Consider the following 57,671-nt stretch of genomic DNA (forward strand, 5'->3'; position numbering starts at 1 on the left):
CATTGTGTTGGGACGCACAGATTTGTCTGATTTGGATGTAGAAAAAATCTTGGGTAGTCTCACTAACGCTAAAGATAAAGTCACCGAACAAGCAGATAAGTTAGGCTTGCCAACACCATCACAACCCTATAGTCCAATTCGGGCTGATGTCGAAAACTACCTGTACAATACTTATGCTTGGCAACTGAGTTCAGAAAGAATTGCCCAGGAATTTCATGATGTCATCTACGACCCAGCAGCTGACCCTGGAATCGTCCGCAGGGAACTAGAACGACTATCCCGTAATGATTTCGTCAAAATTTTGCAACAACGGGGATTGCTTACCCAAGGTCAAATTCAGCGCATTGCAAATCAGCTAGAAACTGTCCGCCAAGAAGTGTTGGTAACAGTAAGAGCTATTGAAGAAAGAGATATAGTCCAAGACTTGCAACGCGCAGTAGAAAGTTATCTGCTCGTTACTCCGAAGGCAGATTTGACAGCCGAAGGCATTGAGCAGAATTTTAAACCACTGTTGGAAGACTCAGAGACAGATTATGAAACCCTGACATTGCGACTAGCGCACCTTGACCGCCAAGAAATTCGGCAGATATTGCTACAACGTAATGATGTCCAGTTATATGAAGTAGATAGCATTGTCGATGAGTTGGAAAAACAACGCGATCGCGTCTTGGTAGAATCCAAAGGACTAGCAGAACAGGCACAATATCAAGCAGAAACCCTGTGGCTAAATGTAGAATCATATCTGCGTAACACAGGCAAATCAGAACTGAATCCTGATGGCATTCGCGCCGACTTCAAAAAGCTACTAGAAGATCCTCAAGCTGGAATTAGCTCAATTCGGGCACGCTTGTCTCGCTTTGACCGCGATACCTTAGTGCAATTGTTGAGTCAGCGGGAAGATTTGAGTGAAGATCAAGTTAATCAAATCATCAATACTACTGAAGAGTCATGGTACAGTATTCGCCACACACCCCAAGTTGTAGTCGATAAAGCTAAAGAGCAATACGACTCTGTGACGACAACGATCGCAGATTATCTCCGAAATACTGGCAAACAAGAACTGAATCCAGAAGGTATTCAACGAGATTTGACCAGATTATTTGAAAATCCCAAAGAGGGAGCCGTTGCACTGCGCCGTCGGTTGTCGCAGGTAGATCGGGATACACTGGTGAAATTGCTCAGTCAACGCCAAGACTTGAGTGAAGAACAAGTCAATGAAATCATTGATTCCACCCAAAATTCGATTCGTAACTTTGTACGTGCGCCTCGTCGCCTAGCTAGCCGCACCCAGCAAAGAGTAGAATCATTCAAAGGTTATTTGGAAGAGTATCTGCGCCAAACTGGTAAAGAAGAACTCAACCCAGAAGGTATCAAACGCGACTTGCAATTATTGTTGCACGATCCGCGAGTCGGCGTAGAAAGTTTTGGCGATCGCCTTGGACAGTTTGACCGTTCTACCATCATCGCCCTGCTGAAAATTCGGGAAGATATTTCTGATGAAGAAGCGGCGCGAATTGCCGATAATATAGTGTCCGTAAGAGATCAATTTGTCGAACAAGTGCGGAGCATCCAACGCGGCATTCAAGATGCAATTGATGGGGTTTTTGCCCGCATTCGTAACTATCTCAACTCCTTGGATCGCCCAGAACTTAACTATGATAGTATTAAGCGCGATATTCGCACAGTTTTTGACGATCCCCAGGCGGGTTTCGATGCCCTGCGCGATCGCTTGTCCTCCTTTGACCGTGATACCCTAGTGGCAATTATGAGTTCTCGTGAGGATATCTCTGAGGAAGATGCCAACCGGATCGTAGACCAAATCGAACGGGCACGCAACACAGTATTGCAACGTGCAGAACGCCTACAGCACGAAGCCCAACGTCGCCTAGAACAGGTGAAGCATCAAGCACAGCGGCAAGCAGAAGAAACCCGCAAAGCCGCCGCTACAGCAGCGTGGTGGCTGTTTGCCACAGCATTCGTCTCCGCCATTTTCTCTGCATTAGGAGGAGCGATCGCTGTAGTTTAACAAGTTATCTCCGCTAACTTTTAAGCCTCCCGGTATGGGGGGCTTTTCTATGTTTTGCAGACTTACGAGTAGGGCATCCTTGATATCATGTTCGGTAAAAGACTTATCATTAAGAGTGCAGGGGGCAGGGAGCAGGGGGCAGGGAGCAGGGAGCAGGGTGAAAGATGAAAGAGGGTTTTAAGATTTTTGCATAGATGCCCGGAATAATAACTAATCAAGCGGACATGATATGACAGGTTAAGGTCATCAACTATTTGTTAATAAGTAATAGTGCTTAAAAACTCTTTAACATCAAGACTGGAAACACGATTTTTAAAGCTAACTATGCCTACACCTGGTTACGCCTACACGTCATATTTAGCAGATTTCATGTAAATATGCCTTTCAATATAGTCATATATGAATATCATTTACCACTCTCATCTCAGCAATTAGATAGTTGAAAATAGATTTGCTTTAATGTTTTAATGTTATTAAATATCTTGCAATCAAATTTCAGCCTGTTATCAATAAATAACCCTGTAATTTTTGCAAGTTAGTAATTCTTACCTAAGTAGCAATTTCAAACAATGGAAAATACATTAATTGATAAAACCTTCCGTGACAGCAATGGCAAAATTGTTCTGGGCGAAATGCCAAACCCACCACTTATTCTTTGGATAGTAGCTAGTTTACTAACTCTAGTTTTTACAACTGGTAAAATTAATACATTATTAGACATTCTGGCAAATGGCGCCTTGTTTACTTGGGCTTGGCTGGAACTATTTCAAGGCGTTAATTATTTTCGCAGAGCGCTAGGTCTTGCCGTATTGATTGGTCTTATTGCATACCAGCTTCAGTACTCATAAATAGTTGAGTAATAAATAATACTATAACGGTTCCCATTCAGATGCGGTACAAGATTAATCGCGAAGTGTAGGGGCACTGCCGTGCCCCTACGTGTCAACTTAAGCCGAAAACTATATCAGACAGGCGTTTTGTAAATCCCTCACGCCCTCATCCCCTAACCCCTTCTCCCAAGGGAGAAGGGGAATTGAATGTCTAGCTCCCCTCTCTCTTGGGAGAGGGGCTGGGGGTGAGGGCAAAATGTCTTCACCAAGCGGGTTTAGCGTTAAGTTGACACCAATGGGCAGTGCCGTGCCCCTACGGGTGTACCTCACTCAACCGAGAACCGCTATATAAAAAAAGGAAGTTTAGAAACTTCTTTTTTTGTCCAAAATTCAAAATGTGAATAAAGTCATACTGAAATTATGACTTTATTACACTGTGTTTTATTATTCAGCATTTTAAACTGAGAGCAATACAGCAAATTAATTAAGTCGTGTAACAAAACTTACTGTAAAGTTAATGGGTAAGAATATCTGTTCACAAATTATTGATAAATGCTGTATAAAACTCAAGAAAATTAATTGATGGAGATTTGAATATGAAACGTATTCTATTAGGTACATTACTTGCTCTCCCATTTGCAATTTCCTCCTTGCCGTCACAAGCATCAGCAGCAGAAATCATTGTTAGACCCAATGTTCATAGAGCTGCTATTGTGCATAGACCTGGTGTTGCCCGATTTCAACGAAAGTTAATTCCTGCACATTGGGAAACAGTACGACGCGGTAACAGGTGGGTTAAGGTTAGAGTTCCTGCTCGTTATGTAAATGTAAGAGTTTAATATCTAAATAGAGGCTAACAACTCAACTAGAGTTGTTAGCCTATGTTAGGTAAAAATTTGTTGTTGAATAAGATTTTGAAGTAAATACAAGTAGCTGACATCAGTCAACTTAATCAACATGAATATATATCAGAATTCTCAGCTTGTTAAAAAACTTTTAATCTTTATATTAGGAATTAGTTTAGTAACAGCCTGCGATTCCATTCAGGCTGAAGAAAACAGTATAACTAAAGAAAAAATCTTGATTGGTGATAATTATGGAGAACTATACGATCAAGGAAAGTTACGTACCTACTATTTTTATACCCCAAAATCTTATAATCTAGACCGCCCGATGCCATTAGTTTTGGTATTTCATGGAGATGATGGTAATGGTCGGTCTATCAGTAATGTGACTCGCTTCAATGAATTAGCAGATCAAAAAGGATTTATTGCTGTTTATCCAGATGGAATTGACCAAAAATGGAGCCTTAGAGGTAACACCCAAGGAAAAGTAGATGATGTTTTGTTTGTCAGTGCTTTGATTAATCATCTTCAGCAGCAACTCAATATTGATAGTCATAAAGTTTATGCCACCGGTTTTTCTAGAGGTGGGATACTTACTCAAGCACTGGCTTGTAAGTTACCTGATAAAATTGCCGGTTTTGCATCAGTAGCAGGTTCGCTCCCGGTTAGACTCAAACCTAATTGCCAACCTCAAACTTCCATATCGATGTTAACGATCAACGGTACAAACGATCGCGATGTCCTTTATGATGGTGATGACCACACTCAACGAGGAGCGTTGGTTTCGATCTCAGACATGGTAGATTTTTGGCGATCGCACGATCGATGTACCTCATCGAATCAATCTCCAGAGTTTTCTAAAGATAAAGTGAAAACCGCTATCTACACAGGTTGTAATGACAACTCCGAAGTCTGGCAGCTAGCGGTAGTAAACGGTGGACATTTCTGGCCTGGTGGTTCTTCAACTGACGAGAGCCTAAACAAATTTAATGCCAAGCTGGGGCTGAACGCCAGTGAAACAATTTGGAACTTTTTTGAACGTCACAGTTCATGAGTAGCTAATTTTTTAAACACCATTTTGCTTAAACCATGCCAAGAGGCGTTTCCAACCATCCTGAGCTTCTTTCTCACGGTAGGAGGGGCGATAATCGGCAAAAAATGCGTGGGGTGCATTGGGGTAGATGATGATTTCAGATTTGCTGCTACTGGACTGTAAGCGATCGCGCATCTGCTCTACTGTATCAAGAGAAATACCTGTATCCTTCCCACCATAGAGTCCGAGAATGGGGACTGTCAGTTTTGATGCAATATCGACGGGATACTTGGGCTGAAGTTCGGTAGCATCGCCCACGAGTCGCCCATACCAAGCTACACCAGCCTTCACTTGGGGATTATGTGCTGCATATAACCAGATAATGCGGCCGCCCCAACAGAAACCTGTAATTCCCAATTTCTTGCCATTACCCTTAGCTGACTTCTTTGCCCACTCTACTGTGGCATCGAGATCGGATAACACCTGGGTATCTGGCACTTTGGCGACAATTGGACGAATTTCGTCTATGTTGCTTAACTTTGAGACATCGCCTTGACGGATAAATAATTCGGGTGCGATCGCTAAATATCCCAACCGAGCAAAGCGACGAGTGATATCCTGAATATGCTCGTGTACACCAAAGATTTCCTGGATTACCAAGACAATGGGGAAATTGTTACCAGTAGCTGGTGCTGCTCTATAGGCAGGAATTTCGCCATCCTTGACGGGAATTTTCACCGCACCAGCGACTAACCCCTTGGCATCAGTAGTGATGACTCCGGCAGAAATGGGTTGTACTGCGAGGGCAAAACCCGTCGCCACTGTCGCTGTTGCAATAAATTTGCGGCGCGTTAGTTCTTTCATCATCTCTACGTTGAATTACTAAGTTCCCTTATATTTAGGTTATTGTATGGTCAAATGCGCAAAGGGGTAGGTGTACAAATTTCACACCCGAAAAAAAGTGCTTCTATCTCAACAGCAGCAAGCATTTCACCCTACTAATCGCCTAACATTCATCCGCGCAATCTCTGAAATGCTTACAAAAATTGAGTTTCAGCCTTCAACCTTTCCCGACACTCTTCCCAAAGGAATTCTCTAATGCTATGATTGCTCTAGAGTCGCGCAACCGCACCTTGAAAACTAAATATAGCTTGATTTTCAGGCTCCCGCCATTGCAATTCATCAAAATCCCTATTAGGGATTGAAACCCAATATCCTTGTAGTCCGCCTTTGGGATATTGTGAATTGCAATTCATCAAAATCCCTATTAGGGATTGAAACTGAGCATTGCCTCTTTCCCAAGATGCCTGTGTCAAGGCAATTGCAATTCATCAAAATCCCTATTAGGGATTGAAACACATCTTGCTTTACTTTCTCTAGCTCACGCCGAAATTGAATTGCAATTCATCAAAATCCCTATTAGGGATTGAAACAAAGATCCAAGAACTTGAAGCGTTAAAAGAGGAATATTGCAATTCATCAAAATCCCTATTAGGGATTGAAACTACACTAAATTGGAATGTCAGCGCAGTTAATATCATTGCAATTCATCAAAATCCCTATTAGGGATTGAAACAAGCTCGTACCTCAACGACCCCAAAAACAGACAATATTGCAATTCATCAAAATCCCTATTAGGGATTGAAACATATAGCTGTGCCCCTACTCATTGGGAAGAATTTATGCATTGCAATTCATCAAAATCCCTATTAGGGATTGAAACTTCAAATTAATCTCCTTTGTAAGCTTGAATCAATATTGCAATTCATCAAAATCCCTATTAGGGATTGAAACTTTTTGCAGCCGCTACTATTAGCTTAGATGTAATTGCAATTCATCAAAATCCCTATTAGGGATTGAAACACCAAATTCGCGGCGGCTTAAGCCCAAACCTTCAATTGCAATTCATCAAAATCCCTATTAGGGATTGAAACGAGGGAACACAAATGTATTATATTGTTTCTTTACATTGCAATTCATCAAAATCCCTATTAGGGATTGAAACAACGTGGGGGGAGTGAAGCGAATGTAGGTTCCCGTGTAATTGCAATTCATCAAAATCCCTATTAGGGATTGAAACTTCCTACTTACTTCTTCCTTTACAAAATGCCTATTGCAATTCATCAAAATCCCTATTAGGGATTGAAACAAGAGTGGCAGTGGGGTCTGGGGAAACCTCAGATATAAAACTTAGTATTAATATTAGACAAAGAGCGATCGCCTTATTTTTCCCGATTTATCCAATCTTCTCCACCAGCTAACTGACTGAGATAATCATCCATAATCGCAGGTAATTCCTTTGGTGAATAAGTATATGTTAAAGTCAGTAAACTAGTAGCTGTAGTTAAAATCTGGCTTTTATTTAGCATTGCTGACAACTGAGAACGAGTAAACTTCCCATCCATTACTTCCTCACTAGCATCAGCGATCGCATCCTCAATAATTTCCTCTTCTATCAAATTTTCCCACTCATCTAAATTAATATAGTAAGATGCTTTATTATCTTTAATATTCAGCTTTTTAATTTCTCGGATAGAGTTACGAATAGAATTGGCCCATGAACCAGTTAATCGTTGTTCTACTTGGTTTTTAATTAAATGAATCAGCAGAATGTTTAAATAAGCTTGGATATTTCGCAGAATAGCTTGTTTACTCATGCCTTCTAATTCATCAACAATTGCCAAGGCATCGGCATAACGTCCTTCCAAAATACTATTTTTGAGGTCTATCAATTCCTGTGTCATTTTTTCACCGCCTACCTGCTTTCCAATCTTCTCCACCGATTAGCTGAGTTAAAGTTTCAGCCACAATTGCGGGTAACTCTTTAACTGAATAAGAATAAGTTAGCGCCAAAAACTTCAAAGCAGTCTGAATTAGCTGGTTTCTATCCACCATTTCAGCCAGTTGAAATTGATTATATGCCCCATTCATTACTTCCTCACTAGCATCAGCGATCGCATCCTCAATAATTTCCTCTTCTATCAAATTTTCCCACTCATCTAAATTAATATAGTAAGATGCTTTATTATCTTTAATATTCAGCTTTTTAATTTCTCGGATAGAGTTACGAATAGAATTGGCCCATGAACCAGTTAATCGTTGTTCTACTTGGTTTTTAATTAAATGAATCAGCAGAATGTTTAAATAAGCTTGGATATTTCGCAGAATAGCTTGTTTACTCATGCCTTCTAATTCATCAACAATTGCCAAGGCATCGGCATAACGTCCTTCCAAAATACTATTTTTGAGGTCTATCAATTCCTGTGTCATTTTTTCACCGCCTACCTGCTTTCCAATCTTCTCCACCGATTAGCTGAGTTAAAGTTTCAGCCACAATTGCGGGTAACTCTTTAACTGAATAAGAATAAGTTAGCGCTAAAAACTTCAAAGCAGTCTGAATTATCTGGTTTCTATCTACCATTTCAGCTAGTTGGAATTCATTGTAAATTCCATTCAAAACTTCTACACTGGCATCACGCACTGCTACTTCTATTTCATCTTCAATACAAATATCCCATTCGTTTAAATTGATATAATAAGATTTTTTATTATCTTTGATATTGAGTTTTTTAATTTCTATAAGTGAATTACGAATAGAAGCAACCCAAGAGTTTGTTAATCGCTGCTCTAGTTGGTTCTTAATCAAATGAATCAGCAGAATCCTTAAATAAGCTTGGATATTCCGCAGGATAGCTTGTTTACTCATGCCTTCTAATTCATCTACAATTGCCAAGGCATCTGCGTAACGTCCTTCCTGAATACAAGTTCTGAGGTCTATTAATTCTTGTGTCATTTTTATTAACCTCAAAATTTCATTATGCTAATTTCAATATAACAATCACCTATAGTTTATGAATAGCAGGTAAGATATCCTGCTATTCATAAAGTAGTATTATTTACTTATTCGCTTGTATCACCTGCAAACTACCACCTGCATATAAAGTTGACTTACTCGCTTTAAATCCAGTCTTAGCTAACAACTCAACTAAATCAGTTTTCAGCAATTCCCAAGCTGTTTCTGTCTCAAACAATAACAAAAACACCGATACCCCAGGCCAAAATATCGGATTTGTCGGAGCGTGAAAATCCACCAGCGTAAAAACTCCTCCTGGCTTCAACACCCGATAAACTTCATTAATAATTTTTCGTAATTGCTGAGGCTGCATCTCGTGTAATGCAACGCTGGTATGCACCACATCAAACAAATTATCTGCAAATGGCATCTTCTCGGCAAAAGCTTCTATGTATGAAGCTTCGGGTACATTTAGCCGCGCCCGTTGCAAAGACTTAGGTGAAGCATCCAATCCTGTTACGTTTTGTGAAGTTTTTACTAAAAACTCCGTCGTTTGCCCACTACCACAACATAAATCTAAAACCTGAGAATCTGAGTGAATTGTTAAGCCTTGCAAAGCAAGTTGCCGAAAACGGGCTTCACCACCTACACTTAAGGCTGCTAAACGAGAGATCCCATCATATAACCACTGATAACGGTAACTCCAATCCCTTAAAATTGTTGCCATTGCATATTTCCTTGCTATTAAGCTTTATATTTAATAAAGATATATTGTTAACATTAGTAAAAAACCTGAAAAGATTGGGGGAAAGTAACTGCTATGGGTCGTGTAGGCGTCTTATTACTCAATCTCGGTGGGCCTGATAAGCTAGAAGATGTCGGGCCATTTTTGTACAACCTGTTTTCCGATCCGGAAATTATTCGCCTACCATTTCGCTGGTTGCAAAAGCCCCTAGCCTGGTTTATTGCCACGCGGCGAACCAGAACATCAGAAGGAAACTATAAGCAAATCGGTGGTGGTTCCCCACTACGGCGGATTACAGAAGCGCAAGGGGAAGCTCTAAAAGAACAGTTAGGTTTTTTAGGGCAAGAAGTTAATATTTATGTGGGAATGCGTTATTGGCATCCCTATACAGAAGAGGCGATCGCACAAATTACCCAAGATAAGGTAGAACACCTGGTAATATTACCACTATATCCCCAGTTTTCTATCAGTACCAGTGGTTCCAGCTTCCGGCTTTTAGAAAAGCTTTGGCAAGAAGATCCAAAACTTCAACCTATTGATTACACCGTCATTCCTTCTTGGTACAAACAACCAGGCTATCTTCAAGCAATAGCACAACTCATAACCCAGGAACTTGAGCAATTCCCTAACCCGGATGATGTTCATATATTCTTCAGCGCCCACGGCGTTCCGAAAAGCTACGTTGAAGAAGCTGGCGACCCTTACCAGATGGAAATTGAAGAATGTACTGCATTGATTATGCAGACTCTCAATCGACCCAATACCCACACCTTAGCTTACCAAAGTCGTGTCGGGCCAGTAGAATGGCTCCAACCCTATACTGAAGATGCCCTCAAAGAACTAGGCGCACAAGGCGTGAAAGATTTGGTTGTCGTGCCAATTAGTTTTGTCTCAGAGCATATCGAGACACTACAAGAAATTGATATTGAGTATCGAGAAGTAGCCGAAGAATCAGGAATTCACAACTTCCGCCGCGTACCGGCTCCCAATACCCATCCAGTATTTATTAATGCACTAGCTGAATTAGTGATTGATGCGTTGAGAAACCCCAGTTTCAAGCTTTCGCAAGCTGCCCAAATGAAAAAAATGGTAAAGATGTACCCTCAAGAGCGTTGGGAATGGGGTCTGACAACTAGTGCTGAAGTATGGAATGGTCGGATTGCGATGCTGGGTTTTATTGCCTTAATCGTAGAGTTGATTACCGGTCACGGCTTCTTGCACATGATTGGGCTTTTGCAGTAAAGGGCATTGGGGATTGGGCATTGGAAAACTCTTCCCTTGTACTCCCGTCCCTTGCGCGTCTTTGTTAGGAGAAGTTCTGTACCCTGTTGGGGATGGCTACGCCATCTAAAGAAGCCCGATCTTCAGACTTATCTCCTTGTCCCTAGTCCCCCATGCCCCATGCCCCATGCCCTATGCCCCATGCCTTCTCTCTTTGTGATACCAGTCATACCACTGTTTAGCACTACGAACTGCAAACCAGAGCAGTATTAAAGCAATTACTCCTCCTTGCCAGGGTGCATCAAAGGCAAATAGTACTAGAGCAATGCACAAGGTATCTTGAAGGAAAACTGCCCACAACGGTAAGCCACGTAACCGATAGAACCAACCAATTTGGACGAGCTGGAGTACCACAGCTAATAAACCTCCAATTATGGCAATCAGCCAGTTTGGGGTTGCTGTTGCTGTAGCTACTCCTAACCCCATAATTGCGCCTACAAGGGGAGACATGAATAACTGAAACACTTGGAGCAGTCTTTGCCCCCAGAGCTTTTTTGAGGCTAATAATTCAATTAATGACCAACTGGTGAGGCAACATAATAATATTGGTGGAGAAATGTGAGATAGAATTGGGACTTGTGACCACAAGTTGCTACCTTGCAATAATCCAATAATTAGCAAAGGTATACCTATTCTCATTCCTGCTGCCGCAGAGGCAGAAAGTGTGGCTAGGATTTCAATCATCAAAGCACTCGTAATATTAATAAATAAGTAAGTATTTGTTATGTATACTACCCAGTGCTGGCAATAATTCGAGCATTAAACAGATTGCAATATTAAATGTTGTTGGTATCTTTATACAACAGAATTCAAGAGTCAGAATGGACTGCGCCCTGCGGCGCTAACAGAAGTAAAACAGGCTTTATACCTGGCTTTAAGACTTAGCTTGCTACCTCACTAACTTTAAATTCGCTGTATATCTTTTTTGATGATGTCTGCGTATTTTTGGGGTAATTTGCTTGTAGTAAGCGCTTAAACGCCTAATACAAGCAAATTAATCCTAAATACCTAATCGTTGGTAAACTTCTTCTAAATGCCGCAGATGTTGCTGGGGGTCGAAACAAACCTCTAGTTCTGCTGAAGACAATCTTTGAGTAACACGCGGATCTTTGCTAATCAAGTCTTGGAAGTTTCCTTCTGGCTGATTCCAAGCGGCGTGAGCGCTTTCTTGAACGATCGCATAAGCCTCTTCTCGGCTGCTTCCCTTGTCTATCAAAGCCAGTAACACTTTTTGGCTGAACACAACGCCACCGTAACAGTTGAGATTGCGTTTCATGTTCTCAGGATAGACCAACAAGTTTTTGACCAAATCGGTTATTTCTGACAACATAAAGTGGGTCAAAGTACAAGCATCTGGCAAAATTACCCGTTCTACAGAACTGTGAGAAATGTCTCGCTCATGCCATAAAGCAATGTTTTCTAAAGCTGCACCGGCATGACTTCTGACGAGTCGTGCCATTCCTGTCAGTCGTTCCGAACGGATGGGGTTACGCTTGTGTGGCATTGCTGAGGAGCCTTTTTGACCTTTGGCGAAGAATTCTTCAACTTCCAAAACGTCTGTTTTTTGGAGATTGCGAATTTCTACAGCAAAGCGCTCAATGGTTGCTGCTACCAAAGCTAATTGTTGCACGTAGTCGGCGTGGCGATCGCGGGAAATAACTTGGGTTGAGGCCGTATCGGGTTCGAGTCCGAGTTTTTGACAAGCGATCGCTTCTACGCGCGGTTCAATATTGGCATAAGTTCCTACCGCACCAGAGATTTTACCCACAGCGATCGTTTGACGGAGTATTCTCAGGCGTTCTTGGTGTCGCAATACTTCTGCTAACCAACCAGCTAGCTTAAAACCGAAAGTAATCGGTTCAGCGTGAATACCATGCGATCGTCCAGCCATCACTGTATGACGATGTTCCCGTGCTTTTTGGCGAATTACTTGAATCAAATCTTCTAGACGTTGCAATAATATATCCAAACTGGCAACTAATTGCAGTGCTAAAGCTGTATCCAAGACATCCGAACTCGTTAAACCCAGGTGAATGTAGCGTCCGGCATCGCCTACATATTCATTGACATTTGTCAAGAAAGCAATGACATCGTGGCGGACTACAGCCTCAATTTCCAGTACCCGCTTTGGATCAAAATCTGCCTTAGCCTTAATTTCCTCAACGGCTTCAGATGGAATGTAACCAAGTTCAGCTTGAGCCTCACAAACAGCAATTTCGACTTGCAGCCAAGTTTTTAGTTTATAGGCTTCACTCCACAGATTAGCCATTTCGGGCAAAGTATAACGCTCAATCACAGTTCGGCACAGAATACAACCGTCATATTTTACAGTTTAATTAATGTAGATCGCTTTTTGACGCTACTTTTTGCTCAGAGACGGAAGCAGTTTTTGAATCCGACGTGATAATACTAATCCTGCCGTCAGCCTCCATATATGCGAACTTCACATCAGCTAAAAATTCCACACCTTGCTGACGTAACTTGCTCATCAATTCATCATCTGTAATTAACTCTCGTTGCAGATGGCGCTCAATCATCCGACCGTTTTTTACCAATAGCAGCGGTGGCGGATTCAGGAAACGTTGGAACTGGGGAAGTTTGTAACCCAACCAGTTCAGCAAGTAACTCCAAAAAATCACTGTTCCTACGAGGATAGCGCCTTCAGTAATTGATGTGTAATTACTTGCCATAGCATTTTGAGCAGCTTCCGCAAATAGTACTACTACAAGTAAATCGGTAATTCCTAATGTTCCTAATTGTCGGCTAGGAAGCAGGCGTAGCACTGAGAACAACGCTAAGTAGACTAGCGACCCGCGGATAATCAACTCAAAGATGCTGATGCTAGGAATAAAAATTGCTTGCCAATTGATAAAAAACCATTTTTCCATTAGCACTGATTTTCTTCCTTTTTCAATAGAATTCTGGAAAAAGTCCAGTATAAAAAGGAGTCATAATTCATAATTGCTGAATACTTTACTCATCAACTGTGGCAAGAATAAGCAATTACCTAGACTGGATATTAGATACTTCAATATCTATCAGATTTACAAAGATAAATCTCCAGTAATCAAGGATTAAAAGCGCTGATTTTTTCTTCTCTGCTTTAAGCGTTTGGGCTTTCTAAAATACTGAAAGAAGCGATTAATAAAGCGAGAAGATGGCTTTTTATCAGTCGATGCTTGTTCTCTTGGAGCCTTGCCATTATAGTCTGTGTTATCAGATATATGTACAGCATTTTTAGTTGGAATTATGCCGCTTCCATGCCTTCGAGAATAAACTTGAGTAAATTCTGCACCGAAGAAAAGAATTTGTGCGGCATAATTAACCCAAGCTAAAATCACCACCAGTGAGCCAGCAGCACCATAGGCTGATCCAAAACTGCCATTACCTAAATATTGTCCTAATAAAAATCTCCCAATAGAGAACAAAACTGAGGTAAGAGCAGCTCCAACTAAAACATCACTCCATGCAATTTTGACATCTGGCAAAACTTTAAAAATTAGTCCGAATAGCACTGTAGTTATTGCAAAAGAGATAATAGTATTGGCAATCTGCCAGATGAAATCGAAACCTGGTAACAAATTACTAAAGTATGTTACTAATGTTGCTAATATCGTACTAATTACTAGAGAAACTAAAAGTAAAAAGCCAATCCCGATCACCATTGCAAAGGACAAAAAGCGGAGGCGAATCATGTTATTTATGCCACGTCCAGGTTTGGGTTTAACTTCCCAAATGGTATTCATGGCATCTTGCAACTCAGTAAATAAGCCTGTAGCACCCACTAGCAGAACTACGACACTAATGACCGAAGCGATCGCTCCTGTCTTTGGTTGGTTAGCATTTTTGATCGCTGTTTCGAGAAACTTTGCGCCATCTATTCCGACTAAACCTTGAATTTGTCCGACAATTTGACCTCTTGCCGCTTCCTCTCCAAATACTGCACCTGCGATCGCAATTACAATAATTAGCAACGGTGCAATGGAAAAAATTGTGTAATAAGCTAATGCTGCCGCTAACCGTGAGGCTTTATCATCACTCCATTCTTTGAATGTCTCTTGTAATAACTTCCAAATTTCTTGCAAATTCATCCAATCAATCTCCTTGTAGGGGATGTTGCTTAGTCCATGATATATTGGATACTGATTTCCTAAGTTGCGACATCCTCCCAAGGGTGTTTGTGAAGCGTCCTTGGGGAGGAATTTAGAATTTTATAATCACATGACAATGCGAACGCGCCAATTGGTGATAATAAAGATCCGCTAATGTTGATCGGATCGCAAAGCAATTTTTACCTAGAAGCAATGACACAGACCGCAGCAATTACAGAAGCGATTACCACTCTTGAGGATGCAGAAAATCGATTTGGTTTTGTCCGTGTTGAAAACGAGCAATTTTTCCCAGAGTGGTATGAGGGATTGTCTGAAATTACGGAAGCGGAAAAAGCCTCTGTGGATGTCGTGCGCCGCAGGTATCTTTATCACCGTGCTGGAGGTGATTTACTAGAAGGGACAGTCATATTGTTGTTGGTGTCACCAATACTTGCACTCTCTGGATTTTACGATCCTCCTTTCAGAATTAAGGCTGAATCATCCGTGGAACTAATGTTAGATGATGGCGAGGAGATACTGCGCGGACGGATTGATGTTTTAGTGTTACAAGATCAATTGTGGGTGATGGTATTGGAGTCGAAAAAAACCACACTCTCAGTTTGGTCGGCTGTACCGCAAGCTCTAGCTTATATGATGGCTAACCCCAACCCCAGTAAACCTGTGTTTGGGATGGTGACGAATGGAGACGATATTTTATTTGTCAAAGTGACGCAAACCAATACACCAGAGTACGATTTGTCAAGAATCTTTGCTCCATTTGCATCAACGAAAGAACTGTACGCGGTTTTGCAAATTCTCAAGCGTATTGGTCAGTTAATTTCTCCTACATCTTAAAGGTTATTTGAAATTACCTAAAAATAGCAATTACTACTGCATTCTATCGATTGTGCGGTACTGAATTGCTTCCGCTACATGATTGGTTTTTAGCTGATCTTCTCCTGCTAAATCTGCAATAGTCCGTGCTACTTTGAGAATGCGATCGCTTGCTCTTGCTGATAAACCTAATTTTCTAATTGCTGCTTCTAATAAATTGCGGCTAGCATCATCTAACTTGCACCATTTTTGAAGATGACTACTTTGCAAATGGGCATTGCAACGCAGATTTGCTTCTCCTTGGAAACGAGTAATTGCGCGATCGCTTGCTTGTTGGACTCGTTCGCGTACTGATATTGATGTTTCTCCCGTCGGTTGTTGGGTAATTTCTTCTGGTTTCAAGCGATTCACTGCAACTTGTAAATCAATTCGATCCATCAACGGCCCAGAAAGTTTTGCCCAATATTGCTCGCGTTGGCGGGGAGAACAAGTACATTGTTGGATGGTATCGCCATAGTAGCCGCAAGGACAGGGATTAGTACTCGCCACCAAAGTAAACTGCGCGGGAAACATCACCGATAATTTGGTGCGGGAAATTGTGACGTAGCCATCTTCTAGAGGTTGGCGCAGAAATTCCAACACATCTCGTTTAAATTCCGTGAGTTCATCAAGGAACAGTACACCTCTGTGAGATAATGAGATTTCTCCAGGACGAGGGAAACTACCACCACCCACCAGAGAAGGCCCGGATGCTGAGTGGTGGGGACTGCGAAAAGGGCGATCGCGTACCAATGTACCACGATTTTTCAATAAACCAGCTACCGAATGAATGCGAGTCACTTCCAAAGATTCGGCAAAACTCAACGGCGGTAAAATTCCCGGTAAGCGCCTTGCTAGCATCGTCTTCCCACTACCAGGCGGTCCGACAAAAATGAGATTATGCCCACCAGCCGCAGCAATTTCTAAAGCACGACGTCCATGAGCTTGTCCTTTGACATCATGCAAATCTGCGCCAGGGTAGGATACTGTTGCTATCTGCGTTGTACTATCCATCTGCACAGGTTTGTAACGCCCCGGATTATTTAAAAAATCCACCACCTCAGACAGATGTTTGCAGCCGTAAACAGCCAAATCTTCAACTACTGCTGCTTCTTGGGCATTATCAGCAGGGAGAACTAAACCTGCAATTCCCATCTTTTGGGCTGCTGCTGCGATCGGTAATACACCAGCCACGGGACGCAAACTGCCATCCAAAGAGACTTCGCCCAAAAATAGATAATCCCCCAACAAATCAGCGCTAACTTGCTCAGAAGCTGCCAAAATTCCCACACTAATAGGCAAATCGAAACAGGGGCCTTCTTTGCGTAAATCTGCCGGAGTTAAATTAATTACTATCTTTCGCATCGGAAAGGCAAAGCCAGTATTTTTCAAAGTTGCTTTGACTCTTTCTCTTGATTCTTGAATCGCTGAATCTGGCAGTCCCAAGACAACAATTCCTGGTAATCCCCCTGACACATCGACTTCTACGCCTACTTTAACGGCATCGATGCCGACAATTGATGCACTCCAGACTCTGGCAAGCATTTCTTATATAAGAGTAAACCTTTAGAATCTCTAGCAGATGAGTTGGTAGATTGGCATTAGTGAAACCACATAGACGATTTTTCGGAATTAAGGCTATTGAACAACAAGATTCCCGACTTCTGAGAAAAGTCGGGAATGTCAGCCGGATTTATATAGCAGTCTTAGATCATTTGTAAAAATAAATTAACCGTAGAGGCGCAGAGAAGCCAGTGCGTTGGGCGGGTTCCCCGACTTGAAGCAACTGGCGCAACGCAGAGAGAGGAATCTGAGATTTTCATGACTCATTTAGGATTGCTATATTTATCCTCACGTCAGACTGTAAACTACATTTAGGACTTCTAAAAAAAGCTCTAACTATTTCTTGTGGGGTGTAGAGAAGTCTCTTACAGCAATTCAAGAGGCAAAATAACTATTGGAAAAATTATTAAGAATATCAAATATTATTGATAATTGCACTGAACGTATTGGTCGATTAACTAGCTGGCTAGTACTAGTAATGATCGTACTTGGCGTGTGGAATGTTGTCGGGCGATATCTTGGAAGAATTAGCGGTAATAACTTCACTTCCAACGCTTATATAGAATCTCAATGGTATATTTTTGATTTAGTTTTCTTGTTGGGAGCAGCTTATACCCTTAAGCACAACGAACACGTGCGGGTTGATATTTTTTATAGTAATTGGCCGCCTCGGCGAAAGGCACTTGCAGACTTAGTAGGGACTATATTTTTCCTCATTCCATTCTGTATCATCACGATTATTTTTTCTTGGGATGCGGTTATGGCTTCATGGCAAATCAAGGAAGCCTCATCCGATCCTGGGGGATTGCCTCGTTACCCCATTAAAGCAATGATTATTGTCGGCTTTGTGTTGCTAATTTTCCAGGGCATTTCTCAGGCAATCAAAAACTTGGCAATTCTTCAAAGCAGGGAGGAAAATCATGACACTGGCTTATGAATGGCTGGGGCCAGTGATGTTTGCTGGTGCTTTGGTGCTGCTGTCGCTGGGCTATCCGGTGGCTTTTTCATTAGGTGGTGTGGCAATTTTATTTGGAATACTGGGAATTAGCTTAGGTGTATTTGACCCCGTGTTTCTGACTGCTATGCCACAGCGAATTTTTGGCATCATGGCAAACTATACCTTATTAGCTATCCCTTACTTCATCTTCATGGGGGCAATGCTAGAGAAATCTGGGATAGCAGAGAGGCTCTTAGAAACGATGGGGATTTTGTTGGGACGCTTGCGCGGCGGACTGGCTTTAGCTGTGATTTTGGTGGGGGCGCTGTTAGCAGCAACTACTGGGGTAGTAGCGGCGACTGTGGTGGCGATGGGTTTGATTTCTCTGCCAATTATGCTCCGCTATGGTTACAACAAAGAATTAGCTTCTGGTGTGATAGCTGCATCAGGAACCTTGGGGCAAATTATCCCGCCGAGTGTGGTGTTGGTAGTGCTGGGCGACCAATTGGGTGTATCGGTGGGCGATTTGTTCATCGGTTCGGTGATTCCCGGTTTGATGATGGCTGGTGCATTTGCCTTACATGTGCTGATTGTGGCATTTTTGAAGCCGGATTTAGCACCAGCTTTACCTGCTGAGGTCAGAGAAATTGGTGGTAAAGCTTTGGGAAGGCGGGTAATTCAGGTGATGATACCGCCTTTGATCCTGATTTTGTTGGTGCTGGGGAGTATATTTTTTGGCATTGCTACGCCGACAGAAGCGGGTGCAGTAGGTTGTGGTGGTGCGATCGCACTGGCGGCTGCTAATCGTAAACTTACCTTAGAATCTCTGCGTCAAGTTTGTGATACTACTTTGCGAATCACCAGCATGGTAGTTTTTATTCTATTTGGCTCCACAGCTTTTAGTTTAGTCTTTCGAGGGTTAAATGGCGATCGCTTCATGTTCGATGTTCTCGCCAATCTCCCCGGTGGTAAAACTGGCTTTTTGGTTGTCAGCATGGCAGTAGTATTTATCCTTGGCTTTTTCATCGACTTTTTCGAGATTGCCTTTATTGTCGTACCATTGTTTGTACCAGTTGCCCAAAGCTTAGGTATTGACTTGATTTGGTATGGTGTAGTTTTGGGAGCAAATTTGCAAACATCTTTCCTCACACCTCCCTTTGGCTTTGCACTGTTTTACTTGCGTGGTGTCGCACCACTAGAAGTTACTACAAAAGATATCTATCGCGGTATAATACCATTTATTTTGTTGCAACTATTGGTAGTGGTGTTAATTATTGTTTTCCCAGGAATTGTCAGTTTCTTACCTTCTTTGGGAAACTAGTCGAATAGTTAGAAGTTAACCCTCTTTAATCACTATCGGTAGATAAAAATCTAAAACCCTTATTTCTCATGACTTTTATCAATTTAGACGTAGGTTGGGTTGAGGAACGAAACCCAACACCCAAAGACCTTAGAAAAGTTGGGTTTCACTTTGTTCAACCCAACCTACATTTATTTTTCTTTCCCCAAAGTGATAGAAGAGGGTTAAGACTATCAAAGCAGGTAAAATGGTTGACAAAGAATTTCTCTTTCCTCTGTGTACTCTGCGCCTCTGCGGTTAAATAAATTACTTTTGAACCGTAGAGGAAAAAGCAAAGATTTTATTAGTCACCTTATATTATTAGAAGTAACAAAATTGGCATAACTTAATTCGTTCACGCGATTCCAATTAAAAATTTGCTGCCGAAAGGCTTTCCACTGTTCGTATACTTGTTTAAAAGCCACATCTTTACTGGCATTTTCTTCAAATAACTCAAAAGATATTTTCTGGGCTGCTTGCAGAATCTCCTGGCTATAAGGAACTAGTTTTGTACCACCAGCCAATAACCGCGTCAGCGCTTGCCCATTCAAGGAATCGTATTGACTCAGCATATTCAAATTGGCTTCAAAACTCGCTGTCTTCAAAACCTCTTGATATTCTTTGGGTAGGCGATTCCAGGCGGTGAGATTAACTAACACATCCAAGGTTGGCCCTGGTTCCCACCAGCCAGGATAATAGTAGAATTGCGCGGCTTTATTTAAACCGAGTTTTTCGTCATCGTAAGGGCCTACCCACTCAGCAGCATCAATGGCTCCCCTATCCAATGCTAAATAAACTTCGCCTCCAGGCAATACTTGCACATTCACCCCTAAACGGGACATGACTTCGCCACCTAATCCGGGAATTCGCATTTTCAAACCTTTGAGGTCAGAAATAGACTTGATTTCTTTTTTGAACCATCCCCCCATCTGTGCCCCAGTGCTACCAGCAGGAAAACTAATCACGTTAAAGTTGGTATACATTTTGTGTATGGCTTCTAATCCACCACCGTTATAAAGCCAAGCATTCTGTTGCTGGGCATTTAAACCGAAGGGTACGGAGGTGGCGAAGGCTAATGCTGAACTTTTGCCGATGTAATAGTAGCTGGATGTGTGACCGCATTCAACAGTCCCGGCTTGCACAGCATCGAGTACTTGCAATCCTGGTACTAATTCTCCAGCCGCAAAGGGCGTAATTTGGAAACGCCCATTGGTCATTTCTTCAACTCGCCGAGAAACGGTTTGGGCACCGATAAAAGTACCCAAAGATTTAGGCCAGCTAGTTGCCATCCGCCAACGGATATTCGGCAGTCCTGCTTGTACACTAGGGGATTTACCAGTTTGGCTACAGGAAACTAGGGTAGCAGCAGTTGTGGTAGCGATCGCAACTGTGTTAAAAACCTCTCGGCGTTTCATAATTGTTAGTGATTTAAATTGCGGAAAATTTAGGCTGATAGAGAATATTTATCAGGTTTTTGGCAATTTTTTAGTTTTGGGTACTAAATTAAACACGATAGGGACGTATAACTATACGTCCCTATCGTGTAATCAAGTTTTAGATGCTGAAACTTTAGTTTTTATTACCGCCAATGTTGGGGTATTTTCAGATTTTCCGGTAGGATGGTTGTGCGATCGCCAATTGCTTGTTCAATCTGCTGTGATTCTACATTTTCCGAGCCGCTCAAGTTTGCTCCACAGAGGTTAGCTTCTTGGAGATTAGCTTCTTGGAGGTTAGCTGTACTAAGTAATGTACTTTCTAGATTAGCGCCAGCCAGTTTTGCCTTTTGCAAGTTACTACCAATCAGGTTTGCATCTTGGAGATTGCTACCTTCCAAGTTGACTTCTTCCAAGTTGGCATCACAAAGGATTGCTCCTTCCAAGTTGGCGTCACAAAGGATTGCTTCTGTCAAGTTGGCATCACAAAGAACTGTTCCTTCCAAGTTGGCATCGTAAAGGAGTGCTTGGGAAAGGTTTGCTTTTCTAAGAACTGCGCCTTGGAGATTGGCTTCTGGGAGGATTGCTTTTTGCAGGTTGGCTTCATAGAGGATTGAGCCACAAAGACAGGTCACTGATAAGTCTGCTTCAGAGAGGTTGACTCTGGTAAAATTGACCCATTGCAAGTTAGCCCCGACAAGAATCGCTCTAGAGAGGTTAGCTTCTGTTAAGTCTGCATTACTGAGGTCTGTATTACGTAAATCGAGTTTCTGATTGACTGGATCTTTAGATGAATCGCGTCGTCCAATGACAGTTAAGGCTGTTTGAATATCTGTAGGAAGTTTTGATGATTGTAGTGATTCATCCTCATATTCCCTATTCACTGGGGCATTCTCGCGGATAAAAGCAGCGAGGATTTCCATGATTGTCCAATGATCTTTCGGGGAATCTTTGGCAATTCGTTCCAAAGCATAAATTGCAGCAAATCGCGTTTCAATCTTTTCATTTCCTAGTTGTTCAATCACTTTAGAAAAGCGTTCGGAAACAATTTCTTGTGGAGTTAGTTGTGTCTGATTGATACAATTTGCGATATTGTTATCCCAAGCTAATGTTCCAGCTAGGAGTTGCGTTAACAAGCTGTGATTCTCATCCAGAGAAAGTCTGGAGGTATAGTAAGCATTAAGAATTAATGCCAATCCCCCAATAATTATGGCAATTGTTGTTAATGCTTGAGTGATGTATTCAATTTTTTCTTGATTTGAAAATCCTTGAATATTTTCAAAAAATAATAAAATTAGAGTGAATGATAAAATAAATATAACTGAGACAAATCCCAACAAAGTCGTGAGTCCATTGGTCTTTATGAAAGACATGTCATAAGTCTTCATATCCGACTCCTTACGGAAATAAATTTAGGTTGATTCTAAGAGTATCCGTAAAGTTATGATAGAGTACAAACACGGATAAACTTGGCGAAATATTAAATCTACTATATAAAAATTATCTATATAACAATCCTGAATGATTCACGATCGACAAGATTATCGACTTTCTAGAGAAGTCAGGGATCTGATTATTCACGAATGATTAGACATCTGGTGAAGTTAAATATGCGTTAAGGACTTACAAAAAATAAATTATCCCAAATTATTTGGAGATTTGTAGGACGCAATACTGTTCGGTTACAGCAGTTTTCATGTATTTGAACCACATCTGTCGTAAGGGCACAGCAATGCTCATACGTGTCAACTTCAGCCGAAAACTATATCAGACAGGCGTTTTGTAAATCCCTCACGCCCTCATCCCCTAACCCCTTCTCCCAAAGGAGAAGGGGAATTGAATGTCTAGCTCCCCTCTCTCTTGGGAGAGGGGCTGGGGGTGAGGGCAAAATGTTTTCACCAAGCGGGTTTAGCGTTAAGTTGACACCAATGAGCATTGCTGTGCCCCTACCGCGTGGTCTATTTACCTGAAAATAGCTGTAAAGCAAGAGACGCGATGAATCGCCGTCTCTACAATAATCAGACGACGATCGCTCGTGTCTTTGCGATCTAGAATTTTCATCAAAAAACCTTAATCGAACCGTCTTGACACAACATTTTCTGCATCACCTGAAATATTCCAGGCATTAAAAAGACTATATTACTTGGGAAAAATAGTTTAAAATCTGTAATATTAAGCAAGTTCATCTAATTACTCAGGTTGATAATAAATCCTAAGTAGATTGGACTAAGTTAGAAATCGCCGTGAGCAATTCCTCTGGTGCTACAGGTTTAACAATGTGCTGTTGAAACCCTGCTTTTAGTGCGTACTGCTGATTAATTTCGCCTGCATAAGCAGTCAGAGCGATCGCCGGAATCTGTTTTCTCCCGATTTTTGCTTCCAGAGTCCGCACCTGTTGCATCAACATATAGCCGTTCATTTGTGGCATTCCAATATCGCTGAGTAAAATATCTGGCTTTGACTGGGTTAGCGCTTCTAATGCTTCATCTCCTGATGCTACTGCGGTGACGATCGCACCAAACTGTTCCAGTACAAAGCTGAAAAAGTCGCGGGTATCATCATTGTCATCCACAACCAGCACTTGTAAACCCATCAAGGGAGAGGACGGAAAAGCGGCAGTTGAGGAATCAGTATTTGTGTCATCTTCGATCGTTGCACCGTCCTTGATTAGCGGCAACCTAACTGTGAAGATTGCTCCTTTGTCGTCGCCAGGACTTTCCGCCCCAACCGTTCCGCCATGCATTTCAATCAAGTGACGAGCGATCGCTAAACCTAACCCTAATCCACCAAACCTTCTAGTTGTTGTACTGTCACCCTGACGGAAATAATCAAATACATAAGGTAGAAAATCAGGATCAATGCCTTTACCTGTATCGCTGATGGTAATCTGCGCTTGAGCGTCGATGCACTCCAATCGCACATTTATTTTTCCCTCAGTCTCAGTAAACTTGACGGCATTCGATAGAAGGTTCCAGAAAACTTGCTGTAAGCGGGCTGAATCGCCCAAAACTTTCCCCACACTTGGATCGAGCATCGTCTCAATCTCAATAGTTTTAGCCTCTGCTGCCAAATGCACTGTTTCCATTGCAGCTTCAATGGTGGATACCAGATCGACTGGGATCATGTTAAGGCTGAGTTTGCCTTGGAGGATGCGAGAAACATCTAATAAGTCTTCAATTAATTGAGCTTGTAATTTGGCATTGCGCTCAATAGTTTTCAGTGCTTTGTCGAGCGCTGCCTCATCAAATTTCCGGCTCTGCAACAGTTTTGCCCAACCGAGAATCGGATTCAAAGGCGATCGCAATTCATGAGAAAGTACCGCCAAAAACTCATCTTTGATTCGATTAGCAGCCTCAGCTTCCGCCCTGGCTGTTTGCTCGAGTTGCAAAAGGCGATCGCGTTCTGATTCGGTGCGTTTGCGATCGGTGATATCAGTTAGCATGGCGATCGCACCTAAGAACTCATTTTGTTCATTCAAAATAGCTCTAGCAGAAATCAGTGTCCAAATATACGAACCATCCTTGCAGCGCAATCGACCTTCTTTAACATCGTTCCCTTCTTGCTTCAGCCACTCCAGTTTGTCTTGGGCTACTATCCCATCAGCCCGATCCATAAAATCAAACATAGAACGACCGAGCATTTCTTGAGCTGTATAGCCTAACATTTCGGAGAACCGTTGATTGACAAACTCTGTTCGGGCTTCAGAGTCAATCATCCAGATTCCCTCATAAGAAGTATCAACAATTCGGCGATACTTGGCTTCACTCTTCTGTAAAGACTCCTCTGCTTGCTGGCGCTCACGTCGCTCTTTAGCTTCCCGCAATGCCCGTTGCACTGAGGGAACTAACCGCCCTAGTCGTTGCTTTAACACATAATCGGTTGCACCATTCTTCAAAGCTTCAATCGCTAATTCTTCACCCAGCGCAGCCGAAACAAAGATAAAAGGAACTTCAGGAGTGCGATTTCGGGCAATTTCCAGAGCCGAAATTCCATCAAAAGATGGCAGGGCATAATCGGAAAGAATTAAATCGAAAACCTCTGATTCCAAAGCAGTTAGGAAATCAGCACCGGTTTCGACTCGGATCAGTTGGCAATCAATCTCCCCTTCGGTTAGTATCGCTTGGGTTAGCTCTGCATCTAACAGGCTGTCTTCTAAAAGAAGAAAACGCAGGACATTCATCAGTTGCTCTCCTTTTGAGGATGAGGTGCTGGAGGTAAAGCACCAATGGGAGGCTGATTGATCACCGCCCAAAACAGTCCAACACCCTTAATAGAATCGACAAAATCATGGTAATCTACTGGCTTGACAACATAGGCATTCACCCCTAACTCGTAGCAGCGAACTAGGTCTGGCTCCTCGCGGGAAGAGGTCAGTACCACCACTGGAATTACTCGCATTACTGGATCGGATTTGAGTTGTGCCAGCACTTCTAACCCATCGACTTTAGGCAGTTTCAAATCGAGTAGCACCACAACAGGATACCCTTCCATTCGCAACCGGAACAACCCCCGGCGATAAAGATAATCTAGTGCTTCTTCTCCATCCCGTACCACCACTACTTCATTGGCGAGATGGTTTTCTGACAAGGCGGCTAGGATTAACTCTGCATCGTTGGCACTGTCTTCAATTAGCAGAATCCGCTTCAGTTCTTTCATTCATTTTCCTTTTTGGACAACTTAGGCAGCGAGAAATAAAAGGTGGCGCCACTGTCAACTACAGCCTCTGCCCAAACTCGACCATTATGCCGATGAATAATGCGTTGCACGTTTGCCAATCCAACACCAGTGCCTTCAAATTGTGGGTCGCTATGCAGACGTTGAAATACTCCGAATAGCTTGTGTACATATTGCATATTAAAGCCTACGCCGTTATCTTGTACAAAAAAGACAACTTCGTTTTCATTGTCAATACTTCCAACAGTAATTTCTGCTGGGTTTTGAGTCTGGGTATATTTTACGGCATTGCCTATCAGGTTGCGAAGCACCAGCCGCAGCATGGAGGGGTCGCCCTGCACTTCTGGCAGTGGCTCAATGCGCCAATGAATTATCCGTCCTGGGGTTTCTGCGATCGAGTCGCGTTTTACTTGTTGTACCAATTCCTCCATATTGAGGTTGATGTATCGCATTTCCGTGCGCCCCATCCGAGAAAATGTTAGCAATTCATCGATCAGTATTCCTGCCTGTTTGGCAGTTTCGGCAATTATTTTCAAATAGCGCTGACTTGTTTGATCTAAGCTTGTTGAGCTATGCCGCTTCTGAAGCAATTCGATAAATCCGGCGATGTGGCGCAGTGGTGCCCGCAAGTCGTGAGAAACTGAGTAGGAGAAGGATTCGAGTTCTTTATTAGCGGCTTCGAGTTGGACAGTGCGCTCTTGAATTCGCTGCTCTAACATTTCGTTGAGTTGTTGCAGGGCGGCTTCGGCAACTTTGCGATCGTGAATGTCACTGGCGATGCCTACCCACTTGATAATCTGTCCGCTTTGATCTCGAAATGGTAAACCCCGGACAATATGCCAACGATAGCTACCATCAGAAACTCGACGAAAGCGAATTTCTACTTCGTAGTCTGTAGCATTAGCAACAGCCTGCATCGAAGTTTTCAAGACGCGATCGCGGTCATCGGGGTGAATCACATAAATCCAGCCATAGCCAGCAATCTGCTCCATTGTCAGTCCGGTATAGTCTAACCAGTATTGATTGCAATAGGTAATACCACCATTGCGATCGCCCATCCAAATTGCCTGCGGTGAGATTTCCGTTAAAATTCGATATCGCTCCTCACTGTCACGTAGCGCTTCTGCTGTCAACTTGCGTTCGCGCAGCGCAGCTTGCTGTTCGCTAATATCAGCGACTAACGCCGCATACCCTTCAACGATTCCCTGTCTACTAAACTGGGGAACGTAAATAGCATTAATGTAACGTGTGCCACCATCTTTATAAGGAATTTCACTTTCAAATGTTACCTGTTCTCCTGCTAGTACTTGTTCCACATAAGGACGAAGCACTTCATAAGCGGATTCACCCAATACTTCCCAAAGATGTTTTCCATAAACTTCCACTGTGGAATGCCCAAACCACTCTTGATAGGCTCGGTTATTGAAGCGGTAGCGTTGTTCTGAATCTACAAAGGTAATCAGAACTGGCAGCGTATCTGTAATTAAACGAAGTTCTGTTTCTCGTTGCCGCAATGCTTCTTCTATGAGCTTACGGTTGGTGATATCGCGCCAGCAATCTATTGCACCAATAATCTGACCTTGGGAATCCCGAATCGGTACTACATTGGCGATCGCTGCAATTGTAGTACCATCTGGACGTTCAATGATGCATTCTTGATCGCGGATCGTTTCACCATAGCGTGTAGCACGGTATAAAGGTAGTTGTTCTAAGGTGAGGGGCGTTACACCATCAGCGAGAAACAGATTGTAGAGCTGAACATAAGACTCAGAAGATATGCCAACGAGAGATTCACTCGCTCTGCCCAAAAGCTCTTGCGCGAGTTTGCTGTTAGCGATGATTTGGAAATCAGGGAAACCGCCAGCGATCGTAATTCCCTCTGGGACGTGTTCTAGGAGCATTTGCAAAACGCTCTGGGCTTCTTCTGCTTGACGGGAGCGATGCTGGGCTTCTGCTTCGGCTTGTTTGCGTTCGCTCAAGTCAAGAACAAAACCAATAATTGTCCGATCTCCCTGTTTAGCAAAACCAAGTAGAACGGGAACTAGAGAGCCGTCTTTGCGGATGTATTCCTGCTCAAAGGGCTTACAACTTCCAGTAATTATCAGTTCTTGAATCGCTCGCTCACTCACCTCAATGTATTCGAGTGGAACGATCTCGCCCCAGCGGATTCGACCAGAGCGCAAATCCTCGCGGGTATAATTGAGCATTTTTAGAAAGGCATCATTGGCTTCAATGATTAAGCCGTTGAGATCGGCCACAATTACCCCAATAATATTGGACTCCGTTAAGCGACCAAACCGTGTCTCGCTTTCACGTAGTGACTTCAGGCTCGCTTCAGCTTTTCTTTGGGCTGTGCGGCGTGATTCGTTGAGCCAGATGATTAACCCTGCTGTCATCATGAACACGACTAGCCGCACTAAAATGTCCAGATTTGTAATCTTCAGCGGATAGAGCGGATGAAGAAACAAGTAGTTGATTACCAAAGTAGACAAAACAGTTGCAAGTAGTCCTGGTGCGAAACCCCCGTACCAGGCACTCACCATCACCGCAGCCAAAAATAGTGCCGCAGGTGCTGCGGTGAAATATGGACGGAGCAGCAGCGTTATTCCCACTGCTAAGACAACGGATAGCAAAGCAATACTATAGTGCAGCAGTTGCTCCCGAATGATTGCGCCCTTGTTTCTACCGCCAGCAAAGATGTTTTGGGATTGAGATACCCTCGCCTTACGACTCATAACCCTACTCTGCTTCTGGAAAATACTGATTTAGCAGTCTTTTGCTGGGTTCATCCATCTTCCGTAACATTTCTTCTATTAGTTTTAGTGCTATGCGTGAAGGGACTGTATGCCCATTTTCCCAACGATTAACTGTTTTGAAGTAAACTCCTACTTTAGCAGCAAACTGTTTTTGAGAAAAATTGAGCTGCTGACGAAGTTCTCGAATGAAATCTAAAATTTCCAGCCGCTTTGTTACAGACATCTCTGTATTTTATCCCCATAGGATAATAAAGAGGACACCTGTTTTATTTATTATCTCTTACTTAGAGAATATTTTCTCTGTTTTCGTCTTTCACTGAACCGTTTGAGTTCAAAGGTTCAACGATGAAGCTCAAAGGTTCGACGATGATGCTCAGAGGTTCAACGATGATGCTCAGAGGTTCAACAATGATGCTCAGAGGTTCGACGATGATGCTCAGAGGTTCGACAATGATGCTCAGAGGTTCGACGATGATGCTCAGAGGTTCAAGTTTCAGTATCTAAGGGTGAAACTTGAGCTTTCCAATGTTCGGGTAGTTGAAGATTTTCCGGTAGGATGGTTGTGCGATCGCCTTTAACCAATTCAATCTGCTGTTGTTCTAGGTTTTTGGCTTCGTAAAGGTATGCGCCTGTGAGATCAGCAGTCTCAAAATTTGCTGCTTGCAGATTATAGCAGTTCTCGTTTACGTGAGGTGTGCTTGTTCAAGATGCTAAAACTTCACTGAGGATAACAATAGGAAAACCAGGAACAATACGAAAGCCTTTATCATTGGTAATAAATTGGTTAAAATTAACAGATAAAGCTGTTGCAGCATGAATAGCATCGGGTGTTTTGAGGTTACTTGTAGCCCGAAGATTCGTAGCTTGTCGCAGTATTGATTGACTAATAGGAATTAACTGCACTTGAGATGATAATAATAGTTTTTCATAGTCTGCTACTAAAGAATTATTACCATTACGCAATGGAACAACTAAAACCTCCATTAATATTAGTTCACTGCTGATGATTTGAATTTCTCCTGCATAAAATTTAGACCATAGTGGTTGCAGAAGAGAGTAATAATCAGGGTTGCCTTCAATGGTATAAATAGCCACTGAAGTATCTATATAAATAGGGTCACTTGTTAGAAGTATCAACTGTCCCATGATAAGCGTTCTTCTTGTAGTTGTCTGTCTATATCCTCAGCAGTTCGAGAAGGGTGTCTCCTACGGCTTTCTTCTATAATGTCCAGTACAGAACGATGTTTGGGTTCAGTTTTTTCTGGTAAAATCACAAATACATCAACGATATCGCCTATTTCAGCTTCTGGAATTTCAATTTCTATTTTGTTTCCTGGTAAAACTTTGGTTGTGATACGTAAAGCTGATTGCATGGTTTTTCCCTCAACATTGATTAATACTGTAGGCAAGATTGTTCTCTTCTATATTTTCCTACAAGCCATAGAGGGTAGCAGTACTCTCATCTATTTCTATTTCTTGTTTTTCGCTAAATGAATAAACAATCCAATAAATAAAATTAGAACTATAAACAAATTTATCGGTGTGTCTGTCTTGTTATCAGACATAGCTTTCATCTTGTTCATCTCCAGAATTGTTACGGAGACTTTTAGTAAAAACTATAGCATTAAGTAAAACTGGTAGAATACGCCCAAATAACGAATGATGCTGCGATCGCTTAACTAGATTGCCGCCAATGTGTCGGTGCTTCGATATAATCAGGTAGACGAGTGGTGCGATCGCCAAGCGCCTCTCTAATCTGCTCCAACTCTAAGTTTTTCGCTCCTGTCAAAATAGTCCCTTCCAGTTTCACATCACTGAGATTAGCTTCTGAAAAGTTAGCTCCCATGAGGTTTGCCTGAGTCAGGTTAGCTTGATAAAAGGTTGCCCTATACAGGTTTGCTCCAATCAGATTAGCCTGATATAGGTCAGCTTCCGTTAAGCTAGCTTCCGAAAGGTTGGCAAAATAGACTTCTGTTTGGTGGAGTTTGGCTGCATTCAAATTAGCCCCAGAAAGGTTAGTTCCATTTAAGTTCGCCCCACAGAGATTAGCACCAATCAAACCCGTTTGGTGCAGGTTGGCTTTACCCAATTTTGCTCCTTGCAAGTTAGCTAAAAATAACTTTGCTCCAGAGAGGTTAGCTACTTTTAAGGTCGCTTGTTGTAAGTTAGCTTTATAAAGGTTCGCCCCCTGTAAATTAGCTGCACGCAGACTTGCACCACTCAGGTTGGCTGAACGCAGGTTTGCTCCAGAGAGGTTAGTACGATTCAGGTTAGCCCAACAAAGGTTGGCTCCATATAAACTAGCTTTTATTAATTTTGTTTCATAAAGAATCGACCTAATGAGTTTAGCGCCACTAAGGTCACATCCACTCAAGTCAGCCCCACGTAAATCAGCTCCACTCAAGTCAGCCCCACGCAGGTCAGCTTGTTGCAGGTTAGTTTTTAGCAGGTCTGCTTGTCTAATATCGGTGTTACGTAAATCAAGTTTCTGATCTTTTGGGTCTTCGAGTAAATTACGCCTGCCGATAACAGTCAGGGCTGCTTGAATATCGGTACGTATTTTTGGCAATTCTTCATGGAAATTTTGATCTAGCTGCGGTGTCGGATGCGACCCACCTCTACGCCGACTTGAGTAAACTACTCCTTGATATTCCGGCTGTTGTTGCTCCCCTTTTACGTGCTGAATAGGTGTATTCTCTCGCACAAAGGCAGTGAGAATTTCCATAATTGTCCAGTGTTCTTGAGGAAAATCCTGAGCAACCCTTTCCAATGCATAAATTGCCCCTGTCCGGGTTTCAACCTTTTCATGGCCAAGCTGGGCAATTGCGCCCATAAAGCGCTCTGCAATCAATCTGTCTTGATTGAGTTTGGCATTTTGCAGGCCAATTTCTAAGTTTTTCTCAGATGCGATCGCACTCTTCTGCATCGCTTGGGCACGCCTTGCTGCATAATAAGTATTAAACATTGCTGCCGATGCCAGAAAAACTATTGCAGTAGTTGTTAAAGCTTGGTTTCTATACTGGATTTTTTCTTGAATTGACAATCCTTTAATACTGGACAAGGCGAAGAAAATTACAGTCAACGAGCAGCCAAATATAACTGTTAAAGTTATCAACCAATTCAACAGAGCGTCTGTCTTTTTAGAAGACATGGTAAAAATTTTCCTTACAACCTAGAATTATTACTTAGATGTTGAGGAAAAATAGTATAGCATTTAGCAGAAAATTATAATAGGTGTCAAAACACTCATTGAACTAGGGAATGATATCGAATATACTTTTACATTGCGACATCAAGAAACGCTTGCGGTACAAGAATTACGAATTACGCTCAAAAGAGGGAATGGAGAGTTTTTAGCGTTTAATAAGTAATCAAGCGGATATAATATTACTCAGATAATTTGGTTTCTCTGAGGTTTGCGCCATCGAGTATGGTGTCATTGAAAATTGCTCCATGCAAGCTAGCTAAATATAAACTAGCACGATGCAGGTTAGCTCCAGAAAGGTTAGCTTCAGAAAGGTTAGCTGCACTGAGGATTGCTCCTTCTAAGTTCGCTAGATATAAATTAGCTCCTTCTAGATTAGCTGCACTAAGTATTGCCCCCGCTAGATTAGCTTCTCTAAGATTAGCCCCAGCTAGATTAGCTTGATAGAGATTTATCTGTTGTAGATTCGCCCCTTTCAAGTTTGCTCCTCTCATATCTGTGAAGCTCAAATCAAGTTGCTGATTTGCTGGGTCTTTGTTTGCATCTCTTCTGGCGATAACAGTCAGGGCGGCTTGAATGTCTACACGAACTTTTGTTGACAGGTTGCTCGTTACTTCCTCTTGGGGCATATAAGGAGCATTTTTTCGTACAAAAGTAATAAGAATGTCTACGATCGTCCAGTGGTATTGTGGATGACTATGGGCAATTTGTTCTAAATCATTAATTACAGCTACAGTGGTTTCTATAGTATTATTTCCAAGCTGTTCACTTGCTATTCTTAAGCGTCGTTTTAGCGAATGATGCTGATTTTGTTTAACTTGTTCCTGGAAAGCAGGTATCCACAGGAAGATTTTTGATAGCTGGATGTGAGTTTTTGATAAAGTATTTTTCATAGCATTAAAAGCATTAATAATTAATGAAAATAAATTCAAATGCCTATTTTTGATTGAATAAATTATTTGGGTCTGCTATTGTTTCATACATAGTTAGTACTGAAATATCCTAATGTAACCAACAAAATGGAAAATCTAACTTTCAAATAAGTAGATATAAGCATACAGACTCTTGTCGTTTCCAATAATCAGTTGTTTTCACTAGTTTTTAGTCTTCACTGACAATTAACGCTCATCATGATAATTTTGATTTATTTATAATTATTGATTAACTAAAAATGACTATTAAAATTCAGCAAAATATACAACCAATAGTTAAAAAAGTGGTGTTAATTGGTGGCGGTCACAGCCATGCTATTGTTATGAAAATGTTCGGTATCAAACCGTTAACAGGAGTACGTTTGATACTGATTACCACAGCATCAGAGACAGCCTACTCTGGGATGTTACCAGGACATATTGCCGGATTTTACAGCCACAATGAATGCTATATTGACTTGCGACCCTTGGCGAACTTTGCTCAAGTACAATTGTATATTGACACGGTAGTTGCCCTTGACTTAAAAAACAACAAAGTTCTTTGTGCTAACGGACTTGCGGTAGATTTTGATGTGCTGTCTATTGATATTGGCAGCACTCCAGCTATACTGTCTGTATCAGGTGCGGCAAAATATGCGATCGCAGCTAAACCAGTATCGCAGCTATTAGAGCATTGGCATGAATTAGTTGAAACCGTAGGTAAAAATCCTCAAGAACCAATTAGGATTGCGATCGCAGGTGGAGGCGCTGGCGGTGTAGAATTAGCGCTATCGATGCAATCTCGTTTACATCGGATTTTGGATGAAACTCAACAACCTATTCAAAACCTAGAAATTCATTTATTCCAGCGTGGACAAGAACTGATGCCCAATTATCATCAATCAGTACGGCATCAACTTCAGCACATTTTAACTGACCGAGGTATTAAGTTACATCTGGGAGAAACTGTGTGTAAAATTGCACCTAAAACTCATAATGAAGCTAAAGAAGTATTTGAAATTAAATGTAAATCTGGTTTGACAGTAGAGTGCAATAAAATCTTTTGGGTAACACAAGCATCAGCACCTAAATGGTTAAAAAACGCTGGACTAGGAACTGATGAGCAAGGTTTTATTTTGGTAGAAGATACGTTGCAATCTCAAACGCACCCGCAGGTATTTGCATCTGGTGACATTGCCACAATGGTAAATTATCCGCGTCCAAAAGCTGGGGTATTTGCTGTTAGGCAAGGCAAACCTTTATTTGAGAATTTGCAGCGAATTTTATTAGGTAAGTCGCTCAAACCTTATAGACCACAGAAACAATATTTGAGTTTAATTGGTACAGGAGACAAACGAGCAATCGCAACCAGAGGCACTTTTACTTTACCACCCCACAAACTCTTGTGGTATTACAAAGATTGGATTGACCGCCGTTTTATGGAACGCTTTCGCTTTGAAGATTAGGGACTGGGGACTGGGCGAGATGAGGGAGAATAATTGAAAAAGTTTCTTCCTAATGCCCAATGCCCAATCCCCTCATCTAAGCTGTTCAATTAGCTCGATAATTTGTTGGTAATATTGGATATTTCCTTCTTGGTAATATAAGTCTGCGGATTTCTGAAAATCTGTAATTGCTCGTTGAGAGTCTCCCAGATTCCGGTAGACATCTGCCCGGACAATGTAAGCTGAAGCCCAATTAGGCTGACGCTGTAAGGCTTGGTTTAAGTCTGCAAGCGCTCCTTGTAAGTCTCCCAACAGAGAACGGCTACGACCCCGATTGTACCAGTCTTCAGCAAAGCTGGGGTCGATCGCGATCGCTCGACTGTAATCTTCTATTGCCCCTTGATAATCTTCTAGGGCATAGCGAGCATTAGCGCGATCGCTGTAAAATGCAGCAGATTGGGGATTGATTTGCAAAGCTTGGGTGTAATCTGCGATCGCACTTTCATAAGCTTCTAAAGCATAATGAGTTGAACCTCGGTTGTAATATGCTTCAATTAAATCAGGATTAATTTTTAATGCTTGGTTATAATCTGTGATCGCTCCTTGTTCATCTCCTAAAAGACGACGAGCATTTCCGCGATTGCAATACGCTTGGGAAAAGTCAGGAACAAGCTCTATTGCTTGAGTGTTATCATCAATTGCTCCCTGTAAATCTTGCAGAGCTTCACGGGCAATACTTCGACCATAATAAGCTGCGGCTAAGTTATCATTAATCTGCAATGCTCGATCGTAATCTTTAATTGCTCCTTTATGATCTCCTAAAGAACGACGAGCCGCCGCGCGATCGCAATATCCTTCAGCTAAATTAGGATTGAGTTGTAATAGGCGATTGCTATCTTCAATTGCACCTTGATAGTCTCCTAATCGGCGACGAGCATTAGCCCGAAAGCCGTATACTAAAGCTAGAGTCGGGTTTTCTTGTAATGCTTGGTCATAATCTGCGATCGCACCCTGATAATCTTCAAGAGTACTACGAACCAGACCCCGCTCACAATAAGCTTGCACATCATCAGGATTCAGCTTTAATGCTTGGTTAAAGTCTTCAATTGCTCCGTGATAGTTTTTGAGGTGAGCAAGCACTAGACCCCGATTATAGTACGCTCCGGCAAAGCTGGGATTGATTTTTAGGGCGTGGTTGTAATCTGCGATCGCCCTTTGATAATCTGCTAAAGCGTAGTGAGCATTACCTCGGTTATGATAAGCTTCCGCCAAGTTAGGATCTAATTGTAATGCCTGGTTATGGTCAGCGATCGCTTCCTGATAATTTCCTAAAATATGGTGGATGTTACCCCGATTGCTGTAAGCTGCGGCAAAATGGGGATGCCATTGTAAAGCTTGCTGGAAATCTGCAATCGCTTCTTGACGCTCGCCACGTTCAAAACGATTTACGCCCCGATTATGATAAGCGTTTGCAATATCAATATTGATATTATCAGCTAATTGGGTACTCATTTCTATTGTTTGGATATAATCTGCGATCGCTTTGTCGTAGTTTTCTAAAGCAAAGTAGGCATTCCCCCGGCTGTGGTAAGATTGCGCCAGATTGGGATCTAATTGTAATGCTGCGTTATGGTCAGCGATCGCGCCTTGATAATCGACTAAAAAATAACGAGCATTAGCCCGGTTGTAATAGGCTATGGCAAAATTGGGATTGATTTCGATGGCGCGATTGAAGTTAGCGATCGCACTGCGATAATCTTGGAGTTGACCACTTAAAATCAGCCCTCGATTATGGTAAGCTTCGGCATAGTCAGGATTTAGCTTGATTGCTTGGGTATAAGCTGCGATCGCGGCTTGATAGTCTCTTTGCAAATTGTGGTTTAATCCTTGGTTGAAAAAATCTTCAGCATTCATATAATTTTTTTGCCTTTTGACATTTTCTAGCCTAAAGCATTAGGATTCTTAACGATATGTTTTAAAAATCATTCCAACTACTATTGTGCCTGTCGCAAGGATTTTTTTTAATCTTGCGAACGGGTTTAATTTATTTGAAAGCAGATACTTTTGGACAAGCTGTAAACGAGTTAAGCTTGAAACGAATCCTTACTATCTGTTCTTTTTAACTTTCATTAGGACTTACGCAAAAAACCTCTCTAACTCTTATTCCTCTGTGTTCTCTGCGTTCTCTGTGGTTTGATTTTCCGTGACCTGTGCGTAAGTCCTGTTTCATATTTAATTATCTCCTGGAATAATTAATTGACGGTTAACTGTCAACTATTTTTTTCTTTCCTGGAAGCGTAAACGCCCTAGATTTAGTTAGCGTATCTTCTATTTTTTGGATAATTCGGTAAGCCGTAGACTCATTCACTCCCCAAGATTGACCTATATGGGGCTAAATACTGAGGATGTCAAGTTTGCCCAGAAGGTATTGGAATATCGTAGGATGCAGACACAGTATGGAATTAACGCTCCGTCCACACCCCCCATTAGGGACTTCCAATTAAAAAAATAATCAATCGCTGTGTAGGCAGGGGAGCAGGGAGCAGGGAGCAGGGAGCAGGGGGAAAAGAAAAATATCATCTGAATAAATTGGGTAATTTATTCTCTGGAAGTCCCTTAATGAAGATGGAAGTAATAATCAAAGGGGTATGGACGGGATGAGGGAGTTTGAGGTTCTGAAGCTGACACTTAAGCCTTTGAACCTATCGTGACTACGACCGAGATTTGCACAAAGCCCGTCATCTAATTGAAAACTTTTTTGCCAAACTCAAGCAGTATCGAGGAATTGCGATGCGCTACGATAAATGCGCTACCAACTTTCTGGGTGTAATTTATCTTGTTGCTTCTGTTATTTGGCTTAATTGATGACACGCCCTAGACTGATGAAAGAGAGATAGTTGCTGCATAAGCGTATGGTATGCTCCTTTGTAAATAATTACTGTTAGCATTAGCCATGAACCCTGAAGCAGTTGAGCGCAGCTTTCTCACACCTCTAACTTTTATTCAACGTAATGCTAAAGTCTATAGTCATAAAGTTTCTATTATATATAATCAAAAACGCTTCACTTACAGAGAATTTGCAGAGCGGATAAATTGTCTAGCCTCAGCACTGCATCATGCTGGACTTGAAAAAGGCGATCGCGTCGCTTTTTTTTGTTTCAATACTCCACCCATGCTGGAAGCCCATTTTGCTGTGCCTTTCACAGGTGGTATTCTAGTATCTATTAATACTCGTTTAGCTCCCCAAGAAGTTGCTTATATCTTGAATGATTGCGGTGCTAAATTTCTCTTTATTGATACAGAGTTAGCAAATATAATTCGACCTATTCAAAATAGTCTAAAAACTGTTAAGTATATAATCAACATCAGCGATACTGAAGGATTTGAACCTATAAATGGAGAGGATTATGAAGCATTTCTCCAAACTGGTAATCCTACTCCTTTATCTTGGGGAATTACGGATGAAATGGATACGATTTCTATTAATTACACTAGTGGGACTTCTGGTAAACCCAAAGGTGTAATGTATTCTCATCGCGGCGCATATATTAACTCTTTAGGAGAAATAATTGAAACAACATTAACACCTAACTCAGTTTATTTATGGACTTTGCCTATGTTTCACTGCAATGGTTGGTGTTTTACTTGGGCGGTAACTGCTATCGGTGGTACTCATATTTGTTTGCGTAAGTTTAACCCCGCTAATATTTGGAAGTTAATTCAACAACTTGGAGTAACTCATTTAAATGCTGCACCTGTAATTTTAATTTCTCTCCTCAATCATCCAGACTGTCCGCAATTACTAGCAAAACCTCTAACTATCACTACAGCAGGCGCACCACCATCACCAATATTGATTGAAAAACTTACTAACATTGGCGCAAAAATTATTCACGTTTATGGTTTAACAGAAGTTTATGGCCCATATAGTGTTTGTGAATATCAATCAGATTGGAATAATTTAAATATTGAAAAACAAGCAAAACTTATGGCACGCCAAGGCGTACCTTATATCGGTGCAGATGGTTTGCGAGTTGTAGATCAAAATATGAATGATGTCCCGGCGGATGGTGAAACAATGGGAGAAGTGGTGATGCGGGGAAATATGGTGATGAAAGGCTATTATAATGACCCAGAAGCAACCGAAAGGGTATTTAGAGGAGGATGGTTTCATAGCGGTGATTTAGCAGTAATGCACCCTGACGGTTATATTGAGGTGCGCGATCGCATCAAAGATATCATCATTACAAATGGGGAAAATGTCTCTAGTATTGAAGTTGAACAATGTCTTTACCGCCATGAAGCCGTGTTAGAGTGTGCAGTTATTGCTGTACCTCATGCCAAACGTGGTGAAGTGCCAAAAGCTTTTGTTACCCTCAAAGAAAACGCGCAAGTTACAGAACAAAAATTAATCCAATTCTGCCGCCATCAAATTGCTGCTTTTAAATGCCCTACGACGATTGAATTTACTACTCTGCCAAAAACTAGTACTGGTAAAATTCAAAAGTATCTGTTACGAGAGAAAGAATGGATAGGTTATGAAAAAAGGATTTATGGTAGTTAGTTGCGATATCGAAATTTACTGCCAATTTTACCAGTTTGTTGCCCCTGATGATTCCCGACAACTTTTACAAAATCGGCTATCTGCGGCTTGTAATACTCAAGATTAATTCAGGATTGCTATATCGTTGATAACGGAAGAGTAGGCATAGACATCATATAGTTTGCCTTTACAGACTTAGTTTGTGTAATTTCAAATTTCCACTCTGAAGAATAATCAGGAAACTCATAACCAACACTCTTAACATGAGCCAACATCAACTCATCTCGTTGATGCCAAACAGCAAATATTTTTTCCCTGCCATCATATAGCGTTTCTAGGTCAATTTGATAAACATTATTTACTCGCTTTAGCTTCAAACCCAACAAATTTAATAGTCGGCTGAGTATTTTTATTGCCGAATCTTGCTCTTTCTCTCCAATTAAATTAATACCAAGCGCTCTTTTAATATGCTTACTATGCTGGAAAGCGATATTTTTTAACAATATCAAATCTCGATCGTTCTCAGTAAATTCTCGTGTTAATTCAAGAAACTGAAGCATTCCTAAAGCTCTCATAGCTTCAACTTTTAGCGTGTAAGTTTTTAAATCTGGTAAAAAAACTTTCCCTTCACCCCAAGACAATTGCTGATGCCATTCTTGCTCGTCTCTGACGTGAAAATACTCGCTCTCGTGAGTTAAATAATAGTGAATTAACAGTTGACGATAATATCCTTGTTCATCCTGCAATTTTAACCAAGGAGTAATTTCTACACCATACCTTTGTGTAAGAATATATTTGTTGATTTGGTTGCGTTCTCCATCCGTTAGAGAATGCTTAACTAACATCTGCTCATATTCCATATCATTGATATCTTTAGCATTAGCTACAGCAGTTGCTATCGATAGTTGATTTTGTTGCTTAATCTCTTTAATTTTGCGTTTAATTTCTTTAGCTTTTTGACGACTGTGTGCCCAATCTTTTTGAACTTTAACAATTTCTAAAATTAACCTTTTGCGGGTAGCCAAATCACCTGCATCAGTTGCCAAAAAGGCTAGACGTAAATCTCGAATAATATTATTGTGAACCGCATTACTCCGCACCTGAATTTGATGCCCATCAGCAATTAAACCATCTTGCATAGATTGCCTATAGAGGCGAATAGAAGCATTTACCCTTGCAGATAACTTTGCCCAAGTTCGCAAATGAATCGGATCGTAAACTAAGGGTAAATCTACATCTATTTTATGTAGGGGACTCAGCAAAGCTAAGTTTTCTTTTTGATTTTCTTGATACCAATCAGATAACAAGCGATAATTTGTACTCCCACTACCAATTAGACCAATACCTCGTTTAGCACACCAGACAACACGCGGTACATTATCCCTGACTCTTGCTAGCGCTTGTCTTGCTTCCGAGTCAGGAATTACCCCTTGAAAAATTCCATAAACTCGGTCGAAATGTTGGACATCAATACTAATTCCCGTACCAAGACTAGGAGTAACAAAAACGCCGTCATATTCAGATATTTTTTGATTAATCGCAGCGATAAAATCAACTGCTGCATGACCAGGTGTATTTGTAGTGTGACTACTAACTACCAGAGTTTTAGGAAATTGTCGCCGTAATTTTTGTAGCCGCTCTTTCAGATAACCTTCAATTGTTTCACAACTATAACGCCCAGCCCGACTATCGGTAGTAACATAACATTTACGTCCAGCAAGTAAATCCAATTCTAGTTGGTGAATTAACGGTGTAGGATTTGGCGAATCATAAAAAGTCACGTCCCAACCTTGTTGAGGCTTCCACTGATTGAGAACTACCCAAGGTGTTAATTTAATTCCTGCCAATCCTTGTAAATATTCAAGAGAAACATTTGATAAATCAGCATCTTGGGCAATTACTAACCCCCCACTTGTTAAAACTGTCGCAATGAGTTGCTGGAATAACTTTAATATTTTTACCCGTTTATGCTTACAAGTATTACTATTTAGCAGATGCCATAAAGATTGCTCTACTTCATCTAAAATTACTATTGCCCCGCGCCAATTTTCCGGGTTAAGTTTCCAAATCGAATCAACGCACAAGCCGAGGGATTGCTGAGGAAAGGGAGAGCGGAGAATGGGAGGAGCAGGGATAAGTTTTTTATCAGTCCTTTTTTCACCATCTTCTTTATGTGTTCCCCATTGAATACCAATTTTTTCACACAAGAATCGTCCAAGCAGGATTCTGTGAGTAATTAATAAAACTGGTTGATTTCTACTTTTTGCTTGTTGAACAACGCCTTGCAATGCCGTAGTTTTCCCCGTTCCTTTCGCTGATTTGACTCCTACTAATCCAGAAGTGGGGAAAGGTATTTCACCTATATAAGGACGGTTGAAAGTGAGTGTAGGAGGAATGCTTAACTCGGTGTGGGGTTTGGTTTGAGCAAGATAAATTTCTAAATCAACACCTTGGCGATAAACTTTCTCGAAACTAGTTGCACCTTTAGCAACAATAAATTCATCAACCCCTTTTTCCATTCCTGGAAGTTCAATGACTTTAACTGGACAATTTTTTTGCTGGAATAAACAACCAAGTTGAGAAATAGCATTATTTACAGCAGCAATTGTCTTGGGTTGAGTTTCAAAATCAAAGCAAATGTAAAAGCTGCGTTTTGTAATCGCAAACGCTGCTAAATCAGGAATTAGCTGACGACGGGTAACTTTACCAAATTCATCTTTCACAACCCGATAACCACTGGTAATTCCGGGAATGGCGATCGCTACATATCCTTGTGTCAACAACGTGGCTGCTTTTTTTACACCCTCGCAGATGACAAGGGGGATATTCTGTTGCATCACCCATTGCCAAAAGCCCCCAGCTTCACCATCATCAGTAATAGTAATATTATCAGGCATGACTAGATTGTAACGCCCAGCAACTTGCTGCCACACTTGCAAAGTTACCCGCAAACAAAACACTCGCGTTGGCGTGCTGGGGGGATGCTCGTACTTGATGGACTTGCCATTGTGATTTTGTCGGGGTTGGTTTGGCTTAAAGCATCCCCATTCCATCATTTGCCAATTATTCAGAGGGTCTAGTCCCGAACACCACCAACCACCTTCTGTGATGTGAGCATAACGCTGCAACCAACTACTTTTCACCATTCCGCTATTGGTGCGAGGGAGTAGCCCAGAAATCAACAGGTACTCATAAGCTGTTACACCTTGGAGCGATCTAAAATTGAGATGCACTAAGTGTAAGTCTATACCATTACTCTTGACTAATTCTTCAAGGTGTCGGGGGTGTAAATAGTGCAGATGCATAGGGAAAGTCCCGAAGGGAAGACAATGAAATTAAAACAGTAACATGCATCTGCTTTTTTTTAATACGCTAAATTGCGGAGCTTTTATGATGTTTTTATTACTTCGTTAGCAAAGACACATCGGTTAAAGCTGTAGTGGGTTATTCTGCCTATTAGATTCCCGAAGTAATAATTTTGTATTGTGATATTTGTTCGCTTTTAATTTTTATTTATCAGTAAATTTCTGCGTTAAGGAATGCGATCGCTGCATGGCATCGCTATGAGGTAATATATTCATCAAGTTTAACAACGGCTTGACACTGAGCCTCTACCTGTACCACACCTCAGATGTGCGATCTCTCTGAATGAATAAAGACAAAAACGCTCGCAGTACAGAACCCTTTAACCTCGCTCCAAAGGTTTGAGATAGCCTTGAGTGTTAACTTCTCTTTGCGATCGCATCTAGTACAGATAACTTGACGTAACACTTTTACTCAAGTAGCACGGTAACTCCAAAAGCTGATTGGAGGTAAAATAAATAACAACTTTCCAATTGAGTTCAATCTGCTTTATAAACAGCACTTATTCTATAAACAAAACTGCACACAGAGAAATTAAATCGATGACGCACTGATGACATCCATGCCAACTTCTGCTTTTGCACTAACAATTTCATGTCATCATAGACTTGATGCTTAGTAATATGTAATACCACAAAGAGCCTCGTGGCGATCGCACATTTTCGACTATTGCCTACTGAACTCAATACTGCTTGATTATGCGATCGCTATAAATCATTACCATTTGAGGAAATACCTCATACAGATACTTTGAGAAATGGTATTAATATATGGCTTTGTCAAAATTCCTAGAGGCATAAATAATGTTAAAAAATAAGAACATCTTCCGCAAACTACTGTTGAGAAAGTTTATTTTTTATATGAGTAGAGTGAAACTTCTTTAGTAAAAGAGGGATCTAATTAGTTTGATTATTAACTATTCACTCTTTGGGGAGGCAATTAGTCTCCAGAAATGACAACATATTTTTAAACTGTAACATTATGTGGAAATCAAAGTTAATATTTAGATTAATGCTGTCGGCTGCGGCGATCGCCACTAGCGTGCAGCTAAGTTCAGCGAGTGACTATGCTATTGCTGAAAGTGCATCTTCCAATGCGACTGTCAAATCTGGGCAACAAAATCAAGCTTTAGAAGATGCCAAGGTTGGTATGACAGGAGTTGGCATAGGAGCGATCGCAGGCTTACTCATTTCTGGTTTATGGTATCAGAAACGTCGTTACCGCAAAATCCAGTCACGTGCCAAAATAAACCGCTTTCGTGAAGAGTTTCTCTGCGGCTCTTTAGCAGATTATTACTTATCTAATTCCAAAGCGAATTCTTCACCGACAAATTCTCGGAAAACTTTACCAACACCAACTAAAGAAGAATCCCCTAGTTCTGAGGAAACTTTTGTAACGCCAACTAAAGAAGAAATATCCGATCCCTCTACTTCTGAAACAAATAATCTAGCAGCAGAACCTACGCCAGCCGCACTGTCTGATTCCTTATCTGACTGCTACCACAAGTTAATCGAGGAAATTGTTAATACTGCTCTCAACGATCAAATCAGTTCTAAAGAGTATATATATCGCCAATTAGTAGAAAATGTGAGTAGTGATAATGGTGAAGTCTTTGAACGCTGTTTGAGCGATCGCTTGCATTCCACTCAATCTGAACTACATAAAGTAATAAATTCTCCGAGTTTATTCCAAAAAGAGACTCCTGAGTTAAAGAAAGCTCGTTTAAATCGCACCTTGAAGGCATTACAAACTATTCAAGGGGAATGGGAACAAATCCAAAAACAAAAACTAAATTAAGCCCCAGTTACCGCAGTTGTGCAACAAATTCTCACGGACTGAAGAGCAAGAAGCTTTTCAGTCTTGTTACAAAACCGAACTAACATTATTAAATTTATTGGTGTGAACAGTTATGATTACTTGTTTCTACCCAATAGGCATTTTAAAGTTCTAGCTTTTGCTCTTTCCAAAGCAGTTAACAGACGAACTGCATTTTTAGGTGAACGAAATAAATGAGATGTTTCTAGTAAACTATCTAGTTCATCAACAGCAATTAGGGCGAAGCTTTCGCCTTCTTGTCGGTTAATAATTACCACTTCTCTATTTGCAACTACTTGAGCGCATAGTTCGGCTAGCTTGTTACGAGCATCAGTCAAGTTTGTCTGGTTGGACATGGTGGGATATTTCCTAATGCTGTAGGCTTTACAGAACATAATAGCTTGACTAGTTTGAGAATTGTGTCTTAGCTAAAACCAGTATTGATAAGTGCCTCAAACTTCTAAGTATCTAGAACGAATCAAAACACTAAATAAAAAGACCAAGTAGTTTACTGACTCTACTCACATAATAATTCAGCAGTCAACTTGGAGGGCTGACTGCTGGATATTGTTAAGCCCTGAAACTATGCCCCGATAGCTTTCTTCTCGGCGTATAAGACCTCAATTTGGTATATCTCTTTAATGCCCCGATCGCAATCAATTTTCTTGGTGCTGTACTAGATTTATAGCAATCCTAAATGAGTCGTGAAAATCTCCGATTCCTCTCTCTGCGTTCTCTGCGCCTCTGCGGTTAATTTATTTTCACAAATGATTTAGGACTGCTATATATTATGTTAAATGAAATCATTGTTGAATAGGATGCAAAACTTCTAATTCACTAGGATGAGTTAGAACCTTGCCTAATAGCTCACTGAAATAAACTACTTGATAATTAGGCGCGAGTTCTGTTTGCAGTTGCTTCCATAGACTAATTCCTTGTTCTTCAAAAGCCGCTTCAGCTTCTGCACTCAAATCTGGTGAGTTAGCAGGATCTTGCCAATTTAATGTTTCATTGTAAGCAGATGCCCATTTTCTCAAATGGCTAATGGTTTCTTGACTGAGGGGGAGTCTTGCTGGATCGATATTACCAACTTTATCAGCATCTGCCCACCATAAAGGATCGCACCCATAATCAGCCATTAGTTTTATCTTTACTGCCATAGCTATTTAGGTAGAATTATGGTAACGAGGCGGGATTTGCTCCGACTATATAACCATTATCACTTATCGTCACTGCTATGTATTGTGTTTGTCCATTAAAAATTACTTCATAGATTTCCCGGCGAGGTTCTATCGTTCCTTGATAACCAAGAAACTTTCCTCTTGTCACAGCAGCCATAACAGCATCAGAGATTTCATTCTGAGAAATTCCGCGTCTGGCAAAATCATCTTGATGTTCCTTTAAGATGTGTGATAATCCGCTACCTCTTCTACCAGCTATGCCCTCTTCTAAAAATACGATTTTGCCATCAGCTTGCTTGGCAATCCACACAACCTTTTCTGGACTGTGCTTAATACCAGCCTCACACAGTGCCGCAAACAATGCCGCTTTGTCATCGTTCATATTTAATTTAGTTATTTTAAATAGTTATTGAGAGAAATATATAAAAATTAATATTAAATCTATGATATCTCATAATTTAATTTTTCTCACTAAAGCAAAAAAATGGGGGTAAAGAGTATACATAACTCCTTACCCCTCAATCTTTTCGACTAACTGCTAGCTTAAGCCCCGACTGCTTCTTTGGCGGCGTACAATACCTCAGCATTGATTTCCTTGAAACCGCGATCGCAGGCAAATTTATTGATGCTCTAATAGATTTATATTCTATTCGCTCTTTATAGTTTGGAGAGCTTGTAACAGCACGTTTTCCTCAACAAAACCCTTTCAATGTATAATTAGTCCTCAGTTATTGTTAAGACCTGGTATTTTTTTCTATCCTGCTTAAAAGGTCAATAATTGCTATTAAAGCTGCTGTCAGAATATATATAATAATACATGTAATAATTATAGAAATATAAGGTAAGAAAAAAAATAGATTAAATGTACTAAAACTTACAAATTGACCAAAAAATGAAAATATTACAATAAAAAAAATGACTACAATAAAAAAGCCGACAAACTGAAGTATCTTTAGAGTCGTAATTAATCTGGTGTATAGTCTATTTCCGTTAGGACTGCTAGGTAATTGATTGCTGCTCATAAATACCTCATTTTTAATAAATTAGTTTGTTCAGTAAAATTTATTTCCTAATAAGCAGAAGAGTGTTTTTTCAAATAAACACTCTTCTATGGAATTCTAGCTATCAGTTTTATAGCTGATAACTAAATTATCATTAAGCCCCGACTGCTTCCTTAGCGGCATAAAGTACCTCAGCGTTGATTTCTTTGAAACCGCGATCGCAGACAAATTTATTGGTGCTGCAATAGATTTATATTCTATTAACTGAAATTATTAATGAATAGCATGTAAAATTTATGATTTACGTTTTACAAATATTTGCGATTATTTTCAAGCTAGATAACCACTGTCCTCTACTTGCTATTTGGGCATATAATGGGATTATGAACATCTTAGTTAAATACTCACTTAGAATGTTCATTTTATCATTCGTAACTGGTAAATTAAATGGCTAAAACATTAACAATACAGTTGTCAGATGACTTAGAAAGTAAATTAACTGCACAGGCAGAAAAACTGAATCTATCTTTAGAAGATTTAATTCTGCAATCATTATCTCAATCAGCTAAACAGGAAAATATCTCCGAACTCGATCCAATTCTATCTTTACTAGGTACATTGAAATTTGATAATTCTGATGTAGGAGAAAACCACGATCAATATCTCCAGCAAACTTTGCAGCAGGAGTTAAAAATTGACGAATAAAGTCTTTATAGATACATCGGGGTGGGCTAATTTATTTATTGCAACTGAGTCTTACCACGAACAAGCAATGGTAACAACTAATTATGTTGTTATTGAACTGGTGTCTTTGCTAAATAGCCCTTTACGCGTACCTCGTCCGCAGTTATTTAAATACGTAGAAGCTGTCAGAACTGCTCCTTATATAAATTTGATTTATATTGAACCAACAATAGATTCAGCAGCTTGGGAACTACTCAAAACTAGAGAAGATAAAGCTTGGTCTTTGGTGGATAGCACTTCTTTTATAGTCATGCAACAGCTTGGCATTAAAGAGGCATTAACCACAGATCGCCACTTTGAACAAGCTGGCTTTATTCGTTTGCTGAAGTCAGAATAAGTAATAATAAAAGGCATTCATTAAGATATGCCCTTTATTATTAAATAAAAATCGCTAAACTGTTAAGCTACGCCCCGACAGCTTCCTTCGCGGCGTACAACACTTCAGCATTGATTTCTTTGAAACCGCGATCGCGGGCAAATTTCTCAGTATTACGCTTCACTTTTCCACGAACAAATCCAGGAATCTTATTCAATTCTGCTTGACCATCTTTTGTCCAATTCAAATCAGAATCAGCAGAAATTCCTCTAGTAATAACTTCTTTGGTATCATGACCGCCAAAGATTTCTAATAGGTGATCTTCCATTCCCAAAGTGAAGGAATTGTAGATCAAATCTGTAATCTGATTCGTGCCTTCGTAACCCATAAATGGTTTGTAACCAATGGGGAAGTTTTGGACGTGGATTGGTGCAGCAATTACGCCGCAAGGAATATCCAAGCGCTTACCAACATGGCGTTCCATTTGAGTACCAAAAATGGCAGAGGGTTCGACACGAGCGATCGCATCCCCAATTGCACCATGATCTTCGGAAATTAGCACTTCATCGCAATACTCGCTAACCTGTTCGCGGAACCAGTCTGCATCATATTTACAGTAGGTTCCAGCCCAAACAACATGAATCCCCATTTCTCGCGCCAGAATCTTGGTAATGGCGGCGGCGTGGGTATTGTCACCAAAGACTACAGCTTTTTTGCCAGTCAAGTTTTGACAGTCAATCGAACGGGAGAACCAAGCAGCCTGAGATACATACAGGGTTTGCTCATTGATGAAGTTTTCGTAGTCAACTTCTGCACCTTGAGCGTTAATTACCTGCTGAATCTTGCGAATACAACGGGCAGTTTCCACTACACCCATTGGAGTAATGTCTATATAAGGTGTGCCAAATTGTTCTTCCAGGTAACGGGCTGTGGTCAAACCTAGTTCGCGGTAAGGCACTAAGTTAAACCAGGCTTGAGACATCTTTTTCAAGTCGTTCACGGAAGCACCTTCGGGAATTAAGGTATTTACCTCAATTCCCAAGTCAGCCATCAGTCGTTTGAGTTCGGTACAGTCGTGATTATTGTGAAAACCAAGGGTGGTAGTACCGATAATGTTAACCGAAGGCTTTGCTGTTTTGCCCTCTGCCAATTCGCCCCGCTTCCGGGCTTTTTCGATGTAATATTGGACAATTTGATCGAGAGTGCGATCGGCGGCTTGCAGTTCGTTGTAGCGGTAGTGGTTCACATCCGCCAGCATGACATCACCTTTGGCTTCCAACTGCGCCCGTTCAACAAAGTTGTGCAGATCCTCTTGCAAAATGCTAGAGGTGCAGGTGGGAGTTAACACAATCAAATCTGGGTGTTCCTCGGCATCCTTGCGGACGATGTTATCTACCACCTTCTCTTGGGAGCCGCGTGCTAAAACGTTGCGATCGACGACACTGGTTGTCACCGGGGTAAAATCCCTCTCCCGCGATAGCATGGAGCGCATGACGTTAAAGTAGTCATCGCCAATGGGGGCGTGCATAATCGCATGAACATTTTTAAAAGAGCTAGCGATTCGCAGAGTGCCGATGTGGGCTGGGCCAGCATACATCCAGTAAGCCAATTTCATGTTTGTGTCTCCCTTTTAAACTCAAATAACTAAGTAAGTGGGCGTAAAAAATATAAGATAGAGCTTACCACCAACCCCTTCGGTGCGTAGTTTACCGCCGTAGGCATCACCCAGCGTGCCCTTAGCAGGGAAGGGGAGAGGTTTGGAGAGAGGTATTATCTTTGAATTCAGCCCATCTACTTATAAGTACTTGATTATTAAATCGTTTCTGATTTTCTCAAACCTGCTGGCTGAAAAAAAATAAGGTTTGTTGCGGGTTTTATGGGAGGCGCTATAGCTGAAACCTATTTACTGCTTGGGATACAGCTATCAATTTAAACAATATTGCTGGTGATTTTGTAAAAAAATCTTAATGTTCCGGTAAATTTGTTTATTAATCTCTCATTCCCTAGTCAGTTGCGTTTTTACCTAATTCGCTAGGATGTACACAAGCTCATTTTCACAACAATTATGGTGAAAACCCCCTCCCAGCTTTGGACAATTCCTCCTTTGGAAAATGGCGACAAACTTACGCGCTACGAATTTGAGCGTCGCTATAATGCCACCCCTAACGTGAAAAAAGCTGAATTAATCGAAGGAATTGTCTATATTATGCCTGCTGCTTTGCGTTTCCGAAGTCACGGTCAACCGCATGGTTGGATTTTGGCATGGCTTGGTACTTACGAAGCTGCGACTTCTGGTGTAGCGTTGGGAGTTGAACCTACCGTCCGCTTAGACTTAGATAACGAACCTCAACCCGATGCTGTTCTGTTGATTGAACCGGAAGCAGGTGGTCAAACGCGGCTGAGTGAAGATGATTATATTGAAGGTGCGCCAGAGTTAGTTGTGGAAATTGCTGCTAGTAGTGCGGCTATCGATCTTCATGGCAAAAAACAGGCTTATCGTCGCAACGGTGTCAAAGAACATATTGTTTGGCAAGTTTTAGACCAAAAATTGACTTGGTTTTCTCTTGAACAGGGTGAATATCTAGAATTAGTACCTGACAATGAAGGCATTTTGCGAAGTCGCGTATTTCCAGGGTTGTGGTTAGCAGTGACGGAGTTATTAGCAGGTAATATGCAAGGTGTGTTGAAGGTTTTACAAGCAGGTTTGCAGTTTGCGGAACATGGAGATTTTATTAAGAAATTGGGTAGTGATTAACCCGTTGTAAATGGGGAAAGTTTCTTAAGCAATTAAGTTTGCACACTAAATTCCTCTGGATCTACTCCCCAATTAACCCAGCGAATCGCTTCACGCGCTGAGTTCATATTAGGTGGAACTCTCAAGGCGTGAATAAACCCTGTGCTAGGGCAAGTCATTTTTAATAAATAAATCGGTTCTTCATCAACATCAGCATCAATTTTTAATAGTGTGTATTCAGTCCAAGTATCTAATTCAATAGCTTGCAATTCTTCGCAAATTCTGCCGTAACCAATACCTTGAATTAACACTCGACGTAGTTCGGAATTATGCTCTATTAAAAGCCATTGAGATTGCCAGTGTTGCGGGTGGACTTTACCGTATTTTTCAGGCAAGGTTACACCGTGGTAGGAATAGAGGCTAAATCTATCGGTAAATTCGATGGCGGGTTGGCCTTCAGCGTGGAGGCGATTTTGGTTGTCGAAGCGCATGTGAAGGGGGCGATCGCATATAATGCAAATGTTTTCATAAAATAAAATCCAGCCACAAAACTTCGCTAAAGACTGCAAAACTTGCCATCTGATTTGATTGTAAGAACAATTTAAGACCGACACATAAAAATTTACCCAACAACAATTACTGGCTAACCATTGTGATTTTAACCAAGGGCTATGAAGATGTTTTTGAGTTGAGTTTTAAATTTTAATTCGTCTATTAATACATAATCCAGTGTGATGAAATCTGCTCGTAAGAGACGCAGGGTGTTTATGAGTTGTGTATCTAGGCGATCTAAAATTTCGTTGTTTTTATTTGTCAAAGTTGAAAAAAGAAAGTTAATTAACTCTTTGTTTATGTCTAACTCCAATTGCTTCTGAATCAAAATTTGTAAGCCAGCATAAGAACTATCACAAAAAATAATCTCAGGCTCTTTCTTGCCAATCGCTGCATAAGCAACCCTCACAGCTTCCGCCGCTTTTTGACGATCAATCCGCTCAGTCGAAAGCGCGATCGCTCTCCACTTATCCCGATAAACTGGAATCAAAGTCTCTTGCTCTGGCGTTAAATTTTCAATCAGCGACATAACGCCAACCTTCAGGCTCGTATTCTCGCTGAATTTTCACCATCCAATCACCTTGGGGAATAGAAATAGCTTTATGCTCCTCATGGGCAAGCAATGCCGACTCTGAAAAGACACGCAAATAAAGTGTGCTATCTTTTTCGTATAATTCTACGCTGCCCTCAGTAAGGTGATGTTTATGCCCCGTAACTTCGCCTACTGCCAAAGTTAAGTGAGGTATTTTTTGTTCTTCAATTTTATGCACAGGCAGTAAAATTACATCACCCTGACGAATCGGTTGCATGGTTTTGCTTTCCTGATATGGGTACAAATCCCACTTCGCTTTTGCTCTCAAGTTTGGTTTAATTTTGGCACAAGCTATATGAAAGTGGGAATTGGGCATTGGGCATGGGGCATTAGGAATTGCTTATTTCTACCTTATCTCCCAATACTTGTCGATTAAGGGGAATAAGGGGAAAAACCCTTTTCCTCGAACCCAATTCGGGGTTGAAAATGCTTAACCAAGCAGCATTGCCTTATCTCCCTCATCCCTCCATGCCCAATGCTCCATGCCCAATGCCCCATTCCCCAAGAAAGATATTTTAAAAACTGTAGTCGCCAATTATGCGTTAGATAAGTTAAAGATTGAAATAGCTGGAAATTCAGACCCAGCGTACCCTCATTTATCCTCTGGGACAGACTGGGCATTAAGTTCAGCAGATTTTCTCCCAAGCAGGCAGTTTATGTGAGGATTAAATCACCGCCCTAAGCGTGACCTTTTATCTTGACAATTTCCAAAAGTTACCTCAATTTGACTGTTTAGCTTAGTAGCTCTTCTTTTTATTGAAATTTCCATGTCAACTCTCGTCATCGTCGAATCTCCAACCAAAGCTCGTACCATTCGCAACTACCTGCCATCAGGCTATCGGGTGGAGGCGTCTATGGGTCATGTGCGTGACCTACCCCAGTCGGCTAGTGAAATTCCCGCTGCCGTCAAAGGGGAATCATGGGCGCAGCTAGGGGTAAATGTGGACGCCGACTTTGAACCGGTATATGTTGTCCCGAAAGACAAAAAGAAAATTGTCACCCAGCTTAAAGATGCCCTCAAAGATGTAGATGAACTGATTCTGGCAACGGACGAAGACCGGGAAGGTGAAAGCATTAGTTGGCATTTATACCAATTGCTGAAGCCAAAAGTTCCGACTAAGCGGATGGTGTTTCACGAAATTACTCAAGAGGCGATCAAAAAAGCTCTGAAAAACTGCCGCAATATTGATGAGCAGTTGGTTCGTGCTCAAGAAACCCGGCGGATTTTAGATCGACTTGTGGGCTATACCCTGTCTCCCCTGCTATGGAAAAAAATCGCCTGGGGATTATCTGCTGGGCGAGTGCAATCTGTAGCTGTGCGACTTTTAGTCACTAGGGAACGCCAACGCCGCGCCTTCCATGAGGGTACGTACTGGGATTTGAAAGCTAGTTTGTCCAAGGAAAAAACCCCCTTTGGCGCCCAATTGGTAACATTGGGAGGAACCAAAATCGCTAATGGTAGTGATTTTGACGCCGCCACCGGACAAATTACCGCAGGTCGCAATGTCTTGTTGCTCAACGAAGACCAAGCGGTAGCGCTCAAAGAACGCCTAACTGGTAAAACTTGGAGTGTTACTGATATCGAGGAACGTCCAGTGACGCGCAAACCGTCGCCACCGTTCACCACCTCGACGTTGCAACAAGAATCTAACCGGAAACTGCGCCTCTCAGCCCGTGACACGATGCGGGTTGCCCAGAATTTGTACGAGCAGGGGTATATTACCTATATGCGGACAGATTCGGTGCATTTGTCAGATCAAGCGATCGCAGCTGCTCGGAGTTGTGTAGAAAAGCTTTACGGTCAACAATACCTCAGTCTGCAACCCCGGCAATACACCACCAAATCCAAAGGCGCACAAGAGGCGCACGAAGCAATTCGTCCAGCAGGTAGCAGCTTCCGTACTCCCCAAGAAACTGGTTTGGGTGGTCGGGAACTTGCTGTCTACGATTTGATTTGGAAGCGGACTGTCGCCTGTCAAATGGCTGATTCCCGCCAAACTCAAATTACTGTGCAATTGCAAGTTGAGGACGCTGGATTCCGTTCTTCTGGCAAACGGATTGACTTTCCGGGATACTTACGTGCATACGTTGAAGGTTCAGACGACCCAGAAGCAGCACTGGAAGACCAGGAAGTAATTTTGCCGAATCTGAAAGTGGGAGATCGTCCAAATTGTACAGAGCTAGAAGCCGTTGGGCACGAAACTCAACCACCAGCTAGATACACCGAAGCTTCTTTGGTGAAAACCTTAGAAAGCGAAGGTATCGGTCGTCCCAGTACCTACGCCAGCATCATTGGCACAATCATCGACAAGGGTTATGCCCATTTGGTGACTAACGCTCTCATTCCCACTTTCACCGCTTTTGCCGTCACCGACTTGCTGGAGAAACATTTCCCGGACGTTGTTGATCCCAGTTTCACCTCGAAGATGGAGCAAACCCTTGATGACATTGCCACAGGTGAAGCGAAATGGCTACCCTACTTGCAGCAATTCTATCTAGGAGAAAAAGGGCTGGAAACGCTGGTAAAAGAGCAGGAAAGTCAAATTGATGCCACCAAAGCTAGGACTGTAGAACTGGAAAATCTAGATGCCAAAGTCCGCATTGGGAAATATGGCCCCTACATTGAAGTCGAAAATGGTGAGGGAGTTATCACCGCCTCAATTCCCAAAGACCTGACGCCAGCTGACCTCGACCCCAAACAGGTAGAAGTATTGCTGCGGCAAAAGACCACTGGCCCCGACCAAGTAGGTCGCCATCCCGAAACTGGCGAACCAATTTATGTGAAAATTGGTGCTTACGGGCCTTATGTCCAATTGGGTGACAAAACCGACGAAAACCCCAAACCGAAACAAGCCTCCCTACTCAAAGGTGTCACCCCAGAAACCGTTACCCTGGAAATGGCTGTTGGTCTGTTGGCACTACCCCGGACGTTAGGGGTTCATCCAGTTACTGGCGGCAAAATCCAAGCAAGTTTGGGACGCTTTGGCCCTTATGTGGTTCATGACCAGGGTAAGGAGGGGAAAGACTACCGCTCTCTAAAAGCTGCTGACAATGTGTTGACAATTAGCTTAGAACGTGCATTGGAATTGTTATCCGAACCAAAAAAGGGACGCAGTTCCACCAACAGCAAGTCCAAAGCAGCCTTACGCGAATTGGGTACGCATCCAGAGGACGGGGAAACAATTAACATCTACGATGGGCCCTATGGCCCTTACATCAAGCATGGCAAAACTAATGTCAGTATCCCAGAAGGTCAAACGGTAGAAGATGTAACCCTGGCGGCGGCGCTGAACTTGTTGGCAGCTAAGACATCGACCGGGAAATCGACTCGCAAAACGAGTAAATCAACGACTTCCAAATCTAAGTCAACAGCTAAATCATCAACAACCGCTGCAAAGAAAAAGGGCACAGAAGGCTAGTGGCAAGTCAAACAATTTTGGATTTTAGATTTACGATAGCGTAGCGTTAGCGACATTCGCGTAAGCGTCTCCCCTTGGGAGAAGGAGCGTCTTTGAGATTTTAGATTTATTTCGCCCATAATGGGCGAGGTATGAACCCTAAAATTCTCTTAATCCAAAATCTAAAATCTAAAATTCCTACTCAATAGTCTATCTAAAGTCCGATATTTAACTCTTGACCCTTGATATCCATCCTTGATAGGATACAGTTCGGTAGGTTCAAGTGTGATACTCTAAAAAGTAAGGGAAAACACAACACTAAATTTTAGAAGTGGCTTATTTCCCAAATACGGGATTGTATATCAGCCCGATTGGAAGCCAGAGGTGCGAAAGTATATCATTTTCTGCGTACCTGTTAATCAAAAATTGAGGTAGTATCTCAGGAGCGGTCAGTTCATGGACTATATAGAAAAGGTGCTGGAAAAGCTTAAGGAATTAGCTCGTAGGCTAATCGAAAGCCTATTAGGGCCAGAGGCTGAACCGGAACCGGAACTGATTCCGATTCCTGTGAACGATCGCTCGCGCCGTCGCCACTAACCCCAAAGTGGTAAATTCGACGTTGCAACCCTTAAGTATTCTGGCACTGCACGGGCCAAACTTAAATTTGCTAGGACAGCGAGAACCAGGAATTTATGGTTCGTTGACTCTAGCTGAAATTAACCGCCTGTTAGAAGAAGAAGCATTCAAATTACAGGCGAAAGTTTTTCCTTTGCAGTCAAATCATGAAGGAATTTTGGTAGATGCTATTCATGGCGCTTTGGGGCAACATCAGGGAATTGTGATTAATGCAGGAGCTTATACTCACACAAGCGTGGCATTGCGAGATGCGATCACTGCTGTTAATTTGCCCACAGTGGAAGTACATCTGAGTAACATTTACCGCCGGGAAGATTTTCGTCATCATTCGTACATCGCCCCAGCTGCGATCGGGCAAATAAGTGGTTTTGGCGTTCAAAGTTATTTATTGGGCTTACAGGCTTTGGTGAATCATTTGAGAATTAAGAGTTAGGAGAGACGCGATTAATCGCGTCTGTACAAGAGTTATAAATTGGTAGTTGGTAGTAAAGTTAGGAATTAGTAATATTTCATTAACTCCTTACTCTTGACTTTTAACTACATAATTTATGCGTTACTCTCCTATAAGTCGGTTTAAAGGAACTTTACTCGGAGCATTCCTGGGAGAAAGTTTAGTCTCTGGTGGTAAAGTACAGTTTGAGAGTTACCCAGATTTAGGCAGAATGGCGATTCTGGGTATCCAGAGTTTGATTGCGTTGGGTAGATTAGATTTAGATGATTGGATAGAGCGTCAGCAAGAAGAATCTCCTCATTTAGTAGCAACTGATGACATCTCGATAAAAATAATTATTGCCACATTACCAGTAGCACTTTTTTTTCACGAAAATCCGATTAAGCTCCGACAAAACTTGCTGCGTGTGCTGAAAATCTGGGAGGATGACCCAGTAATCAGGGATGGAACGCTAGCAGTAGGATATGCGATCGCTCTTGCCTTAACTGAAAAACTCGACCCTCTAACTCTTATCCCACAAACAATTTCTTTTATCGGAGAAACACCGACATCAATACCAAAAAAATTATTAAAAGTCCAGAATTTATTAGAGCAAGGGGCTGGATTATCAACGACGCAAGCTGAGTTTGCTAAAGAAGAAAAACTCAGTAACACGATTGCTATGGCATTTTACTGCTTTTTGAGTACCTTAGAAGACTTTCGCCTGACACTTTTACAAGCTACTCACAATGACAATTCTCAAGTGCAAGATGCTACGTTTGTAAGCTCACAGGCTACAGGTGCAATTACTGGTGCTTTGTCGGGAGCATATAACGGGACAGGCGGAATTCCCAGAAATTGGCAAGTCTTGCTCTTGCAGAGGAATTCTCCAGTGTGGGGACTAACTAGCTTTTCCCAAATGTTAGAATTGACCGATGCATTTGTGGGAATGTGGTCAGGAGTGTATAATCTTACCTTAAACCCAAAAGAGTTAGCTGAGGAGGGATGTGAGGTGGCTTTGCTTTCAGTTTACGCAGCTCCTCGCGTTATTCGGTCGCGTTAATCTTAAATTAACCAGATAAGGGGTTAAAAGTAGGCAAACTTCCGCCACAGTGTATTAGTCTCATATACTAGAATTTTTCAGTAAACCCTTAGACTGATTCTGTAGCTAGCTATTGTGGCAAATCAGCAATAAAAAAGCCGCACCACCGAGTTGCAGCCGCCGCAGATCGAGCTTTCCTGATGATTGTCTTTTTTTGAACTATCAAAGTCGGCAATTGCAGGTAGAGATAATGAAAATGCATAAATTTTTGCAGTTCTTGAACCAGCAATTGACTCACTGGCGGCGACAGTACAAAACACTACGCCGTAAGGGAAAGTTAATGAGAAGTCCCAAAGGTAAAACCCATAGAAGGGAACTTCTAAGGACTATGCTCAAGAATGTATTCCTGTTTTTATCAAAAACCAATGAGAAAAGCGAACGCCGAAAACAAGAAAGAGCGCTAAGGTCAAAGGCAAAATCTGTCAAAATTAAGAGTAGCATTTATGTAGCCGCTTTAAATTGGGCATATAAACAGCGTTTCTCGGTGATTTTGGCGATCGCTGTAGTGTCTCTCACAGGTATTATTGGGTATAAATTATACAATCAGACTCAACTCCAAGTAGGACATCCTGCGCCCCAAACGATTACAGCGCCTTACACAGCTAGCATCGAAGATCGGAAAAAAACAGAAGCCGAGCGCAAAGCTGTCAGTACAAGCTCTTTACAAGTGTTGATGCTTGATGCGCGAATGAACGAAAAAATCAACGAAAATTTGCAACAACTTCTAGATGATGGCAACGAAATTCGCGCTGTTGCTGGGGCTTTTCCTTTTTTTGATCCTGTAATTTTATCCATCTCTACCCAACGTTACCTCCGTTCTTGTCCTGAGTTGGAATGGCAAGCATTGCTATCGGCTGTAGAAAAGAGTAAAAATCAGCACAAGAAAGGAACCGCCGCTTCATCCCGTCCATCATCCATAGCTGCATCCAATCAAAAACGCCAGCCGCGCATCACATCCAAATCTGATACCCAGAGTCTAGAAAAGACAGAGCCAGTAGATTTTTTTCAAAACACTGACTTTACTCAAGCTGTAGCAGAATTAGAATCTTACCGCCTCACAACTTCTGAGAAAAGCTTGTCCTTACTAATTGCCGAAATTTCCCAAACACGTCAAAGATACACCCAAGCCATTGCCAAACTTTTAAAGTTAGAGACTGTTAGCCCCGAAGCAGTATATGAAGAATCTCTACTTTTGGATTTATCAGATGTGGAATGGGAAAAAACACAAATAGGAATCCATCAAAGTATAGAGAGGATTCTCACCCAAGGCATTCCACAGGGACTGCCAAAAAACATCTTACAAGATGCGGTGAGTTTACAATTACAGACCTTTGTACCAGAATCCGCTGAAACATTGGCAAAGAACCTGTTGTTAGCTGTACTCAAGCCGAATCTGCAAGAAGATGAAGAACAAACCAGACAAAACGCTCAAAAGGCTGCGGCTGATGTGCCACGTGCGATGGTGAAGGTACGACATGGTGAGG

Annotated in this window: 49 protein-coding genes, 1 pseudogene and 1 CRISPR repeat array (2 of these 51 cut by a window edge); of the genes and pseudogenes, 21 read left to right on the forward strand and 29 right to left on the reverse strand. The window is 41.6% G+C overall.

Annotated features, from left to right (window positions below):
* The 4 genes from V7K41_RS18715 to V7K41_RS18730 all read left to right on the forward strand — a co-directional run.
* Positions 1-2,026: the 3' portion of an MFS transporter gene (locus V7K41_RS18715; protein ID WP_334850516.1), read on the forward strand. Its footprint begins 1,088 nt before the window's first position; 2,026 of the gene's 3,114 nt are visible here — the last part of the coding sequence; its start codon lies off the left edge, out of view; the stop codon is at positions 2,024-2,026.
* Between the two features lie 569 nt (positions 2,027-2,595).
* A complete protein-coding gene (locus V7K41_RS18720) occupies positions 2,596-2,874 on the forward strand; it encodes a hypothetical protein (protein ID WP_334850517.1) in 279 nt (92 codons plus the stop codon).
* 578 nt (positions 2,875-3,452) lie between these two features.
* Positions 3,453-3,695, forward strand: a complete 243-nt coding sequence (locus V7K41_RS18725) for a hypothetical protein (protein WP_334850518.1) — start codon at positions 3,453-3,455, stop codon at positions 3,693-3,695.
* Positions 3,696-3,813: 118 nt separating this feature from the next.
* Positions 3,814-4,755 (forward strand): extracellular catalytic domain type 1 short-chain-length polyhydroxyalkanoate depolymerase, encoded by a 942-nt coding sequence (locus V7K41_RS18730; protein WP_334850519.1) that lies wholly within the window; start codon positions 3,814-3,816, stop codon positions 4,753-4,755.
* A gap of 12 nt (positions 4,756-4,767) precedes the next feature.
* On the opposite strand, the gene V7K41_RS18735 is transcribed toward V7K41_RS18730, so the two are convergent.
* On the reverse strand, positions 4,768-5,598 hold the full coding sequence (locus V7K41_RS18735; RefSeq protein ID WP_334850600.1) for a dienelactone hydrolase family protein: 831 nt from the start codon (positions 5,596-5,598) through the stop codon (positions 4,768-4,770).
* Positions 5,599-5,695: 97 nt separating this feature from the next.
* Here V7K41_RS18735 and V7K41_RS18740 point away from each other — a divergent pair, with 97 nt between their 5' ends.
* Entirely contained in the window at positions 5,696-5,833 is a 138-nt protein-coding gene (locus V7K41_RS18740; RefSeq protein WP_334850520.1) for a hypothetical protein, read from the forward strand.
* A gap of 72 nt (positions 5,834-5,905) precedes the next feature.
* Positions 5,906-6,883: direct repeats of the CRISPR family, unit length 37 nt; unit sequence ATTGCAATTCATCAAAATCCCTATTAGGGATTGAAAC.
* A 73-nt stretch (positions 6,884-6,956) separates the two neighbouring features.
* Here V7K41_RS18740 and V7K41_RS18745 read toward each other — a convergent pair.
* The 4 genes from V7K41_RS18745 to V7K41_RS18760 all read right to left on the reverse strand — a co-directional run bounded on the left by V7K41_RS18745 (position 6,957) and on the right by V7K41_RS18760 (position 9,254).
* A complete protein-coding gene (locus V7K41_RS18745) occupies positions 6,957-7,478 on the reverse strand; it encodes a hypothetical protein (RefSeq protein WP_334850521.1) in 522 nt (173 codons plus the stop codon).
* 4 nt (positions 7,479-7,482) lie between these two features.
* The gene (locus V7K41_RS18750; RefSeq protein WP_334850523.1) at positions 7,483-8,004 is read right to left on the reverse strand and encodes a hypothetical protein; all 522 of its coding nucleotides are present in this window, start codon (positions 8,002-8,004) and stop codon (positions 7,483-7,485) included.
* 4 nt (positions 8,005-8,008) lie between these two features.
* Positions 8,009-8,527 (reverse strand): DUF29 family protein, encoded by a 519-nt coding sequence (locus tag V7K41_RS18755; RefSeq protein WP_334850525.1) that lies wholly within the window; start codon positions 8,525-8,527, stop codon positions 8,009-8,011.
* A gap of 103 nt (positions 8,528-8,630) precedes the next feature.
* Positions 8,631-9,254, reverse strand: coding sequence for a class I SAM-dependent methyltransferase (locus V7K41_RS18760; protein WP_334850527.1), 624 nt, complete (start codon positions 9,252-9,254; stop codon positions 8,631-8,633).
* Positions 9,255-9,347: 93 nt separating this feature from the next.
* Between V7K41_RS18760 and hemH the strand changes: the two genes are divergently transcribed.
* Positions 9,348-10,514, forward strand: a complete 1,167-nt coding sequence (gene hemH / locus V7K41_RS18765; RefSeq protein WP_334850529.1) for a ferrochelatase — start codon at positions 9,348-9,350, stop codon at positions 10,512-10,514.
* Positions 10,515-10,685: 171 nt separating this feature from the next.
* Here the strand turns inward: hemH and V7K41_RS18770 are convergent, their stop codons facing one another.
* The 4 genes from V7K41_RS18770 to V7K41_RS18785 all read right to left on the reverse strand — a co-directional run bounded on the left by V7K41_RS18770 (position 10,686) and on the right by V7K41_RS18785 (position 14,644).
* Positions 10,686-11,237 (reverse strand): DUF4126 domain-containing protein, encoded by a 552-nt coding sequence (locus V7K41_RS18770; RefSeq protein ID WP_334850531.1) that lies wholly within the window; start codon positions 11,235-11,237, stop codon positions 10,686-10,688.
* Positions 11,238-11,553: 316 nt separating this feature from the next.
* Positions 11,554-12,849, reverse strand: a complete 1,296-nt coding sequence (gene purB, locus V7K41_RS18775; protein WP_334850532.1) for an adenylosuccinate lyase — start codon at positions 12,847-12,849, stop codon at positions 11,554-11,556.
* Between the two features lie 40 nt (positions 12,850-12,889).
* Positions 12,890-13,441 carry a DUF421 domain-containing protein gene (locus tag V7K41_RS18780; protein ID WP_334850602.1) on the reverse strand — a complete coding sequence of 184 codons (552 nt, stop codon included), beginning with the start codon at positions 13,439-13,441 and terminating at the stop codon, positions 12,890-12,892.
* 186 nt (positions 13,442-13,627) lie between these two features.
* Positions 13,628-14,644, reverse strand: a complete 1,017-nt coding sequence (locus tag V7K41_RS18785; RefSeq protein WP_334850536.1) for a YihY/virulence factor BrkB family protein — start codon at positions 14,642-14,644, stop codon at positions 13,628-13,630.
* Positions 14,645-14,857: 213 nt separating this feature from the next.
* Here V7K41_RS18785 and V7K41_RS18790 point away from each other — a divergent pair, with 213 nt between their 5' ends.
* Positions 14,858-15,499 carry a type I restriction endonuclease gene (locus tag V7K41_RS18790; protein WP_334850539.1) on the forward strand — a complete coding sequence of 214 codons (642 nt, stop codon included), beginning with the start codon at positions 14,858-14,860 and terminating at the stop codon, positions 15,497-15,499.
* Between the two features lie 33 nt (positions 15,500-15,532).
* On the opposite strand, the gene V7K41_RS18795 is transcribed toward V7K41_RS18790, so the two are convergent.
* Positions 15,533-17,062, reverse strand: coding sequence for a YifB family Mg chelatase-like AAA ATPase (locus V7K41_RS18795; protein ID WP_334850540.1), 1,530 nt, complete (start codon positions 17,060-17,062; stop codon positions 15,533-15,535).
* Between the two features lie 412 nt (positions 17,063-17,474).
* Between V7K41_RS18795 and V7K41_RS18800 the strand changes: the two genes are divergently transcribed.
* Both V7K41_RS18800 and V7K41_RS18805 read left to right on the forward strand, forming a co-directional pair.
* Positions 17,475-18,017: a TRAP transporter small permease subunit gene (locus V7K41_RS18800; protein WP_334850542.1), complete on the forward strand. Its 543-nt coding sequence runs from the start codon at positions 17,475-17,477 to the stop codon at positions 18,015-18,017.
* Positions 18,001-19,338, forward strand: a complete 1,338-nt coding sequence (locus tag V7K41_RS18805; RefSeq protein WP_334850544.1) for a TRAP transporter large permease — start codon at positions 18,001-18,003, stop codon at positions 19,336-19,338. Before V7K41_RS18800 ends, V7K41_RS18805 begins: the two co-directional genes overlap by 17 nt.
* Before the next feature lie 326 nt (positions 19,339-19,664).
* Here the strand turns inward: V7K41_RS18805 and V7K41_RS18810 are convergent, their stop codons facing one another.
* The 10 genes from V7K41_RS18810 to V7K41_RS18855 form a co-directional block, all read right to left on the reverse strand.
* Entirely contained in the window at positions 19,665-20,771 is a 1,107-nt protein-coding gene (locus tag V7K41_RS18810) for a TRAP transporter substrate-binding protein (protein WP_334850545.1), read from the reverse strand.
* 164 nt (positions 20,772-20,935) lie between these two features.
* A complete protein-coding gene (locus tag V7K41_RS18815; RefSeq protein ID WP_334850547.1) occupies positions 20,936-22,162 on the reverse strand; it encodes a pentapeptide repeat-containing protein in 1,227 nt (408 codons plus the stop codon).
* 839 nt (positions 22,163-23,001) lie between these two features.
* The gene (locus V7K41_RS18820; RefSeq protein ID WP_334850549.1) at positions 23,002-24,969 is read right to left on the reverse strand and encodes a hybrid sensor histidine kinase/response regulator; all 1,968 of its coding nucleotides are present in this window, start codon (positions 24,967-24,969) and stop codon (positions 23,002-23,004) included.
* Positions 24,969-25,445, reverse strand: a complete 477-nt coding sequence (locus V7K41_RS18825) for a response regulator (RefSeq protein WP_334850550.1) — start codon at positions 25,443-25,445, stop codon at positions 24,969-24,971. The genes V7K41_RS18820 and V7K41_RS18825 overlap by 1 nt, the downstream gene beginning before the upstream one ends.
* Positions 25,442-28,198 carry a PAS domain S-box protein gene (locus V7K41_RS18830; protein ID WP_334850552.1) on the reverse strand — a complete coding sequence of 919 codons (2,757 nt, stop codon included), beginning with the start codon at positions 28,196-28,198 and terminating at the stop codon, positions 25,442-25,444. Before V7K41_RS18830 ends, V7K41_RS18825 begins: the two co-directional genes overlap by 4 nt.
* A 4-nt stretch (positions 28,199-28,202) precedes the next feature.
* Positions 28,203-28,442, reverse strand: coding sequence for a helix-turn-helix domain-containing protein (locus V7K41_RS18835; protein WP_334850554.1), 240 nt, complete (start codon positions 28,440-28,442; stop codon positions 28,203-28,205).
* A gap of 479 nt (positions 28,443-28,921) precedes the next feature.
* Positions 28,922-29,365, reverse strand: coding sequence for a type II toxin-antitoxin system VapC family toxin (locus tag V7K41_RS18840; RefSeq protein WP_334850556.1), 444 nt, complete (start codon positions 29,363-29,365; stop codon positions 28,922-28,924).
* On the reverse strand, positions 29,353-29,592 hold the full coding sequence (locus V7K41_RS18845) for a hypothetical protein (RefSeq protein ID WP_334850557.1): 240 nt from the start codon (positions 29,590-29,592) through the stop codon (positions 29,353-29,355). Before V7K41_RS18845 ends, V7K41_RS18840 begins: the two co-directional genes overlap by 13 nt.
* 302 nt (positions 29,593-29,894) lie before the next feature.
* The gene (locus V7K41_RS18850; RefSeq protein WP_334850559.1) at positions 29,895-31,370 is read right to left on the reverse strand and encodes a pentapeptide repeat-containing protein; all 1,476 of its coding nucleotides are present in this window, start codon (positions 31,368-31,370) and stop codon (positions 29,895-29,897) included.
* A 236-nt stretch (positions 31,371-31,606) separates the two neighbouring features.
* Positions 31,607-32,317: a pentapeptide repeat-containing protein gene (locus tag V7K41_RS18855; protein ID WP_334850561.1), complete on the reverse strand. Its 711-nt coding sequence runs from the start codon at positions 32,315-32,317 to the stop codon at positions 31,607-31,609.
* A 290-nt stretch (positions 32,318-32,607) separates the two neighbouring features.
* Between V7K41_RS18855 and V7K41_RS18860 the strand changes: the two genes are divergently transcribed.
* A complete protein-coding gene (locus V7K41_RS18860) occupies positions 32,608-33,801 on the forward strand; it encodes an FAD-dependent oxidoreductase (protein ID WP_334850604.1) in 1,194 nt (397 codons plus the stop codon).
* Between the two features lie 72 nt (positions 33,802-33,873).
* Here the strand turns inward: V7K41_RS18860 and V7K41_RS18865 are convergent, their stop codons facing one another.
* Together V7K41_RS18865 and V7K41_RS32930 are read right to left on the reverse strand one after the other, a co-directional pair.
* The gene (locus tag V7K41_RS18865; RefSeq protein ID WP_334850563.1) at positions 33,874-35,694 is read right to left on the reverse strand and encodes a tetratricopeptide repeat protein; all 1,821 of its coding nucleotides are present in this window, start codon (positions 35,692-35,694) and stop codon (positions 33,874-33,876) included.
* Between the two features lie 349 nt (positions 35,695-36,043).
* Complete coding sequence (locus tag V7K41_RS32930; protein ID WP_442943220.1) at positions 36,044-36,166, reverse strand: hypothetical protein; 123 nt, start codon at positions 36,164-36,166, stop codon at positions 36,044-36,046.
* A 338-nt stretch (positions 36,167-36,504) separates the two neighbouring features.
* Between V7K41_RS32930 and V7K41_RS18870 the strand changes: the two genes are divergently transcribed.
* Both V7K41_RS18870 and V7K41_RS18875 read left to right on the forward strand, forming a co-directional pair.
* On the forward strand, positions 36,505-36,645 hold the full coding sequence (locus tag V7K41_RS18870; RefSeq protein WP_442943219.1) for a transposase: 141 nt from the start codon (positions 36,505-36,507) through the stop codon (positions 36,643-36,645).
* Positions 36,646-36,733: 88 nt separating this feature from the next.
* Positions 36,734-38,344, forward strand: a complete 1,611-nt coding sequence (locus tag V7K41_RS18875) for an acyl--CoA ligase family protein (RefSeq protein WP_334850565.1) — start codon at positions 36,734-36,736, stop codon at positions 38,342-38,344.
* 116 nt (positions 38,345-38,460) lie between these two features.
* Here V7K41_RS18875 and V7K41_RS18880 read toward each other — a convergent pair whose 3' ends face one another.
* Positions 38,461-41,628: a plasmid replication protein, CyRepA1 family gene (locus tag V7K41_RS18880; protein ID WP_334850566.1), complete on the reverse strand. Its 3,168-nt coding sequence runs from the start codon at positions 41,626-41,628 to the stop codon at positions 38,461-38,463.
* A 1,039-nt stretch (positions 41,629-42,667) separates the two neighbouring features.
* Here V7K41_RS18880 and V7K41_RS18885 point away from each other — a divergent pair.
* A complete protein-coding gene (locus V7K41_RS18885) occupies positions 42,668-43,483 on the forward strand; it encodes a hypothetical protein (RefSeq protein WP_334850568.1) in 816 nt (271 codons plus the stop codon).
* Between the two features lie 116 nt (positions 43,484-43,599).
* Here V7K41_RS18885 and V7K41_RS18890 read toward each other — a convergent pair whose 3' ends face one another.
* The 3 genes from V7K41_RS18890 to V7K41_RS18900 form a co-directional block, all read right to left on the reverse strand.
* The gene (locus V7K41_RS18890; protein WP_334850570.1) at positions 43,600-43,857 is read right to left on the reverse strand and encodes a type II toxin-antitoxin system Phd/YefM family antitoxin; all 258 of its coding nucleotides are present in this window, start codon (positions 43,855-43,857) and stop codon (positions 43,600-43,602) included.
* Positions 43,858-44,304: 447 nt separating this feature from the next.
* The gene (locus tag V7K41_RS18895; protein WP_334850571.1) at positions 44,305-44,661 is read right to left on the reverse strand and encodes a hypothetical protein; all 357 of its coding nucleotides are present in this window, start codon (positions 44,659-44,661) and stop codon (positions 44,305-44,307) included.
* A gap of 16 nt (positions 44,662-44,677) precedes the next feature.
* Complete coding sequence (locus V7K41_RS18900) at positions 44,678-45,064, reverse strand: hypothetical protein (RefSeq protein ID WP_334850573.1); 387 nt, start codon at positions 45,062-45,064, stop codon at positions 44,678-44,680.
* Positions 45,065-46,130: 1,066 nt separating this feature from the next.
* Between V7K41_RS18900 and V7K41_RS18905 the strand changes: the two genes are divergently transcribed.
* Together V7K41_RS18905 and V7K41_RS18910 are read left to right on the forward strand one after the other, a co-directional pair.
* The gene (locus tag V7K41_RS18905) at positions 46,131-46,388 is read left to right on the forward strand and encodes a hypothetical protein (protein ID WP_334850575.1); all 258 of its coding nucleotides are present in this window, start codon (positions 46,131-46,133) and stop codon (positions 46,386-46,388) included.
* Positions 46,378-46,764 carry a type II toxin-antitoxin system VapC family toxin gene (locus V7K41_RS18910; RefSeq protein WP_334850577.1) on the forward strand — a complete coding sequence of 129 codons (387 nt, stop codon included), beginning with the start codon at positions 46,378-46,380 and terminating at the stop codon, positions 46,762-46,764. The genes V7K41_RS18905 and V7K41_RS18910 overlap by 11 nt, the downstream gene beginning before the upstream one ends.
* 67 nt (positions 46,765-46,831) lie before the next feature.
* Here the strand turns inward: V7K41_RS18910 and bchB are convergent, their stop codons facing one another.
* On the reverse strand, positions 46,832-48,358 hold the full coding sequence (gene bchB, locus V7K41_RS18915) for a ferredoxin:protochlorophyllide reductase (ATP-dependent) subunit B (RefSeq protein ID WP_094350388.1): 1,527 nt from the start codon (positions 48,356-48,358) through the stop codon (positions 46,832-46,834).
* Between the two features lie 450 nt (positions 48,359-48,808).
* Between bchB and V7K41_RS18920 the strand changes: the two genes are divergently transcribed.
* A complete protein-coding gene (locus V7K41_RS18920; protein WP_334850579.1) occupies positions 48,809-49,498 on the forward strand; it encodes a Uma2 family endonuclease in 690 nt (229 codons plus the stop codon).
* 32 nt (positions 49,499-49,530) lie between these two features.
* Here the strand turns inward: V7K41_RS18920 and V7K41_RS32935 are convergent.
* Both V7K41_RS32935 and V7K41_RS18935 read right to left on the reverse strand, forming a co-directional pair.
* Positions 49,531-50,558: pseudogene (locus tag V7K41_RS32935) on the reverse strand (DUF6745 domain-containing protein).
* Positions 50,545-50,937 (reverse strand): hypothetical protein, encoded by a 393-nt coding sequence (locus V7K41_RS18935; RefSeq protein WP_334850585.1) that lies wholly within the window; start codon positions 50,935-50,937, stop codon positions 50,545-50,547. Before V7K41_RS18935 ends, V7K41_RS32935 begins: the two are co-directional and overlap by 14 nt.
* A gap of 451 nt (positions 50,938-51,388) precedes the next feature.
* Here V7K41_RS18935 and topA point away from each other — a divergent pair, with 451 nt between their 5' ends.
* The 5 genes from topA to V7K41_RS18960 all read left to right on the forward strand — a co-directional run.
* Entirely contained in the window at positions 51,389-54,040 is a 2,652-nt protein-coding gene (gene topA, locus V7K41_RS18940) for a type I DNA topoisomerase (protein WP_334850587.1), read from the forward strand.
* A 435-nt stretch (positions 54,041-54,475) separates the two neighbouring features.
* Positions 54,476-54,616 (forward strand): hypothetical protein, encoded by a 141-nt coding sequence (locus tag V7K41_RS18945; RefSeq protein WP_012410890.1) that lies wholly within the window; start codon positions 54,476-54,478, stop codon positions 54,614-54,616.
* Between the two features lie 22 nt (positions 54,617-54,638).
* Positions 54,639-55,088 (forward strand): type II 3-dehydroquinate dehydratase, encoded by a 450-nt coding sequence (gene aroQ / locus V7K41_RS18950; protein ID WP_334850606.1) that lies wholly within the window; start codon positions 54,639-54,641, stop codon positions 55,086-55,088.
* 115 nt (positions 55,089-55,203) lie between these two features.
* On the forward strand, positions 55,204-56,148 hold the full coding sequence (locus V7K41_RS18955; RefSeq protein ID WP_334850589.1) for an ADP-ribosylglycohydrolase family protein: 945 nt from the start codon (positions 55,204-55,206) through the stop codon (positions 56,146-56,148).
* Between the two features lie 229 nt (positions 56,149-56,377).
* Positions 56,378-57,671, forward strand: partial view of an HD family phosphohydrolase gene (locus tag V7K41_RS18960; RefSeq protein ID WP_334850591.1) — the 5' end (the start) only. It continues 1,415 nt past the right edge of the window; only the first 1,294 of its 2,709 coding nucleotides appear in the window; it begins with the start codon at positions 56,378-56,380; its stop codon lies off the right edge, out of view.

The organism is Nostoc sp., assembly GCF_036917415.1.
Classification (GTDB): Bacteria; Cyanobacteriota; Cyanobacteriia; order Cyanobacteriales; family Nostocaceae; genus Nostoc.

What these genes read in the sequence shown, in the direction of transcription:
- V7K41_RS18745 (WP_334850521.1), bottom strand. Translation starts at nt 7,478, where the DNA reads ATGACACAGGAATTGATAGACCTCAAAAATAGTATTTTGGAAGGACGT.
- V7K41_RS18790 (WP_334850539.1), top strand. Translation starts at nt 14,858, where the DNA reads ATGACACAGACCGCAGCAATTACAGAAGCGATTACCACTCTTGAGGAT.
- V7K41_RS18750 (WP_334850523.1), bottom strand. Translation starts at nt 8,004, where the DNA reads ATGACACAGGAATTGATAGACCTCAAAAATAGTATTTTGGAAGGACGT.
- V7K41_RS18955 (WP_334850589.1), top strand. Translation starts at nt 55,204, where the DNA reads ATGCGTTACTCTCCTATAAGTCGGTTTAAAGGAACTTTACTCGGAGCA.
- V7K41_RS18945 (WP_012410890.1), top strand. Translation starts at nt 54,476, where the DNA reads ATGGACTATATAGAAAAGGTGCTGGAAAAGCTTAAGGAATTAGCTCGT.
- V7K41_RS18855 (WP_334850561.1), bottom strand. Translation starts at nt 32,317, where the DNA reads ATGAAAAATACTTTATCAAAAACTCACATCCAGCTATCAAAAATCTTC.
- V7K41_RS18840 (WP_334850556.1), bottom strand. Translation starts at nt 29,365, where the DNA reads ATGGGACAGTTGATACTTCTAACAAGTGACCCTATTTATATAGATACT.
- bchB (WP_094350388.1), bottom strand. Translation starts at nt 48,358, where the DNA reads ATGAAATTGGCTTACTGGATGTATGCTGGCCCAGCCCACATCGGCACT.
- V7K41_RS18725 (WP_334850518.1), top strand. Translation starts at nt 3,453, where the DNA reads ATGAAACGTATTCTATTAGGTACATTACTTGCTCTCCCATTTGCAATT.
- V7K41_RS18720 (WP_334850517.1), top strand. Translation starts at nt 2,596, where the DNA reads ATGGAAAATACATTAATTGATAAAACCTTCCGTGACAGCAATGGCAAA.
- V7K41_RS18865 (WP_334850563.1), bottom strand. Translation starts at nt 35,694, where the DNA reads ATGAATGCTGAAGATTTTTTCAACCAAGGATTAAACCACAATTTGCAA.
- V7K41_RS18815 (WP_334850547.1), bottom strand. Translation starts at nt 22,162, where the DNA reads ATGTCTTTCATAAAGACCAATGGACTCACGACTTTGTTGGGATTTGTC.
- V7K41_RS18780 (WP_334850602.1), bottom strand. Translation starts at nt 13,441, where the DNA reads ATGGAAAAATGGTTTTTTATCAATTGGCAAGCAATTTTTATTCCTAGC.
- V7K41_RS18755 (WP_334850525.1), bottom strand. Translation starts at nt 8,527, where the DNA reads ATGACACAAGAATTAATAGACCTCAGAACTTGTATTCAGGAAGGACGT.
- V7K41_RS18820 (WP_334850549.1), bottom strand. Translation starts at nt 24,969, where the DNA reads ATGAATGTCCTGCGTTTTCTTCTTTTAGAAGACAGCCTGTTAGATGCA.
- V7K41_RS18935 (WP_334850585.1), bottom strand. Translation starts at nt 50,937, where the DNA reads ATGCCCAATTCCCACTTTCATATAGCTTGTGCCAAAATTAAACCAAAC.
- V7K41_RS18885 (WP_334850568.1), top strand. Translation starts at nt 42,668, where the DNA reads ATGTGGAAATCAAAGTTAATATTTAGATTAATGCTGTCGGCTGCGGCG.
- V7K41_RS18730 (WP_334850519.1), top strand. Translation starts at nt 3,814, where the DNA reads ATGAATATATATCAGAATTCTCAGCTTGTTAAAAAACTTTTAATCTTT.
- V7K41_RS18825 (WP_334850550.1), bottom strand. Translation starts at nt 25,445, where the DNA reads ATGAAAGAACTGAAGCGGATTCTGCTAATTGAAGACAGTGCCAACGAT.
- V7K41_RS18880 (WP_334850566.1), bottom strand. Translation starts at nt 41,628, where the DNA reads ATGCATCTGCACTATTTACACCCCCGACACCTTGAAGAATTAGTCAAG.
- V7K41_RS18890 (WP_334850570.1), bottom strand. Translation starts at nt 43,857, where the DNA reads ATGTCCAACCAGACAAACTTGACTGATGCTCGTAACAAGCTAGCCGAA.
- hemH (WP_334850529.1), top strand. Translation starts at nt 9,348, where the DNA reads ATGGGTCGTGTAGGCGTCTTATTACTCAATCTCGGTGGGCCTGATAAG.
- V7K41_RS18795 (WP_334850540.1), bottom strand. Translation starts at nt 17,062, where the DNA reads ATGCTTGCCAGAGTCTGGAGTGCATCAATTGTCGGCATCGATGCCGTT.
- V7K41_RS18900 (WP_334850573.1), bottom strand. Translation starts at nt 45,064, where the DNA reads ATGAACGATGACAAAGCGGCATTGTTTGCGGCACTGTGTGAGGCTGGT.
- V7K41_RS18735 (WP_334850600.1), bottom strand. Translation starts at nt 5,598, where the DNA reads ATGAAAGAACTAACGCGCCGCAAATTTATTGCAACAGCGACAGTGGCG.
- V7K41_RS18830 (WP_334850552.1), bottom strand. Translation starts at nt 28,198, where the DNA reads ATGAGTCGTAAGGCGAGGGTATCTCAATCCCAAAACATCTTTGCTGGC.
- V7K41_RS18905 (WP_334850575.1), top strand. Translation starts at nt 46,131, where the DNA reads ATGGCTAAAACATTAACAATACAGTTGTCAGATGACTTAGAAAGTAAA.
- V7K41_RS18920 (WP_334850579.1), top strand. Translation starts at nt 48,809, where the DNA reads ATGGTGAAAACCCCCTCCCAGCTTTGGACAATTCCTCCTTTGGAAAAT.
- V7K41_RS18760 (WP_334850527.1), bottom strand. Translation starts at nt 9,254, where the DNA reads ATGGCAACAATTTTAAGGGATTGGAGTTACCGTTATCAGTGGTTATAT.
- V7K41_RS18810 (WP_334850545.1), bottom strand. Translation starts at nt 20,771, where the DNA reads ATGAAACGCCGAGAGGTTTTTAACACAGTTGCGATCGCTACCACAACT.
- V7K41_RS18805 (WP_334850544.1), top strand. Translation starts at nt 18,001, where the DNA reads ATGACACTGGCTTATGAATGGCTGGGGCCAGTGATGTTTGCTGGTGCT.
- V7K41_RS18785 (WP_334850536.1), bottom strand. Translation starts at nt 14,644, where the DNA reads ATGAATTTGCAAGAAATTTGGAAGTTATTACAAGAGACATTCAAAGAA.
- V7K41_RS18835 (WP_334850554.1), bottom strand. Translation starts at nt 28,442, where the DNA reads ATGTCTGTAACAAAGCGGCTGGAAATTTTAGATTTCATTCGAGAACTT.
- V7K41_RS18845 (WP_334850557.1), bottom strand. Translation starts at nt 29,592, where the DNA reads ATGCAATCAGCTTTACGTATCACAACCAAAGTTTTACCAGGAAACAAA.
- topA (WP_334850587.1), top strand. Translation starts at nt 51,389, where the DNA reads ATGTCAACTCTCGTCATCGTCGAATCTCCAACCAAAGCTCGTACCATT.
- V7K41_RS18875 (WP_334850565.1), top strand. Translation starts at nt 36,734, where the DNA reads ATGAACCCTGAAGCAGTTGAGCGCAGCTTTCTCACACCTCTAACTTTT.
- V7K41_RS18770 (WP_334850531.1), bottom strand. Translation starts at nt 11,237, where the DNA reads ATGATTGAAATCCTAGCCACACTTTCTGCCTCTGCGGCAGCAGGAATG.
- V7K41_RS18895 (WP_334850571.1), bottom strand. Translation starts at nt 44,661, where the DNA reads ATGGCAGTAAAGATAAAACTAATGGCTGATTATGGGTGCGATCCTTTA.
- V7K41_RS18850 (WP_334850559.1), bottom strand. Translation starts at nt 31,370, where the DNA reads ATGTCTTCTAAAAAGACAGACGCTCTGTTGAATTGGTTGATAACTTTA.